53 protein-coding genes, 9 tRNA genes and 1 pseudogene (1 of these 63 running past the window's edge) are annotated in these 57671 nt (G+C 41.6%); 39 read left to right on the top strand and 24 right to left on the bottom strand.

Annotated features, from left to right (window positions below; all coding sequences use genetic code 11):
- Positions 1–491, bottom strand: partial view of a M4 family metallopeptidase gene (locus AAC855_RS01435; protein WP_340607865.1) — the 5' portion only. The gene continues 592 nt to the left of window position 1, outside the view; the window shows 491 of its 1083 coding nt (coding positions 1–491); the start codon lies at positions 489–491; its stop codon lies off the left edge, out of view.
- A gap of 315 nt (positions 492–806) precedes the next feature.
- Entirely contained in the window at positions 807–1715 is a 909-nt protein-coding gene (gene hemF / locus AAC855_RS01430) for an oxygen-dependent coproporphyrinogen oxidase (protein ID WP_340607864.1), read from the bottom strand.
- A 140-nt stretch (positions 1716–1855) separates the two neighbouring features.
- Between hemF and AAC855_RS01425 the strand changes: the two genes are divergently transcribed.
- On the top strand, positions 1856–2278 hold the full coding sequence (locus AAC855_RS01425; protein ID WP_099110548.1) for a GNAT family acetyltransferase: 423 nt from the start codon (positions 1856–1858) through the stop codon (positions 2276–2278).
- A 27-nt stretch (positions 2279–2305) separates the two neighbouring features.
- On the opposite strand, the gene AAC855_RS01420 is transcribed toward AAC855_RS01425, so the two are convergent.
- The gene (locus AAC855_RS01420) at positions 2306–2758 is read right to left on the bottom strand and encodes a hypothetical protein (protein ID WP_340607863.1); all 453 of its coding nucleotides are present in this window, start codon (positions 2756–2758) and stop codon (positions 2306–2308) included.
- 211 nt (positions 2759–2969) lie between these two features.
- Between AAC855_RS01420 and AAC855_RS01415 the strand changes: the two genes are divergently transcribed.
- The 6 genes from AAC855_RS01415 (at position 2970) to AAC855_RS01390 (ending at position 8609) form a co-directional block, all read left to right on the top strand.
- Positions 2970–3584: an RpoE-regulated lipoprotein gene (locus tag AAC855_RS01415; protein WP_340607862.1), complete on the top strand. Its 615-nt coding sequence runs from the start codon at positions 2970–2972 to the stop codon at positions 3582–3584.
- Positions 3585–4028: 444 nt separating this feature from the next.
- Positions 4029–4862, top strand: a complete 834-nt coding sequence (gene cysT / locus AAC855_RS01410; RefSeq protein ID WP_340607861.1) for a sulfate/thiosulfate ABC transporter permease CysT — start codon at positions 4029–4031, stop codon at positions 4860–4862.
- Positions 4862–5710, top strand: coding sequence for a sulfate/thiosulfate ABC transporter permease CysW (gene cysW / locus AAC855_RS01405; protein WP_340607860.1), 849 nt, complete (start codon positions 4862–4864; stop codon positions 5708–5710). Before cysT ends, cysW begins: the two co-directional genes overlap by 1 nt.
- 20 nt (positions 5711–5730) lie before the next feature.
- A complete protein-coding gene (gene cysA, locus AAC855_RS01400) occupies positions 5731–6819 on the top strand; it encodes a sulfate/thiosulfate ABC transporter ATP-binding protein CysA (protein ID WP_340607859.1) in 1089 nt (362 codons plus the stop codon).
- Between the two features lie 135 nt (positions 6820–6954).
- Entirely contained in the window at positions 6955–7836 is an 882-nt protein-coding gene (gene cysM / locus AAC855_RS01395) for a cysteine synthase CysM (RefSeq protein WP_340607858.1), read from the top strand.
- Between the two features lie 41 nt (positions 7837–7877).
- On the top strand, positions 7878–8609 hold the full coding sequence (locus AAC855_RS01390) for a GNAT family N-acetyltransferase (protein WP_340607857.1): 732 nt from the start codon (positions 7878–7880) through the stop codon (positions 8607–8609).
- Between the two features lie 77 nt (positions 8610–8686).
- Here the strand turns inward: AAC855_RS01390 and crr are convergent, their stop codons facing one another.
- From crr to cysZ, 5 genes are all read right to left on the bottom strand, one after another.
- Positions 8687–9196 carry a PTS glucose transporter subunit IIA gene (gene crr, locus AAC855_RS01385; RefSeq protein ID WP_099110538.1) on the bottom strand — a complete coding sequence of 170 codons (510 nt, stop codon included), beginning with the start codon at positions 9194–9196 and terminating at the stop codon, positions 8687–8689.
- 65 nt (positions 9197–9261) lie between these two features.
- Complete coding sequence (gene ptsI, locus AAC855_RS01380) at positions 9262–10989, bottom strand: phosphoenolpyruvate-protein phosphotransferase PtsI (protein ID WP_340607856.1); 1728 nt, start codon at positions 10987–10989, stop codon at positions 9262–9264.
- 261 nt (positions 10990–11250) lie between these two features.
- Positions 11251–11508 carry a phosphocarrier protein Hpr gene (gene ptsH, locus AAC855_RS01375; protein ID WP_038262654.1) on the bottom strand — a complete coding sequence of 86 codons (258 nt, stop codon included), beginning with the start codon at positions 11506–11508 and terminating at the stop codon, positions 11251–11253.
- Positions 11509–11970: 462 nt separating this feature from the next.
- Positions 11971–12924, bottom strand: a complete 954-nt coding sequence (gene cysK / locus AAC855_RS01370; protein WP_340607855.1) for a cysteine synthase A — start codon at positions 12922–12924, stop codon at positions 11971–11973.
- 108 nt (positions 12925–13032) lie between these two features.
- The gene (gene cysZ / locus AAC855_RS01365; RefSeq protein ID WP_340607854.1) at positions 13033–13800 is read right to left on the bottom strand and encodes a sulfate transporter CysZ; all 768 of its coding nucleotides are present in this window, start codon (positions 13798–13800) and stop codon (positions 13033–13035) included.
- A 220-nt stretch (positions 13801–14020) separates the two neighbouring features.
- Here cysZ and zipA point away from each other — a divergent pair, with 220 nt between their 5' ends.
- A complete protein-coding gene (gene zipA / locus AAC855_RS01360) occupies positions 14021–14944 on the top strand; it encodes a cell division protein ZipA (RefSeq protein WP_340607853.1) in 924 nt (307 codons plus the stop codon).
- Positions 14945–15161: 217 nt separating this feature from the next.
- Here zipA and AAC855_RS01355 read toward each other — a convergent pair whose 3' ends face one another.
- Positions 15162–15467 carry a type II toxin-antitoxin system RelE/ParE family toxin gene (locus tag AAC855_RS01355; protein WP_340607852.1) on the bottom strand — a complete coding sequence of 102 codons (306 nt, stop codon included), beginning with the start codon at positions 15465–15467 and terminating at the stop codon, positions 15162–15164.
- A gap of 848 nt (positions 15468–16315) precedes the next feature.
- A complete protein-coding gene (locus tag AAC855_RS01350) occupies positions 16316–16477 on the bottom strand; it encodes a hypothetical protein (protein ID WP_340607851.1) in 162 nt (53 codons plus the stop codon).
- 385 nt (positions 16478–16862) lie between these two features.
- Here AAC855_RS01350 and AAC855_RS01345 point away from each other — a divergent pair.
- The 4 genes and pseudogenes from AAC855_RS01345 (at position 16863) to AAC855_RS01330 (ending at position 21624) form a co-directional block, all read left to right on the top strand.
- Positions 16863–17791: pseudogene (locus AAC855_RS01345) on the top strand (phage integrase).
- Positions 17792–17878: 87 nt separating this feature from the next.
- Entirely contained in the window at positions 17879–19912 is a 2034-nt protein-coding gene (gene ligA, locus AAC855_RS01340; protein ID WP_340607850.1) for an NAD-dependent DNA ligase LigA, read from the top strand.
- A 224-nt stretch (positions 19913–20136) separates the two neighbouring features.
- Positions 20137–21327: a NupC/NupG family nucleoside CNT transporter gene (locus AAC855_RS01335; RefSeq protein ID WP_340607849.1), complete on the top strand. Its 1191-nt coding sequence runs from the start codon at positions 20137–20139 to the stop codon at positions 21325–21327.
- 81 nt (positions 21328–21408) lie between these two features.
- The gene (locus AAC855_RS01330) at positions 21409–21624 is read left to right on the top strand and encodes a DUF3820 family protein (protein WP_099125421.1); all 216 of its coding nucleotides are present in this window, start codon (positions 21409–21411) and stop codon (positions 21622–21624) included.
- On the opposite strand, the gene AAC855_RS01325 is transcribed toward AAC855_RS01330, so the two are convergent.
- Together AAC855_RS01325 and AAC855_RS01320 are read right to left on the bottom strand one after the other, a co-directional pair.
- On the bottom strand, positions 21625–22002 hold the full coding sequence (locus tag AAC855_RS01325; protein WP_340607848.1) for a VOC family protein: 378 nt from the start codon (positions 22000–22002) through the stop codon (positions 21625–21627).
- A 78-nt stretch (positions 22003–22080) separates the two neighbouring features.
- The gene (locus AAC855_RS01320; protein WP_340607847.1) at positions 22081–23436 is read right to left on the bottom strand and encodes an MATE family efflux transporter; all 1356 of its coding nucleotides are present in this window, start codon (positions 23434–23436) and stop codon (positions 22081–22083) included.
- A gap of 520 nt (positions 23437–23956) precedes the next feature.
- On the opposite strand from AAC855_RS01320, the gene AAC855_RS01315 reads away from it, so the two are divergent.
- Positions 23957–24637, top strand: a complete 681-nt coding sequence (locus AAC855_RS01315) for a hypothetical protein (RefSeq protein ID WP_340607846.1) — start codon at positions 23957–23959, stop codon at positions 24635–24637.
- Positions 24638–24742: 105 nt separating this feature from the next.
- Here the strand turns inward: AAC855_RS01315 and AAC855_RS01310 are convergent.
- The 3 genes from AAC855_RS01310 to gltX form a co-directional block, all read right to left on the bottom strand.
- Positions 24743–24818 (bottom strand) — tRNA-Ala (locus AAC855_RS01310).
- Between the two features lie 31 nt (positions 24819–24849).
- Positions 24850–24925 (bottom strand) — tRNA-Ala (locus tag AAC855_RS01305).
- Positions 24926–25183: 258 nt separating this feature from the next.
- Positions 25184–26599: a glutamate--tRNA ligase gene (gene gltX, locus AAC855_RS01300; RefSeq protein ID WP_340607845.1), complete on the bottom strand. Its 1416-nt coding sequence runs from the start codon at positions 26597–26599 to the stop codon at positions 25184–25186.
- A gap of 281 nt (positions 26600–26880) precedes the next feature.
- Here gltX and AAC855_RS01295 point away from each other — a divergent pair.
- The 7 genes from AAC855_RS01295 (at position 26881) to AAC855_RS01265 (ending at position 27671) form a co-directional block, all read left to right on the top strand.
- A tRNA-Val gene (locus tag AAC855_RS01295) sits at positions 26881–26956 on the top strand.
- Between the two features lie 58 nt (positions 26957–27014).
- Positions 27015–27090, top strand: a tRNA-Val gene (locus AAC855_RS01290).
- 81 nt (positions 27091–27171) lie between these two features.
- Positions 27172–27247, top strand: a tRNA-Val gene (locus AAC855_RS01285).
- 42 nt (positions 27248–27289) lie between these two features.
- Positions 27290–27365, top strand: a tRNA-Lys gene (locus AAC855_RS01280).
- Positions 27366–27395: 30 nt separating this feature from the next.
- Positions 27396–27471, top strand: a tRNA-Lys gene (locus tag AAC855_RS01275).
- Between the two features lie 30 nt (positions 27472–27501).
- A tRNA-Lys gene (locus tag AAC855_RS01270) sits at positions 27502–27577 on the top strand.
- A gap of 18 nt (positions 27578–27595) precedes the next feature.
- Positions 27596–27671, top strand: a tRNA-Val gene (locus tag AAC855_RS01265).
- A gap of 162 nt (positions 27672–27833) precedes the next feature.
- On the opposite strand, the gene AAC855_RS01260 is transcribed toward AAC855_RS01265, so the two are convergent.
- From AAC855_RS01260 to AAC855_RS01230, 7 genes are all read right to left on the bottom strand, one after another.
- Positions 27834–28505 carry an L-fuculose-phosphate aldolase gene (locus AAC855_RS01260; RefSeq protein ID WP_340607844.1) on the bottom strand — a complete coding sequence of 224 codons (672 nt, stop codon included), beginning with the start codon at positions 28503–28505 and terminating at the stop codon, positions 27834–27836.
- A 12-nt stretch (positions 28506–28517) separates the two neighbouring features.
- A complete protein-coding gene (gene mtnA, locus AAC855_RS01255; RefSeq protein ID WP_340607843.1) occupies positions 28518–29621 on the bottom strand; it encodes an S-methyl-5-thioribose-1-phosphate isomerase in 1104 nt (367 codons plus the stop codon).
- Between the two features lie 15 nt (positions 29622–29636).
- On the bottom strand, positions 29637–30896 hold the full coding sequence (gene mtnK / locus AAC855_RS01250; protein ID WP_340607842.1) for an S-methyl-5-thioribose kinase: 1260 nt from the start codon (positions 30894–30896) through the stop codon (positions 29637–29639).
- Between the two features lie 213 nt (positions 30897–31109).
- Positions 31110–31475, bottom strand: a complete 366-nt coding sequence (locus AAC855_RS01245) for a YkgJ family cysteine cluster protein (protein ID WP_340607841.1) — start codon at positions 31473–31475, stop codon at positions 31110–31112.
- Positions 31476–31699: 224 nt separating this feature from the next.
- A complete protein-coding gene (locus tag AAC855_RS01240) occupies positions 31700–32737 on the bottom strand; it encodes an alpha/beta hydrolase family protein (RefSeq protein WP_340607840.1) in 1038 nt (345 codons plus the stop codon).
- 46 nt (positions 32738–32783) lie between these two features.
- Positions 32784–33605, bottom strand: coding sequence for an isocitrate lyase/PEP mutase family protein (locus AAC855_RS01235; protein WP_340607839.1), 822 nt, complete (start codon positions 33603–33605; stop codon positions 32784–32786).
- Between the two features lie 350 nt (positions 33606–33955).
- Positions 33956–34903, bottom strand: coding sequence for a glycosyltransferase family 9 protein (locus tag AAC855_RS01230; protein WP_340607838.1), 948 nt, complete (start codon positions 34901–34903; stop codon positions 33956–33958).
- Between the two features lie 189 nt (positions 34904–35092).
- Between AAC855_RS01230 and AAC855_RS01225 the strand changes: the two genes are divergently transcribed.
- Complete coding sequence (locus AAC855_RS01225) at positions 35093–35587, top strand: hypothetical protein (RefSeq protein WP_340607837.1); 495 nt, start codon at positions 35093–35095, stop codon at positions 35585–35587.
- 247 nt (positions 35588–35834) lie between these two features.
- Positions 35835–36587, top strand: a complete 753-nt coding sequence (gene mlaA, locus AAC855_RS01220) for a phospholipid-binding lipoprotein MlaA (protein ID WP_340607836.1) — start codon at positions 35835–35837, stop codon at positions 36585–36587.
- Between the two features lie 63 nt (positions 36588–36650).
- Here mlaA and fadL read toward each other — a convergent pair whose 3' ends face one another.
- Positions 36651–37949 (bottom strand): long-chain fatty acid transporter FadL, encoded by a 1299-nt coding sequence (gene fadL, locus AAC855_RS01215; RefSeq protein ID WP_340607835.1) that lies wholly within the window; start codon positions 37947–37949, stop codon positions 36651–36653.
- A gap of 352 nt (positions 37950–38301) precedes the next feature.
- Here fadL and AAC855_RS01210 point away from each other — a divergent pair, with 352 nt between their 5' ends.
- The 4 genes from AAC855_RS01210 to sixA all read left to right on the top strand — a co-directional run bounded on the left by AAC855_RS01210 (position 38302) and on the right by sixA (position 43237).
- A complete protein-coding gene (locus tag AAC855_RS01210) occupies positions 38302–38598 on the top strand; it encodes a YfcZ/YiiS family protein (protein WP_340607834.1) in 297 nt (98 codons plus the stop codon).
- A gap of 295 nt (positions 38599–38893) precedes the next feature.
- A complete protein-coding gene (gene fadI / locus AAC855_RS01205; protein ID WP_340607833.1) occupies positions 38894–40204 on the top strand; it encodes an acetyl-CoA C-acyltransferase FadI in 1311 nt (436 codons plus the stop codon).
- Entirely contained in the window at positions 40204–42366 is a 2163-nt protein-coding gene (fadJ, locus tag AAC855_RS01200) for a fatty acid oxidation complex subunit alpha FadJ (protein WP_340607832.1), read from the top strand. The genes fadI and fadJ overlap by 1 nt, the downstream gene beginning before the upstream one ends.
- A gap of 400 nt (positions 42367–42766) precedes the next feature.
- Positions 42767–43237, top strand: a complete 471-nt coding sequence (sixA, locus tag AAC855_RS01195; RefSeq protein ID WP_340607831.1) for a phosphohistidine phosphatase SixA — start codon at positions 42767–42769, stop codon at positions 43235–43237.
- 38 nt (positions 43238–43275) lie between these two features.
- On the opposite strand, the gene smrB is transcribed toward sixA, so the two are convergent.
- Positions 43276–43818: an endonuclease SmrB gene (smrB, locus tag AAC855_RS01190; protein WP_340607830.1), complete on the bottom strand. Its 543-nt coding sequence runs from the start codon at positions 43816–43818 to the stop codon at positions 43276–43278.
- 184 nt (positions 43819–44002) lie between these two features.
- Between smrB and hutI the strand changes: the two genes are divergently transcribed.
- The 13 genes from hutI to AAC855_RS01125 all read left to right on the top strand — a co-directional run bounded on the left by hutI (position 44003) and on the right by AAC855_RS01125 (position 57663).
- Entirely contained in the window at positions 44003–45256 is a 1254-nt protein-coding gene (hutI, locus tag AAC855_RS01185; protein WP_340607829.1) for an imidazolonepropionase, read from the top strand.
- A 27-nt stretch (positions 45257–45283) separates the two neighbouring features.
- Positions 45284–46243: a formimidoylglutamase gene (gene hutG, locus AAC855_RS01180; protein ID WP_340607828.1), complete on the top strand. Its 960-nt coding sequence runs from the start codon at positions 45284–45286 to the stop codon at positions 46241–46243.
- 32 nt (positions 46244–46275) lie between these two features.
- Positions 46276–47010: a histidine utilization repressor gene (gene hutC / locus AAC855_RS01175; RefSeq protein WP_340607914.1), complete on the top strand. Its 735-nt coding sequence runs from the start codon at positions 46276–46278 to the stop codon at positions 47008–47010.
- Between the two features lie 290 nt (positions 47011–47300).
- Positions 47301–49010, top strand: a complete 1710-nt coding sequence (gene hutU / locus AAC855_RS01170; RefSeq protein ID WP_340607827.1) for a urocanate hydratase — start codon at positions 47301–47303, stop codon at positions 49008–49010.
- A gap of 14 nt (positions 49011–49024) precedes the next feature.
- Positions 49025–50584 carry a histidine ammonia-lyase gene (gene hutH, locus AAC855_RS01165; protein ID WP_340607826.1) on the top strand — a complete coding sequence of 520 codons (1560 nt, stop codon included), beginning with the start codon at positions 49025–49027 and terminating at the stop codon, positions 50582–50584.
- A gap of 80 nt (positions 50585–50664) precedes the next feature.
- Positions 50665–52035: an amino acid permease gene (locus AAC855_RS01160; RefSeq protein ID WP_340607825.1), complete on the top strand. Its 1371-nt coding sequence runs from the start codon at positions 50665–50667 to the stop codon at positions 52033–52035.
- Between the two features lie 176 nt (positions 52036–52211).
- On the top strand, positions 52212–53144 hold the full coding sequence (gene prmB / locus AAC855_RS01155; RefSeq protein WP_340607824.1) for a 50S ribosomal protein L3 N(5)-glutamine methyltransferase: 933 nt from the start codon (positions 52212–52214) through the stop codon (positions 53142–53144).
- Between the two features lie 157 nt (positions 53145–53301).
- Positions 53302–54387 carry a chorismate synthase gene (aroC, locus tag AAC855_RS01150; RefSeq protein WP_340607823.1) on the top strand — a complete coding sequence of 362 codons (1086 nt, stop codon included), beginning with the start codon at positions 53302–53304 and terminating at the stop codon, positions 54385–54387.
- Positions 54388–54464: 77 nt separating this feature from the next.
- Positions 54465–55265, top strand: a complete 801-nt coding sequence (locus tag AAC855_RS01145; protein ID WP_340607822.1) for a sulfite exporter TauE/SafE family protein — start codon at positions 54465–54467, stop codon at positions 55263–55265.
- A 21-nt stretch (positions 55266–55286) separates the two neighbouring features.
- Entirely contained in the window at positions 55287–55838 is a 552-nt protein-coding gene (locus tag AAC855_RS01140; protein ID WP_340607821.1) for an elongation factor P hydroxylase, read from the top strand.
- A 21-nt stretch (positions 55839–55859) separates the two neighbouring features.
- Positions 55860–56135 (top strand): YfcL family protein, encoded by a 276-nt coding sequence (locus AAC855_RS01135; protein ID WP_340607820.1) that lies wholly within the window; start codon positions 55860–55862, stop codon positions 56133–56135.
- A gap of 525 nt (positions 56136–56660) precedes the next feature.
- Positions 56661–57125 (top strand): hypothetical protein, encoded by a 465-nt coding sequence (locus AAC855_RS01130; protein ID WP_340607819.1) that lies wholly within the window; start codon positions 56661–56663, stop codon positions 57123–57125.
- Between the two features lie 19 nt (positions 57126–57144).
- Complete coding sequence (locus AAC855_RS01125; RefSeq protein WP_340607818.1) at positions 57145–57663, top strand: GNAT family N-acetyltransferase; 519 nt, start codon at positions 57145–57147, stop codon at positions 57661–57663.
- The last annotated feature ends 8 nt before the right edge of the window (positions 57664–57671 follow it).

Raw genomic sequence — 57671 nt, 5'->3', positions numbered from 1 at the left:
GCAGAGGTAAAACGATTGAAGAACTGACCATCACCATCACCAAAAACCATTTGCTTTCTTGACCAAAAGGCATTTAAGTAGTTTTTGCCATAATGAACAGTCGCAACTAATTTCAACCCCTTATTATCAAGTGAATTGCGATCAAAAACTTTACTATAAAACTCATGTGTTTTTCCAAGATACTCATAGGCTTCATTGACGGCAATATCATCGCTGTCAGGCATATCTTCACTCCGGGTCAATTTCTTTCCGGGAAACTCTTCTTTTTGTTCCGCATCATAGATAGTTCTGTGTGGTTTTATTTTTTTATCATATTTTATTTCATATTCCGGCTGTGGAACACCTTCTAATACCGTAATATTCATTAAGCTGTAAATATGATCTAATGTTTTTAATACATATTGGTTAGTACATTCATCGCAGTGGTGTGATATTTGTTCTAAGACAAATGGAGGAATTAAACTGCATCTATTAATTGATTGTTTATTCATAATAATCCCCTGTTTTGTCAATGTTATGTTTATTGTTTTGAGCGCTCATTTGCATACTATCGATAATTGAAGTGATAGTCATTAGGGTAAATATTGACTTTTTATAACAGAATATTGCTAATGAAATATGGACAATAAATTTATTAATCTATTGATATAAAAGCAGAGTGGTAATATATGCAATTAATCTAAAGATACGTAGCCAGAAAAGAGATAATTTGAAAGACGAAGTGTATATTCAATTTTAAATTTAGATTAGAACAGTGATAAATAGCCCAATGCCTATTTATGCTAATGGGCTACTTCCGAATTTATTTATATCCAGTCTTTTTTTATCAGAAATGATGTATAGAGTTCTTCTTCTGGAGAATTTGGCTCAGGGGAATAATTATACTCCCAGCGAACTAAAGGAGGCATAGACATCAGTATAGATTCTGTTCGACCGCCACTTTGCAGTCCGAACAATGTTCCTCTATCCCAGACTAAATTAAATTCGACATAGCGGCCACGGCGATATAATTGGAATTGCCTTTCCCGCTCTCCCCAGCTGATATTTTTTCTTCTTTCAACAATAGGCAGGTAAGCTGACAGGAAACCATTACCCACAGCTTGGGTAAAGTTGAAGCAAGTATCAAAATCGGGGCTATTTAAATCATCATAAAACAATCCGCCAATACCGCGAGGCTCATTACGATGCTTAATAAAGAAATAATCATCACACCATTTTTTATATGTGGAATAAATATCCTCTCCAAATGGCTGGCATAGTGTACTGGCAACGGTATGCCAGTGAACGGCGTCCTCTTCAAAACCATAATATGGGGTGAGATCAAACCCGCCACCAAACCACCAGATGGGGGACTCACCTTCTTTTTCTGCAATGAAAAAACGCACATTAGCGTGACTAGTCGGAACATAAGGATTTTGGGGATGAATAACAAGAGAAACGCCCATTGCCTGATAGCTGCGACCCGCCAGTTCAGGACGGTGAGCTGTTGCTGACGAAGGCAGTGAATCTCCGGTTACATGGGAAAAGTTCACACCTGCCTGCTCAAAAACCTTACCCGACTTTAAGACACGGCTGCGTCCGCCACCTCCTTCCTCCCGTTGCCAGCACTCTTCGATGAAATGGGAATGATCATCCAGACGTTCAAGTTGTTTACAGATTTCGTCCTGTAATGAGAGGAAAAAAGTCTTAACTTGAGATATATTAGCTATATTCATTTCTGCTTTCATTCTGGTTAGTTTATGGCTATAGGCAGTATACCTGTTAGTATCAATGAACGCATTTTCATATTGATTCCGAAATGAAAGTAGTGATTATTGACATTAAACTGATTGCTTATTAAACAGGCTGGCTAACTATGGAAATTAGGGTATTTCGGCAAGAAGATTTTGAAGCCGCTATCACACTTTGGGAGCGTTGTGATTTGATTAATCCCGGTGATGATCCGGAACTCGATATTGAGCGTAAATTAACTCATGATGCTGATTTATTTCTGGTTGCCGAGGTGGCGGGGGAAGTTGTTGGAACAGTAATGGGGGGATATGATGGGCATCGTGGTCATGCTTATTATTTAGGTGTTCATCCCGAATTCAGAGGAAGAGGCATTGCTAATGCATTGGTTTCCCGCCTTGAGAAGAAATTATTGGCGAGAGGTTGCCCTAGTATTCTAATTATGGTTCCAGAAGAGAATGATGCCACAATTTGTATGTGTGAAAAAATGGAATATGATTATTGGGGGCAGGAACATACTGTATTTAATAAGCGTCTGATTATTGACTAAGTATTGAAGGTAAGTGGCTGAGAAATATTATGTTGTTCGGCCATTAACCGTATCTTTATACAAAAATTTTAATAATTTCCTCGCTGTTTTTTTTATCATATGATGGAATTTGAATTGATGTTTATTTTCTGTAATAAGATTTTCTGATATTAAATGATTTTTACTTTCAATTTCAGGTTTAATCACGATTTGGATTTTTCCATTTTTATCTTTGAAAAAATAATAATGATATTTAATTGGTAATTCAGGCTTATTGATTAAAATCCGCCAGTTGATTAAAGGAAGATTGCAGACTTTATTATCCTTTTTGTTTTTGAATGTCTTTTCATTCCCCTGAATGATAATATTTTTTTTTATATCACTTTTCAGATGTAGTGTTTGAGGAATTGCAGTTTTTGTCATATCCCTTGTTGTTACAAAACTGTTTGTTACAGTAGGGATATCTAGAAAATCAATAAATATTGGGGTCATTTCTATCATCACGCACTTCCGCCATCGGTTTATATTTATTCCATCTTCCGATATCATATACATCCTTTTTTAAATAATTGCACAATGGAATTATAAAACTGTATTTTTATCTGTTTTTTCTACATCCCGCTGTATTAAAGGGATGTATTTATCCTTAACTTGCTGTTTTTGAATGATCTTAATAATAAGATGTTAGAATGGACAAAGGTAATAAGTTGTAATGAAAAGAGATTTTATATCTAGCCTGCTATTTAAAAAAAGAATTATGGCGTTCAGTGGTCTGATAGGAAGTTCATTGTTATTAACTGCTTGTGCAGGTTCATGGTCTTCCCTGTCTCCTTTAAATTGGTTTAGTCGTACTCTGGAGGTATCTGAGCAGGGAGTAGGGGAAGTCAATCAACAAACAGACATGAATTTATCTGCTATCCAACAGGGGCTGGATAACCGGTATCGCTTACGCAGTGGTATGGAAATTAAAAATGGAAAATTTTTTAACGTAATACAGGGAATGGAAGGAAATCAGGTCAGCATTGAATTATCGGGTCTGAATAATGGAAAGGTGGATCATATTATCATTCTGGATGAAAGGGTGAAAACCACGTGGGGAACAAAAATAGGTACATCTTTCTCTACGCTGTATGACAAAGCTTATGGTGCCTGCCAGCGTTCCGACAGTTTACTCACTATGCAGCAGGAGATTGTCTGTATTGCCCCCCAAAGTCAAAATATCAATTATATATTTACAGGAACATGGGATGGGTCGGAAGAATTACTGCCCCCTGATGATGTGCTGAAAACATGGAAAATTTCCCGCATTATCTGGAAAGCCAAATAAAAAAATATACCTAATGAATTTCAAGTTATTGTGGCGGCAAGGGAGAGCTGCCAACAAAGAGGCCATTTGAAAGATAAAGATGATAAGGAAGTATTTTAATCAAGATAATATCCCCATTCCAGTCGACAAAATCAGCTTCAGTACGTCAGGTGTTAATTTCCGCTACCCTCAATAACCCTATATTTTTTATAGCTTATCTCGTTTCATCATTTCTCATAAAAATTCGGTATATAAAACAGAGGGTAGTTAACTATCCTGTTATAAATATTCTGGATACAGTATGAATAACTTATTGTTAAAAATCGTGGTTAAAAAATTCTTGCTGAATAGCTTGATGGGTAAGGTTTGAATGAAGGTTGTGGCTGAGTTACTGGATAATTCTGATAAAAATTCACTTCAACACTATCAATGTGTGGGAGCAACTTTGATAAGTGGGTACCAATAATGTTTGTTGCATCCAGTAAACGAGTATTACCCGGATTTGGGCTGAGTCTGGGTTGTAGCTTGCTTTATACTTGCCTGATCCTGCTATTACCACTCAGCGCGTTAGTCATACAGCTTTCCAGCATGACATGGGAACAATATTGGCAGGTAATTGCAAATCCACAGGTTGTTGCGGCTTATCAGGTGACTTTATTAGCGGCTGCTGTCGCCAGCTTATTCAATATGGTTTTTGGAATGCTAATGGCGTGGATACTTACCCGCTACCGCTTTCCGGGGCACAACCTGCTTGATGGATTGATGGATTTACCCTTTGCATTGCCAACAGCCGTCGCTGGGCTAACTCTGGCAACGCTGTTTTCTGCAACCGGGTGGTATGGTTCTTGGCTTGCTCATTTTGATATTAAAGTCGCAAATACTTGGCTAGGGATTGCGGTTGCGATGGCATTTACCAGTCTGCCTTTTGTTGTTCGTACCGTTCAACCGATACTCGAAGAATTAGGGCCTGAATATGAAGAAGCTGCTCAGACATTAGGGGCGAATCGCTGGCAGACTTTTCGGCGGGTTATTCTGCAAGAAGTCTCTCCTGCGCTGATGGCTGGTACAGTGCTCTCCTTCACTCGCAGTCTGGGAGAATTCGGGGCAGTTATTTTTATTGCGGGCAATATTGCGTGGCAAACCGAAGTGGCTTCCCTGATGATTTTTGTCCGGTTGCAAGAATTTGATTATCCCGCTGCCAGCGCAATTGCTTCAGTTATTCTTGCGGTATCACTGGTATTGCTGTTTAGCGTTAACTTATTACAAAGTCGCTTTGGTAAGCGGATTGGGGGACTTTAGTGGTTGATTTTTCTGAATACACGCAGATGATGCGCCCCTCAATGAACTGGGGGAAATGGTTCTTGATTGGAGCGGGAATGGTTATTTCCATTCTGTTTCTGGTTATTCCGATAGCGTGGATTTTTCTGACTGCTTTTTCACAGGGAATCGATATTTTCACCCAGAATCTTGTTGACCCCGATATGCTCCATGCTATTTGGCTGACTGTGTTGATTGCGCTTATTACAGTGCCTATTAATCTGGTTTTTGGCGTAGTGACTGCATGGTTGGTAACCCGCTTCCAATTTCCCGGCAGACAATTGTTGCTGACATTAATTGATATTCCATTCGCAGTTTCACCGGTTGTGGCCGGGTTGCTTTATCTACTGTTTTACGGTGCTAACGGTTGGATGGGGGAATGGTTGGGAGACTATGACATCCAGTTAATGTTTTCATGGCCGGGTATGGTTCTGGTCACTGTATTTGTGACATGTCCATTCGTTATCCGTGAATTGGTGCCGGTAATGCTGAGTCAGGGCAATCAGGAAGATGAAGCGGCAATATTATTAGGTGCTTCTGGCTGGCAAATGTTCTGGCGTGTGACATTGCCGAATATTCGTTGGGCATTGCTGTATGGCATTGTTTTAACTAATGCCCGGGCAATTGGTGAATTTGGTGCGGTATCTGTGGTATCCGGCGCAATCAGAGGGGAGACATACACCTTACCTTTGCAGGTTGAACTGCTTTATCAGGATTACAACACTGTTGGCGCATTTGTGGCGGCGGCTTTATTGGCAGTTATGGCGATGATTACCCTGATTGTCAAAAGTGCTTTGCAGTGGCGTCTGAGTCATTTGAGTCGCCAGTAAACGAAGGTCGGGAGCAGGATATGAGTATTGAAATCAGCAAAATCAGTAAATCTTTTGGTCGTGTTCAAATACTGAATGATATATCACTGAATATTGAATCTGGTGAAATGGTTGCTTTGCTTGGTCCATCCGGCTCCGGCAAGACGACTTTACTGAGGATTATTGCCGGACTTGAACAGCAGAGTGCGGGGCGACTTAAATTTCACGGTAAGGATGTCAGTCAGGTACATGCAAAAGATCGGCAGGTTGGTTTTGTTTTTCAGCATTATGCTCTGTTTCGTCATATGAGCGTGTTTGATAACGTTGCTTTTGGTTTAACTGTACTTCCACGACGCCAGCGACCTAAGCGAGAGGCACTGCGGCGTAAGGTAATGTCGTTGCTTGATATGGTGCAGTTATCCCACCTTGCAGATCGCTATCCGTCACAGCTTTCTGGTGGTCAGAAACAGCGAGTGGCATTGGCAAGGGCGCTCGCTGTTGAGCCTCAGATTCTCTTACTGGATGAGCCATTTGGTGCTCTGGATGCACAGGTTCGGATGGAATTACGCCGTTGGCTACGCCAGCTTCATGAAGAATTGCAATTTACTAGTGTCTTTGTCACTCATGATCAGGAAGAGGCAATGGAAGTTGCTGATCGGATTGTAGTGATGAATCAAGGTGCTATCGAGCAGGTTGGTACGCCACAGCAGGTATGGAAAGAGCCGGAAAGCCGTTTTGTGATGGAATTTATGGGCGAAGTAAATCAATTACATGGTGAGATAAAAGGCGCTCAGTTGTGGGTTGGCGGAAAAATTTTTCCATTGGAGGTAGCACCATTACATCAGGGAAATGTTGATGTGTTCCTGCGCCCGTGGGAGATGAACCTCAGTACACAACAAACATCATCCTGCCCTTTGCCTGTTAAAGTGACGGAAATCAATCCACGAGGGCATTTTTCACTGTTGTCTGTCCAGCCTGTTGGTTGGGGGGATGAGAGTTTATCGGTTATCTGGCAGGATAGCACATCAATGCCAGTTCGGGGCAGCCAGTATTTTATGGGAGGCAAAGGTGCCCGCCTGTATGAAGGTAATTCACCATTAAAAGTATTAAAATTTGCTGAATCTGCTTAATTTTTCATTATTCTCATCACTTTGGGTTTCCCCTGTTTTTTTGTAGAAAACAGGGGTTTTTTATTTAGAGCTTGCGACAGTTTTCTGAATCCGATTATTCTGTTGGCTATTCTCATATGTGATTCGGGTAATGCAGTGGCAAGCTTAGAAAATTTTATCGGTAATACTCCGTTGGTGAAATTACAACGAGTTACTGAAAGTATTGATGCAGAAATTTGGGTGAAACTTGAGGGCAATAATCCGGCTGGTTCTGTAAAAGACAGAGCCGCTCTCTCAATGATCCAACAAGCCGAACTACGGGGAGAAATTTCACCCGGGGATGTCCTGATTGAAGCCACGAGTGGTAATACGGGTATTGCATTGGCGATGATTGCAGCAGTAAAAGGTTACCGGCTTAAGCTACTGATGCCTGAAAATATGAGCCTTGAGCGTCAGGCTTCAATGCGGGCTTATGGTGCTGAATTAATTTTAGTCAGTAAAGAGTTAGGAATGGAAGGTGCCAGAGATTTAGCACAGCAAATGGAGCTGAATGGTGAAGGAAAGGTGCTTGATCAATTTAATAATACAGATAATTCTCTGGCACATTTCAAGACAACTGGGCCGGAAATTTGGCAGCAAACGCAGGGACGTATTACCCATTTTGTCTCCAGTATGGGCACAACCGGCACTATTACCGGAGTGAGCCGCTACCTGAAATTTCAGTCAGATAATATACAAACTATAGGATTACAGCCGGCACAAAACAGCCATATTCCCGGTATTCGGCGCTGGTCGCCAGCATATATGCCCGGAATTTACCAGAAAGATTTGGTGGATCAAATACTGGATATTACTCAGAGTGAGGCCGAAGCGATGATGCGGTCGCTGGCACAGAAAGAGGGGATCTTCTGTGGAGTTAGCTCAGGTGGAGCCGTTTCCGGAGCATTACGTATCGCGGCTGAAAATCCGCGAGCTGTTATTGTGGTGATTATTTGTGACCGGGGTGATAGATATTTATCTACAGGTGTTTTTAATTAACTTTTCTTATTTACTGAACCTAAATTAGTGAGTTAAAGGTTATGGCCTTATTTTCAAAAACGATCACCGACTATTGGCAGTCTTCATTATTAAATGGAGAAATTATTTATAGTGATGATGTTCTTACAGTCGCTATTCATGCAAATTTGTCAGAGGAGGCTCGTGTAATGGTGCTGGAAACTACTGATGGGCAAATTATATCAGTGATGACTCCGGCACTGGCTGAAAAAGCAGGGCTTTATCATCAGGACGAAATGTCTGAATCGATTTTTCGCCAGAAATTACATGAAGCCGCTATTACTCTCCATGGTGCAGATTATATTTTTTATTTTTCAGAAGAAGAAAAGAAAAAATTATTACAGGAAGATATTGATAGCATGTTACGTCAGCTAATGCAAAAAGAAGATAAAGAGGTTTTCTCTGCATTTCAGTCTGCTGCTTCTGAGGAGGATTTAGATAGTGCTTATGTTGAGCTGGAGCATTGGGCTGTGTTCGGTTTTTTTGAACAAGAAGGTCTGATTTGTGCTGCGAGTATGTACCCGTGGAATGATGCGCTTATTGCTGATATGGGGGTTCTGACTTTAGAACCTTTCAGAGGAAAGGGGCATGCCAGACAAGTTGTACGTGCAATCAGTAAACATGCTTATGCTCAGGGATATGAGCCTCAATACCGATGCCAAATTGATAATTTTGCGTCTTCGGCATTGGCAAAGTCTGTAGGGTTGACGTTGTTTGGCAAATGGGAAATGATTTCCCCTGATTCAATTCACTGATAAAAAATCGCTCTGTTTTATCATTTAACCCGATAAAACAGAGGCGACCCACAACAGATTATCAGTGATGTATTCAGCTACTTCTTAATTCGCATGATAACAGATTCACCAACGACCACTGATCCACTGACTTTAGATAATTCTTTGATTTCGTCCATGTTAGAGATAACAACAGGAGTTAAGGTTGACTTAGCTCTTTCTTCCAGAAACGCTAAATCAAACTCTAAAACCAAATCACCTTTCTGTACCCGTTGGCCCTCTTCGGCAATCCGTTTAAAGCCTTCACCTTTCAGTTCAACGGTATCAATACCGAAATGAACGAAAAGCTCTATCCCGTTATCAGATTCGATGGAAAAAGCGTGATTAGTTTCGAAGATTTTACCAATGGTGCCATCAACAGGGGAGACAATTTTATTACCTGTAGGCTTGATAGCGATACCATCACCTACAATTTTTTCCGCAAAAACAACATCCGGAACATCTTCGATATTAACTATCTCACCTGATAATGGGGCGATAATTTCAATACTGCCGCTGTTCTTTTTGTCATCTGAAACTAATGATTTCAGTTTATCAAGCAGACCCATAAATCTTCTCCTAATTGTTTTAATGGGACCGTGTACCGGCTAAGGCGCTGTCTTGGTCAATTAACTTAGCAGAGTGTTTTTTCTCTGATAAAAGTATCAACCAATTCCATCAACTCCTGTGCAGTTGGCTGAGTTAAAGCTTGTTCTGCTAGTGCTTTTGCATCACCGTAATTCGCATTACGAATGATTTTCTTGATGCCTGGAATGGATATTGCACTCATACTGAATTCATCCAATCCCATGCCAAGAAGCAATAGTGTAGCACGTTCATCTCCAGCCAGCTCACCGCACATGCCCGTCCATTTACCCTCTGCGTGTGAGGCGTCAATCACCTGTTTGATCAGGTTCAACACTGCTGGCGACATTGGATTATAGAGATGAGAAATCAGCTCATTACCACGGTCTACCGCAAGAGTATACTGAGTTAGATCGTTTGTCCCAATACTAAAAAAGTCAACTTCTTTTGCAAGATGTTTAGCAATGGTTGCAGCAGCAGGCGTTTCTACCATGATACCGACTTCAATCGATTCATCGAACGCCTTATTTTCATTACGTAGCTGATCCTTAAGCATCAACAGTTCTGTTTTCAGTTCCCGAATTTCTTCAACAGAAATAATCATTGGGAACATGACGCGAAGTTTGCCAAATGCAGAAGCTCGCAGAATAGCACGTAACTGAGCATGTAATATTTCTTTGCGATCCAGACAAATGCGGATTGCTCGCCAGCCAAGGAATGGGTTTTCTTCTTTGGGCAGGTTCATGTAAGGCAGTTCTTTATCACCACCGATATCCATAGTGCGGATAATTACGGCCTGATTACCAACAGATTCGGCAACAGCTTTATAGGCCTCAAACTGTTCTTCCTCAGTCGGCAGAGAATCGCGATCCATAAACAGAAACTCAGTACGGTACAAGCCGACGCCTTCTGCTCCATTGCGTTCTGCGCCTGCAATATCACGGACTGTACCGATATTGGCACAGACTTCTACCTGATGACCATCCAGCGTAATGGCTGGCAGATCTTTCAGTTTCGCTAATTCGGTTTTTTCTGACAGATATTCGTTTTTGATTTTTTTGAGTTGTTCAATTTCAGTGTCAGATGGGTCTATATAGATATGGTTATTAACAGCATCCAGAATAAGGTAGCTGCCATTTTTAATCTGAGTTGTTGCGTTGGTTGTCCCGACAATCGCAGGCAGTTCCAGAGAACGCGCCATAATTGAAGTGTGAGATGTCCGGCCACCTAAATCTGTAATGAACCCCAGAACTTTATCCAGATTGAGCTGCGCGGTTTCTGAAGGTGTCAGGTCATTTGCAACCAGAATAACTTCTTCAGCAATGGAGCCTAAGTCAATAATTGGCATACCCAGAATATTTTTCAGCAGCCGTTTACCAATATCACGAACATCCGCTGCCCGCTCTTTTAAATATTCATCATCCAGCTCTTCCAGTGCTTTGGCCTGATCTTCAATCACAGAGTGAACGGCGGCATCTGCTGTAGCCAGATTTTTCTTTATCAGCGTAATAATTTCCTGTTCCAGTTCCTCATCTTCCAGCAACATGATGTGGCCTTCGAAGATCTCAGCTTTTTCTGTACCCAGATTTTTTTCGGCTGTATTTTTGATGACTTCTAACTGGGCTGAGGCTTTATCCCGGCCTTGTTTAAAGCGGGAAATCTCTTGCTCGACCTGTTCAGGAGTGATTTTTTTATGATTGATAATGATGGGGTCTTCTTTCAGCAATAATGCCTTACCGAAAGCAATACCTGGTGATACTAAGATGCCTGAAATCATACTATATGACCTTAACTGCGGGTGATTATATTTCATTGCGCCTTCAGAGGCAGGCTCTAAATATCCCCAGATCTTGTATTCCGGGGATGGTACTGGATGAAATAGACTGGCCTTATATACTCGTTGTTTTTCAAATTGGCTATTTTTTGGCTTCGCTAACTATAGTTCCCGTTTTTATAAGAATACGGTGCTTTATACTCTAAAGGTTAACTTCCTTGCCATGGCGATGCCGCTTGAAATTCATTGAGTATGAGTGGGTGATTATTCCAATTCACCCATCAGTTTCACTAAATGTTCAACAGCTTGTTGTTCATCTTCACCTTCAGCAGAGATGGTAACAACAGTTCCTTGAGTCAGCCCCAGCGTTTGCAATTTAAACAGACTTTTCGCACTAGCTGATTTACCGCCGGAAGTCAGAGTAATATCGGAAGAAAAACCCTTCGCTTCTTTGACAAACTGTGCAGCAGGACGAGTGTGAAGGCCATTTGGTGCAGTAATAGTAACTTCTTGCTGGAACATAGTATTTCCTCAATAACTTAAATTTTTGTTGGTAAGCCAAGAGAACACTAAAACGAGTTTAGTTGGATTAATCCTGACTTGTACAACCGTTAAATTAATAATGATATATGCCTTTAATCTTTCAGGTCGTTTTTTAGCGGCTTTATGCATTTGCAGCCTTAATACAGCACGAAATTCATAGGTATAAAATGCACTAAATCATTATCAAAAAATTAACATATTTGATGCCACTCCATTGTTGACTGGATGTTAATACACACTAACCCAATATGAGTTGAACCAAACAAGATTCTTTATGGTGGTTTTGCGATTAATTTCGTGCATCAAAATAATTACTGGTTAAATACTAAAGCTGTCTGAATAAATCATCTAGGAAAGTTTTAAACTTTGATCTGATGCACAAAAAAGCACCCTTGAGATGCTTTTTTGTCAATAAAGTTGAAAAAGGAATGAGGTGAAGATCTAATCGCTAGCTAAATCGGCAAACAGTGCGGTGCTCAGGTAACGTTCAGCAGAAGAAGGCAGAATAACAACAATATTCTTATCTTTGTACTCGTCTTCCTGTGAAAGTTTAATCGCTGCCGCAACCGCGGCGCCTGAAGAAATGCCGGAAAGAATACCTTCTTTTTCAGTCACTTCTCGAGCTGTTTTAATGGCTTCTTCGTTACTGATTTTAAATACACGGTCAACTAATGTTAAATCCAGGTTATCAGGGATAAAACCTGCCCCAATTCCCTGAATTTTGTGTGGGCCGGGTTTCAGTTCCTCGCCTGCCAGTTTTTGGCTGATTACCGGGGAATCTTCAGGCTCGACAGCAATAATTTTTACTTGCTTACCTTGTGTATTCTTCAGATAGCGAGCAACACCGGTAATCGTGCCTCCGGTCCCTACGCCAGCAACAAAAACATCAACATTCCCATCGGTATCTTCCCAAATTTCCGGCCCTGTCGTTTTTTCGTGAATTTCAGGGTTTGCCGGGTTACTGAATTGCTGTAGCAGAACATAGCGTTCAGGAGCACTGTCACGGATTTCATTCGCTTTATCAATAGCACCTTTCATGCCCTTAGCGCCTTCGGTCAGCACTAATTTTGCTCCCAACGCTTTTAGCAGCTTACGGCGTTCTAAGCTCATGGTTTCCGGCATTGTTAGTGTCAATTTATAGCCACGGGCCGCAGCGACATAAGCAAGAGCAATTCCCGTATTACCACTGGTCGGCTCGATAAGCTCTTTATCCTTTGTCAAAATGCCTCGTTTTTCTGCATCCCAAATCATGTTGGCACCGATACGGCATTTCACACTGAAACTCGGATTACGGGACTCTATTTTAGCCAGAATGCGACCATTTCCGAAATTTTTCAGGCGTACCAGTGGAGTGTGACCGATGGTCAACGAATTATCTTCATAAATTTTGCTCATTGTCCGATTGCCCTTAAGATGCTCATGAGTTGTGATTAATTAACCATACGCGAACAGCTTATGAATGGAAATAAAGTTTCAGTCTATTCTTATTATATAAAAGAATATTTAACGATTTCTGATAGCATGCTGAGCACGGTAACGATCAACCCACATAGCTGTAGCGCCACAAACGGCAACAGGCATAATGAACAAATTGATTACTGGGATCATCGTTAATATACTCACTGCTGCTCCAAATTGCAGGTTGTCAATTTTGTCCTGTCGCAGGGTATTACGCATACCTATAAAACTGACCTTGTGGTTATCAAAAGGGTAATCGCAATATTGGATAGCCAGCATCCAGGCACTGAAAATAAACCAGAGAACGGGGGCTACAGTCTGGCCGACACCCGGAATAAAATACAATAATAATAGAGCGATAGCGCGAGGAAGATAGTAGAAGATTTTGACTATCTCACGTTTCAGAACACGGGGAACATCTTTCAGTAAATCAAAAATACTTGTATCGGGTGCCGGAATACCCGTTAATTGCGCTTCCAGTTTCTCTGCTAATAATCCGTTAAAGGGTGATGCAATAAAATTTGCCAGCGTGCTGAAAAAATAAGTAAAAATAAGCAAAACAGAAATAACAGCCAGTGGCCATATTAAATAGCTGAGCCATTGCATCCAGTCGGGTACTTTATCTAGCGCCCACTGTATCCAACCATCCATTTTCTGATATAGCCACCAGAAAGCACTACCAATCAATAAGATATTAGCCAGTAAAGGCAATAAAACGAATCTTTTGATGCCCGGGCGGGTTACCAGATGCCAACCTTGTACAATATAATGAAATCCGCTTAGCTGTTTTGGCAATTTTGTCGAATTCGTCATATTTTCTTATTCTCTCCTGAGTGATTGAGACGGTATGATATAGGCTCGATTTTCCACTGACCAGTGGTTTAATGTGTAAAAAACACTCGAAAAAACAGGGGATATCTCTCTTTATGATAAGAAAAGTAAGCAGAGGCTTGCACTTGTGCTATTTGGCAAATACTCTTATCTAAAGAATATTCAGCCGTGGTGGCAATTAATTTAAACAACAGAGATAGCAATGATGCAGGATTTGCGTCTGATATTAATCGTTGTTGGTGCGATAGCCATAATAGCTTTGCTATTACATGGGTTGTGGACCAGCCGTAAAGAGCGTTCGTCACTCTTTCGTGATCGCCCAGTGAAACGTCGTAAGCAGGAGCGTGAGAAAGAGTCAGAGGATAATGATGGCGATGAGCTGTTTAATAATTCGTCAAATTCACCTGTTCATAAATCAGCGAAACTTCGCCGTGAACAGCGTGAAGAGCCGGTTATTGAGCGTAATGCACCTGATTTGTCAGAAGTAACATCGGATAATGGAATTGATCCTTTACTCTCAAAACAACAACCTGAAGCAGCAATGGCAAAAGAAAAAGCCATTGATGAAAGCCAGAAAGAATCGCAGCTTGGCCTGTTTGAATCTGCTGAGCAAAATAGTGCGGAAGGTATGGAAACGGAGGCTGTCAGCGAGCAGTCTGAATTGGAAAATGCCGCAAAAGCTGAAGCTGAAGCTGAACAGGCTAAAAAAGAGACTGTATTGGTACTGCATGTAGCAGCCCATCATGGTCAGGAGCTGAATGGCGAAGTATTGCTTCAGAGCATTTTACAGTCCGGTTTCCGTTTTGGGGATATGAATATTTTCCACCGCCACCTTAACCCATCGGGTAGTGGTGCAGTACTGTTCAGTCTGGCTAATATGGTTAAGCCGGGGTCATTTGATCCAGAACATATGACTGATTTCAGCACTCCGGGGATCTCCATGTTTATGCTCGTTCCTTCATATGGTGATTCTAATCAGAATTTTAAACTGATGTTGCAGGCAGCACAGCGTATTGCTTCTGATGTAGGAGGAGTGGTGTTAGATGCGGAGCGTAAGATATTAACACCGCAAATGATTGAGAATTATAAGGCACGTATTCGCAATACACTCAGTGCTCAGGAATAAATTTTCTTTTTAGTATTAAGCCCCCGCTCAGTCGGGGGTTTTTAATGATGTAATGCTTTGATTATAAATGGATTTTATAATGAGGTATCCACATTTCATCCACTTTATGACTGAAATCTTTAGCAAAAACCCTTCGTACTTTGAGGGGCTTCATATAATTCACGTCACGTTTCCTTTTTGACTTTCTCAATCACAGATGAAATGCCACGCGCTTTCCTCAGAAAGGCCCGGCTATTCTTCTGGCGGTATGCAATATTCTGAGAACCTTTATCGTTTCCCTATCCTCATCGTAACGGTAGAGCATAATGAAGGGAAAATGTGGGATAACGAGTTTTCTATAACGTTCATCCGGATTGTTACGCGCCTTTATGCTTGCATATGGGGTCACTTTCAGAAGCTCAGCCATTTCCACGAACTTTGCGTCAACCTCATCAGCCAATAACAGCCAAGCTTGCTCAAAGAAGTAGAGATAAATTTGCTCTCGGTTAGTTTGTGCGCTTTCTTCCCATAAAATACTGATCACCTTATCCCCTGCTCAGCTTAGTACGCAGTAGAGCCATCCGGCGCTGGCTTTCAGCCTCATCAATAAAATGAGCCGAGCCGTTTTCACATTGGTCAATCGCTTTTTCAATTTCCGCCTCTAACCAGTGAGCATGGGTATTTTTTTGATATTCACGTTCTTCATTTGCAGTTTGCTATCTTTTGAAAGCCATAGAGTATATGCCAATCTAACTATTGGAGTCATGACCTGAGATCGTTTGAAGCGCGCCAGCGCTGGTGCTTTACGGGATATGAAATCTTAATTTGATCTTGTGTATTTTGGCTGGGAATGGCAGATTTTATGCAAGAGAATATCACTGGGTTTTTATCCGAAAACGGAAACGACTTAGCGGATATGTCATGATAATTTGCAGGAGGTTTTATGGTTCAATTACCTACATCCAATGAATATGTTACTGATTTTATTGCATCTGAAAGTAGACATTTCGCAGTGTGGTACAGAAGCAGGACTCCCAATATGAACGCTATATCTCTCGAAGATACGTTACAACAAAACGACGCTTATTTATTATTAACTTATGATAATAATTGTCATTTAACAACACTCACTTATCATTTCACTGAGTATCATGCACCCCCTACCCCCCCTGTAAACAGAGTTTTACTCTTATTTCAAAACAACTTATGGCACGATCTTGCGTTCAATCAGATACAATCTAGAGATATAACAGATGCTGTCAGACGCATTAAGCAGTATTGGACGCCCAGTCATTGGCGAGGGTTTTAATTTATTACTCCGATCCTTCCCATCAATGCAGGATAGAGGTAACAGTGTCGTGACATGTCACATCCTCACAATTTGACTTCATGTTAGCCCAGCGTAGCCCAACAGGCTGAATCACCAGACAGGCAGCATTTTGTCACCGGAAGTGCATCACCACATTTTGGACATTGCTGTGCTGCCAGTGTTTCTATTGCCTGACGTAATTCCATATCGTCTTTACGAATAAGCAGCGTGAGGTATTCAACCACGTCATAGGGATCACGTCCCGACCGGTCATGACTCCAATAGTTAGATTGACATATGCTCTATGGCTTTCAAAAGATAACAAACTCAAATGAATTAGTGAATTACGAACTCATGTTCCTCTTCAAAAAATACGTATCTAACTATTGGCAGCACGACCGGTTTTCTCTTAGCTCAATACTTAACCAGAAGAAAGTAGAAAAATATACAACATGATTTGTCACCGGAAAGATTGCCCCTGAAGCTGGTCAGATTCCGCCGGCTATCGCACACAGTGGGCATGCGAAAATAATATTGTCGTTTTAAGAGACAAAGATTGGCTAACTATTTATCAAGACTATGTTTTTTGTACAGATAGAGAAATACCTCGCCTAACTGGAGGGCGCAATCATGGCAATTAAAGCACTTGAAGGTGGACGTTATAAAGTGGATGTTAAGACCGCAGGGCAGATCGGGAAGACGAGTCCAGCGCATATTTAACAAAAAGGCGGATGCAGTTGCATTCGAACGAAACATCTTAGCTAATGCTGATAATCAAGACTGGATACCAATAGAAAAGGATTACAGAAAGTTATCTGAGCTTTTTGATATTTGGTGGAAATATGAGGGGCGTAACTTAATCTGGGGTATAAAAAGGCATAAAAGCATCAACAGTCAATAGAGATATGACAATGCTTGGCGGTATTTTTACTATTCTGATTGAGATAAAGGAATATAAAGGAACTCATCCAATCAAGGGCATGAAACCGCTCAAGGAAAAAACGCCGGAGATGTCTTACCTTACTGAATCAGAGATTGCTGCATTATTGAATTCTATTACTGATGATGCTTGGCGTTTAACGATTCTATGTTTGAACACTGGCGCAAGATGGGGAGAGGTTACTAAGCTAAAGGCGGAAAACATGTTGCATAATCGTGTTACATTTACTGAAACAAAAAATGGAAAACACAGAACCCTCCCTATTTCTGATGAGGTAATGGAGGCCGTTAAGACTAAACAGTCAGGTCTCTTATTTGATGTTAATTATCAATCTTACAGAAAGATGCTGAAAGAGATAAAACCAGACCTACCTGTTGGTCAGGCAGTGCATGTTTTGCGGCACACTTTTGCTGCTCATTTTATGATGAATGGAGGAAATATATTAATATTACAGAAGATAATGGGGCATGCCAGCATTCAGCAAACTATGACCTATGCGCATTTTGCTCCGGATTATCTATTGGATGCTATTAAGTTTAATCCACTAAGGGATGTATATACATTCCATCCACATTATCGGGGAAACATGGGCATCAATAGCACCCCGATAGATTCATAATCTATTGAAACATAAGATCAGCCCTTGTATAAAGGACTGCTTTATCCCCGTTCAGTCACGGGGGCTTTTCATCTCTGGTGAGAATTCATGAAAAATATTATTCAAAAAATCAACGAACTAAGAACAACATTGCGTCATCATGAGTATTTATACCATGTTATGGATGCACCAGAGATCCCGGATGCGGAATATGATCGCTTAATGCGGGAACTAAAATCACTGGAAGAACAGCACCCGGAACTCATTACCGCGGATTCACCTACCCAACGGGTCGGAGCAGCGCCACTAACTGCATTTGAGCAGGTACGTCATGAAATCCCGATGCTATCTTTGGATAACGTATTTGATCAAGAAAGCTATCTAGCGTTTGATAAACGTGTTCGTGACCGCCTGAAAGACAGTCGTGAACTGGTATTTTGCTGTGAACTCAAACTTGATGGTCTGGCGGTTAGCTTGTTGTATGAAAACGGCGAGTTAGTGCAGGCAGCTACCCGTGGCGATGGTACTACGGGAGAAAATATAACTGCTAATGTTCGTACGATCCGGGCAATTCCTCTACGTTTGAAAGGAGACAATATTCCAGCCCGTGTTGAGATCCGCGGTGAAGTCTTTATGAAGCAGGCTGGTTTTGAAAAACTCAACGAAGAAGCCCGTCGGACAGGTAATAAAGTATTTGCCAATCCCCGTAATGCCGCTGCCGGATCATTGCGCCAACTTGATCCTCGGATTACAGCTAAACGTCCACTGACTTTTTATTGTTATGGTGTTGGCGTTATTGAAGGCGGAGATTCTGAAAACGGAAATCTGCCAGCAAGCCATTACGGTCGTCTGATGCAATTCAGGCAGTGGGGGCTTCCGGTCAGTGACAAAGTGAAATTATGTCAGGGAACCCAGCAGGTATTGGATTTTTATCGTGAGATAGAACAACAGCGCCCTGAGTTGGGTTTTGATATTGATGGCGTTGTTATCAAAGTTGACTCCCTTGAATTGCAGGAAGTATTAGGATTTGTAGCCAGAGCACCTCGCTGGGCGACGGCATTTAAGTTTCCGGCACAAGAACAAATAACCATCGTACGGGATGTTGAATTTCAGGTAGGGCGTACAGGCGCTATTACGCCGGTTGCACGTCTGGAGCCGGTACAGGTTGCAGGTGTCATCGTCAGTAATGCCACTTTGCATAATGCAGATGAAATTGAGCGTCTGGGACTACGTATAGGCGATACAGTAGTTATCCGCCGTGCAGGTGACGTTATTCCGCAGGTTGTCGGCGTCATTCAGGAAAAAAGACCCACAGAGAGTCAGGAAGTTGTTTTCCCGAAACATTGCCCTGTTTGTGGTTCTGATATTGAACGTGTTGAAGGAGAAGCGGTAGCACGTTGTACCGGTGGATTATTCTGTGGCGCACAGCGTAAAGAAGCATTAAGGCATTTTGTTTCCCGCCGTGCAATGGATGTGGATGGAATGGGAGAGAAAATTATTGAGCAGTTGGTTGATAAGGAATATGTCAAAACTCCGGCTGATCTTTTCCGTCTTACCGCAGGGAAATTAACGGGTCTTGAGCGTATGGGGCCGAAATCCGCTCAGAACGTAGTGAATGCGCTGGAGAAATCTAAGAAAACAACCTTTGCCCGTTTCATTTATTCACTGGGAATTCGTGAAGTTGGAGAAGCGACAGCTGCTAACTTAGTTGCCCACTTCGGTACACTGGAAAAATTGCGCGTAGCAGATACGCAAACTCTGATTGCTGTTCAGGATGTGGGAGAAGTTGTTGCCAGTCATGTGGTTAACTTCTTTAATGAACCACATAATCAGGCCGTTATTGATGATCTGGTCAATAATATTGGTATCCATTGGGAATCATTAGAAGTACCGCAATCCGCAGATATTGATAGCCCATTTGCGGGTAAAACCGTGGTGTTAACCGGATCACTAAGCCGCTTATCCCGGGATGAGGCTAAAGATAAATTGGCTGCTTTGGGAGCTAAAGTTACAGGCAGTGTTTCCAAAAAAACCGATCTGGTGATTGCGGGTGAAGCGGCGGGTTCCAAATTAGCGAAAGCCACAGAGTTGGGGATAGCTGTAATTGATGAAGACGAAATGCTTCGTCTTTTAGGTGAGTAAAGTAGGGACGTAATCTTTAGAAAGGCGCTATTTGAGATTTCGGTAGCGCCTATACTTTGCATACATGATAGCCATATTCTGGCTAAAAGTGTGATCCGGTTTGCTAAATTTAGGTTTTGTTGCCTCTCACATAATAAATTGGTGTGATAATTATCACAATTTATTATCGCGTATGACGAAATACGGTTATAAATTTGCACCTCGTCAGATTTGGAGTTCTTTTTATGTCTCATATTTTTCATTTTGTCCTCGCTTTATTGGTCATTGGTGGCCTGGCGATTTTGGCGAGTAATAACCGGAAGGATATAAGGGTCCGGTATATTATTCAGTTACTTGTTATTGAACTTGTTCTGGCGTGGTTTTTCCTGAATTCGAATGCCGGATTAGGGATCGTCAAAGGGTTTGATAACCTGTTTGTTCACTTGCTGTCTTATGCCGCAGAAGGTACTAACTTTATTTTCGGTGGCATGATTGACGCAAAACTGGCGTTTTTCTTCCTGAACGTGCTTTGTCCTATCATCTTTATTTCCGCCCTGATTGGTATCCTGCAACACGTTAAAATTCTGCCGATTGTGATCCGTGTTATTGGTACAGTGCTCTCCAAAGTGAATGGTATGGGGAAACTGGAATCTTTCAATGCAGTCAGTTCATTGATTCTGGGCCAGTCAGAGAATTTCATCGCTTATAAAGATGTATTGGACAAAATGTCTGAACGCCGGATGTACACCATGGCTGCAACCGCAATGTCTACAGTATCCATGTCCATCGTGGGTGCCTATATGACGATGTTGGATGCAAAATATGTGGTTGCAGCTCTGATACTTAATATGTTCAGCACCTTTATCGTTCTGTCCCTCATCAACCCTTACTCTGTTAAAAGTGAAGGGGATATTCATATGAGCAACCTGCATGAAGGGCAAAGCTTCTTTGAAATGCTCGGTGAATATATTCTGGCGGGTTTCAAAGTCGCATTGATCGTATCGGCCATGTTGATTGGCTTTATTGCTCTGATTGCGGCTATCAACGCTGTCTTTGACATGATATTTGGGATTACCTTTCAGGAATGCCTGGGCTATGTTTTCTATCCGTTTGCCTGGATCATTGGTATTCCTAGTGATGAAGCACTGAAAGTAGGCAGCATCATGGCGACTAAGCTGGTTTCTAATGAATTTGTTGCTATGCAGGGTTTACAGGAAATTGTCGGGCAATTGAGTGAGCGTTCAAAAGGAATTTTGTCGGTATTTTTGGTTTCTTTTGCTAACTTCTCCTCTATCGGAATTGTTGCCGGAGCTATCAAGGGATTGAATGAAAAACAGGGAAATACTGTTGCACGTTTTGGTCTGAAACTGTTGTTTGGTTCAACATTGGTGAGTTTCCTGTCCGCAGCCATCACCGGACTGGTAATGAGTTTTTAAATTCACAGTGACTTGTGTTTCAGAATGAAAATGGCATCTTACCGATGCCATTTTTTTTACATAAAGAAAAAGGCTTAAAGAATGAATAAAGAAAACCTATTGGAAATCGCTAATACGGTAATGCCATTTGGAAAATATAAAGGAAGAATGTTAATTGACCTTCCTGAAGAATATTTGCTTTGGTTTTCCCGTAAGGGAGAATTTCCACAAGGCAAACTGGGGGCACTAATGGAAATGACCCTTGCAATTAAGATTGAAGGGCTGGATTCATTGGTAAAGCCACTGAAGAAATCTTAGTTAACCGTAAGTTGGATCAAGTGGCGCTATCGGTGATGAAATATCGATTAATGCACCACTTTTATCCTTGATTAACATGCGCCGTTGCCCATAAGGTAAGTCACGCGGTGGTTCTATAATATCCAGCTTAAGTGTTTTGGCTGTTTCAAAATAAGCGTCAATATTTTTTACAACAAAAGTGATAATTACGCCTTGGCAAGCTTGTTGATATGCTTCCGGAATAAAGTCACTTGTTTTTAAAAATGCAGAAACTTGCTCATTTGATTCAGAAGACATGGAGATGAACCAGCAGGATTCATATTCAACACTAAATTTCAATAAGTTAACAAATAAATCCCTCGTGCTTATCAAGTCATCACTGAGAATATTAACTAACATATTGATTTACCTTTAAAGGTTAGTGAGATGATACTTAACGTTAAACTTTTTTACATGGTCATAAATTTATACGAAAATTTATGATGCATGTTTAAGTATTCTCTTAAATTTGAGAGCTAATACGATTGATAGAGTGATACAGTTTGTTAATAAGCCAAAAACAAGCCCATACCAAAAGCCAATCAAGCCCATTTTCTCTGTTATCAAGTCTGTTAACCCTAATGTAAAAGCCAAAGGGACGCCAATAAACCAATAACCGAAGAGAGGAACATAGAAAACTATTTTTGTCTCATGAAACCCACGTAAAATGCCTGATAATATGGAGTGTATAGAGTCAAATAATTGGAGGAAGAATAAAAATACGATTACTTCGAGAGCTATCTTTATTACAAGAATATCTTTTGTATATAAACTGATAATATGTTCAGCATAAAGAAAAAACATAATTCCTAGTATAAGGGTAATCAATGTAGTAGATATTAAAGAGAGTAAACTAAATCTTAGTGTTGATGAATAATCTTTCTTAGCACTCAAGTAACTTATTTTTACTGTTGTGACAGCAGACAATCCACCGCCAATAGCTAGTATCATGGATGATATGATAATCATAATATTATTGGCTGCAATATATACGGTACCTAAGGTTGCAATGCCAAGTGAAATGGCATCAATAAATATCACTTCAACAAAGAGTGCTAATCCACTTGGGATACCGATCAAAAACAATCTTTTTAATCCTGAGTTGAGTTTTAGAGATAATCTAAATCTGTATTTTTCATATTCTTTTTTTCGCAAAAAATAGATAATCAGTAAAATAGCACTGAGAGTGTTGATAATCGCAGTTGTGATCCCGGCTCCTACTCCCCCCATTTCTGGTACGCCAAATTTACCAAAAACGAAAATATAGTTTAAAGGTATATTGACTATGAGAGCAAAAATAGAGATATACATCGCAACTTTGGTGTTTTCAAGTGCTTGTAACAAAGAGCGAAATACATTGAATATCATCACTCCTGGTACACCAAATGCCATAGCTATAATATAACCTTTTGTGATGTGTACAACATCTTCATCAATCCCAATAAGCGATAAAAGCTGAACCGCTAATAACAAGAAGACAATGATAGGGAGCGATAAAATCAATGCAGCAGATATGTAATTATTAACACACTCTTTAATTCCTTCGATATCATTATTTGCCCGAAGTTTTGCAACATCAGCAGATAGCATCAGAATAACGCCAAAGCCCAATACAAAAATGGGGAACCAAATACTACTTCCCAGCGATACGGCAGCAAGCGCATTTGTTGAATAGTGGCCTGATACGATAACATCCACGGCGCTCATTGCTATTCTGGTAAGCTGCGTTACTATGATCGGTGTTGATAGTAAAAAAAGATACTTGATATCGTTCAATAAGGCCGTTTTTTGCATGATAGTCCCTGTAAAAATATTATTTTTTCAATTACCCTGTATTAATTTCAACATAGCAGAATGATTATAGAAGTAGCTACAGTATTTTATTTTTTAAGCAGCTTATTACTGAGTAGCATAGATGAAGAGTAGAATGTGTTATTAGGACTGAAATTTTTTAGTTTAATTAGAACTAAAACTAATTATAATCATCAAATAAAAATTAATGCAACATATTGCTAACACTTTATTCGTAAAATGTCACTTTCATTAGGTTTTGAGAGTACGGCTACTTTAGGTATTCTATTAACCATTTGATATGTAGGGGGTTAATTATTTTATTCTATGTTAATGACAGACAGGTTTTTGTTGTAAGGGTAGTATTTTAACTTTTGTGATTGTATTTTCAGGTGATAACTATTTTTCATTATCAAAATAATTTATGTTTTTTTAATATGTTTTATGATTTTTCTTTACATTGAAGATGATATGGAATTTTTTATTTTATTGGGTTTATACTAAATAATTTTAAAGTGGTAATATGAATATTGATAATAATATGGTTTTACCTGAGAAAAAAGAAGAATCACCATCTATTACTGTATCTATACCTGATGGTACTGATGTTATTGTGGAGCAACATATATATCTAGTCGTAACAGTGAAATCACCACAGGTTAAGTCTATTAAAAGTATCACAATAGATGTTACAAATAAGAATATAGTTGTAAAAAAGAAGAGGACTGGAAACTTATCGATGATAATTAATCTTATTAACTTAGCTGGAAGGATTCTTAAAAAAGAAAAAGAAGATAAAAAGTTTAGAGTATATATTCCTAACTATCTAAATTCTCGTCCAAACAATGTTATTATATTTTTAATTAAAGATGAAAATAATAATAGTATTACACTGGAATCAACAATTATAGGGGAAGTTAACTCTGCTGGTTATAATTTTCAGTTATCATATGAAAAAATACCATTTAATAAAAAGCTTGGGCTCTATTATATAGCTTTGGACATAGCTGCAAATTATGCGTATTCTAAGAGTCTAAATGTTATCTTTGAAGATGATTCTGCATCTGGAACTGATCCCAATAATGGCGGCAACACAGGGAATGGAAATCACTGTGATAATGGTCTCTATAACAAAGTGGATGTCGATTCAAACTATGAAGACGGGAAATTCAGCTTAAAAATAAAAAGCATTACACTGATTTGATGCTTTTAAATTACCTGAGCATAAAAAGAAAAGCAGGGCGATTTAGTTATACATGATAATAAGAAAAAATCCCTGAAGACTTGCGCCTTCAGGGATTCAGAATTTTGGTGGAGCTAAGCGGGATCGAACCGCTGACCTCTTGCATGCCATGCAAGCGCTCTCCCAGCTGAGCTATAGCCCCACAAATGTGGCGTTCCGAATCAAGATATTTTTGGTGGAGCTAAGCGGGATCGAACCGCTGACCTCTTGCATGCCATGCAAGCGCTCTCCCAGCTGAGCTATAGCCCCAAATCAAAATCCTGTGGAACGGAGCGCATCATATGAAACCCAGAGAATTCTGTCAACGAATTCATTAGTATTCTATGTATAAGCGCTGAAAAAGCCATCAATATACCCGCTGTATTTCAAGTTGCCCTTCGTTGGCTGCGTTCATGTACCCCAGTCACATAGTTATCTATGTGACTGGGGATGCGTTTACTTGCCGCTGTGATGTAACTCGAGATCCATTGTGTATATCAACTTGTTATAGTTAATTTAGCGTTTTGATTATTGCGCTTCACGCTGTGCAATATAAGCCAGTGCTTTATCAATACGAGCCAGTGAACGAGCCTGATTGATGGCGTGAATGGTCACATCAACACTTGGTGATTGGCCTGCACCAGTAACAGCAACGCGCAGTGGCATGCCGACTTTACCCATTCCTACTTCCAGTTCGTCAGCTGTTGCCTGAATCGCGTGATGAATATTTTCAGGTGTCCATTCGGTAATGGCTGCTAGTTTCGTGCGTACAACTTCTAATGGCTGACGGGCAACCGGACGCAGATGTTTTTTCGCAGCATCAGCATCAAATTCAGCAAACTCTTCATAGAAGTAACGACCAGCGCTGGCCATTTCTTTTAATGTTTTGCAACGCTCACCCAGCAGTTTGATCAGATCCACTAACTCTGGACCTGTGCGGGTATCAATACCTTGCTGTTCAATATGCCATGCCAAATGAACGGCAACTTCTTCTGCTGGCAGGGTATTGATGTAATGATGGTTCAGCCAAAGCAATTTTTCAGTATTGAAAGCACTGGCTGATTTACTGATAGCATCAAGGCTGAACAGCTCAGTCATTTCTTCAACTGTAAAAATTTCTTGATCACCGTGTGACCACCCCAAACGTACCAGATAGTTCAGCAATGCTTCTGGCAAGTAACCATCATCGCGATATTGCATTACGCTGACTGCACCATGGCGTTTGGACAGTTTCTTACCATCGTCACCGAGGATCATAGAAACATGCGCATATTCCGGGACTGGTGCGTTGAGCGCTTTCAGAATGTTAATCTGACGTGGTGTGTTGTTGATATGGTCTTCACCACGAATAACGTGAGTAATTTCCATATCCCAGTCATCAATAACCACACAGAAGTTATAAGTTGGTGAACCATCAGTACGGCGGATGATCAAATCGTCCAGTTCCTGATTGCTGAATTCAATCGGGCCACGGATGCTGTCATTAAAAATAACAGAACCTTCCTGTGGATTGCGGAAACGTACAACATGAGGTTCATCATGGCTATGCTGGCACTCACTATCACGGCAACGACCGTCATAACGAGGTTTTTCACCATTTGCCATCTGAGTTTCACGCAATTGCTCCAGATGTTCTTTGGAACAGTAACAACGATAAGCTGTACCATTGACCAGCATTTCATCAATAACCTGGTTGTAGCGATCAAAACGTTTAGTCTGATAATAAGGGCCTTCATCCCAATTCAGGTTTAACCAGTTCATTCCGTCCATAATCGCATCAATGGCTTCCTGAGTTGAGCGCTCCAGGTCAGTGTCTTCAATGCGCAGAACGAATTCACCTTTGTTATGGCGACTGTATAGCCAGGAATAAAGGGCGGTGCGTGCGCCACCAACGTGAAGGTAGCCAGTAGGACTTGGCGCAAAACGGGTTTTTATTTTACTCATCAGGAGTTGCCTTAATGACGTTCTACTTGTTAGAGAACGTTTTGGATGATTGAAGTAACAATTAAAATAACAATAGTGGGGTGCATTTTATCACTGGACTTCAATTCCTCAATGGCGTTGATGGTAGGTTATTGAGAAAAACCAAAATACATTGTCCAAATGATAACCTTATGTGATTATAATTGTTTCATTCTGTGTAATTTTGCGACGAACGGAAATTTTAGCAATAAAAACCGTTGACTCACCTCGAACTATCCCTATAATGCGACTCCATCACGACGGGGCGATTAGCTCAGTTGGTAGAGCATCTCCCTTACAAGGAGGGGGTCATCAGTTCGAATCTGGTATCGCCCACCACTCTCAGTGATAAACTGAAAGCGGTAAGACCGTAGTGATAAAAAATGATTTTATGATTGGGCGATTAGCTCAGTTGGTAGAGCATCTCCCTTACAAGGAGGGGGTCATCAGTTCGAATCTGGTATCGCCCACCAATCATAAATCAGTGATATATCGATGTCGTTACAGATAGTCATTCAGTAATAGTCATCATGCAGTAATAGTCAGCATGAAGTGGGCGATTAGCTCAGTTGGTAGAGCATCTCCCTTACAAGGAGGGGGTCATCAGTTCGAATCTGGTATCGCCCACCACTTCATTAGATTGTTCCGCAGTATCACACTGATATTTTAGATGGGTCGTTAGCTCAGTCGGTAGAGCAGTTGACTTTTAATCAATTGGTCGCAGGTTCGAATCCTGCACGACCCACCATCTAAATATCAAAATCAAAATTATCTAATTGGGTCGTTAGCTCAGTCGGTAGAGCAGTTGACTTTTAATCAATTGGTCGCAGGTTCGAATCCTGCACGACCCACCATTTAGATATAAAAATCAGAATTACCTAGTTGGGTCGTTAGCTCAGTCGGTAGAGCAGTTGACTTTTAATCAATTGGTCGCAGGTTCGAATCCTGCACGACCCACCATTTAGGTAGCCATGAAGTGGGCGATTAGCTCAGTTGGTAGAGCATCTCCCTTACAAGGAGGGGGTCATCAGTTCGAATCTGGTATCGCCCACCACTTCATATAAATCCCCTAATAGCCTCTCAGAAAATATCAAAGCCAGTCCGGTTTATATTCAAATTTTTTTCCAAAATTTCCTGCCTTACCAATAAATTCGTTATGCAAATAAAACAGCATATCTTTAAGTGAAATCAAAGCATGCTGTTTTTTAATCTTTTATTACGCTTTCAATCCGTAACTTTTGAACTTGATCAATACTTTTTGCATTTCTTCGGGTGAGAGTACAGGGATCCGTTCTGCAATATTTTCTACAGGGTTTCCGATCACGGGGAGTATTTTCAAATAGAGTTGTGCCAATATCTCTATTTCATTGGCCAGCCATAATGCTTTTTCCAGACTGACTTCCATCGCAATCATACCGTGATGCTGCATTAACAGTGCTTTGCTGTGCCTAATTCCTGTTTTGACGCTTTCTGCCAGTTCTTGTGTCCCGAAGGTTGAGTAGGGAATACAGGGCACATGATCCGTTCCTGTCACTGCTACCATATAATGAACAGCCGGGATGCTATGATTGAGAATTGAAACGGCAGTTGCATTGACGGCATGATTATGTACAACAGCATTTAACTCAGGACGTGCTTCATAGCAGGAAAGATGGAAGTGCCATTCGCTTGAGGGGATTTTATCGGGTTCTGCTTCTCCCGAATAATTAATGTAGACAATTTGATCCGGAGTCAATTTTTCATAGGGTACCCCACTGGGGGTAATAAGAAATCCATCCTGATAACGGGCACTAATATTACCAGATGTGCCTTGATTTAAACCCAACGCATTCATCTTAAGACAAGTGTCGATAATGGCTTGAGCAATATGTTCTCTACTTACGGTCATAAAAATTAATCATTATAAATTATATGGATATAAATCAGGAAAGAGCATGCGTAAGCCTTCTGCACTGGCATCACAAATTCCACGTTCTGTAATCAATCCGGTAATTAATTCTGCCGGGGTAACATCAAACGCATAATTCCCGCAAGCCGTTCCTTGAGGTGCAGTATTGACCCAACTGTGTTTTCCTTCAGCAGTCATTCCGTAGACATGTGACTGTTCATCGCCTGAACGTTGCTCAATGGGGATCTCTTTTACGCCATCCCAGACGGTAAAATCCAGTGTCGGTGAGGGTAACGCAACATAAAAGGGTACCTGATTTGCTTTTGCAGCCAGAGCTTTCAGATAAGTGCCAATTTTATTACACACATCACCTCTTGCAGTTGTCCGGTCTGTACCTACGATGCACAGATCCACTTTGCCATGTTGCATTAAATGTCCGCCTGCATTATCGGCAATTAAAGTATGTGGTACACCATGTGAACCTAACTCAAAAGCCGTCAATCCACCCTGATTGCGAGGGCGGGTTTCATCAACCCAGACATGAACCTTGATGCCCGCATCGTGTGCCATGTAAATAGGTGATAATGCGGTTCCCCAATCCACAGTTGCCAACCACCCAGCATTGCAGTGAGTTAATATATTCACTGTTTCACCTGCTGATTTTTGGGCTGCAATTTCTTGTATGATTTTCAAACCATTCTCACCAATCTTATGACACAGCCGGACATCTTCATCTGCAATTTCATTGGCAATACGATAAGCAGTTTCTGCACGTTGAACGGGAGGCGTGTTTTCTAATGCCTGATATGCGCGATCCAGCGCCCATTTTAAATTAATGGCAGTTGGCCGGGTTTTAACTAAAACATCATAAGCCATTTGCAGATTTTCACTGCTGTTACTTTTACGCATTGCCAGTGCCATACCATAGGCAGCAACAGCACCAATTAAAGGTGCACCTCTCACCCACATATCTTTGATAGCTGTTGCAGCATCTTGAAAGGTATTCAATCGAATAATCTTTAATTCAAAAGGCAATTTGGTCTGATCGAAAATTTCGACAGTATATCCATCATCAGCAAGCCAAACAGAGCGATAATGGGTTCCATTAATTTTCATCTCGGTTTCTTAACCTTATGTGATATAACGTTTAATCTGTAAAAAATTCTGGTAATTATGTTTGTTGACAATTAACTCACGAGCCAGTTTCAGCGCTTGTTTTTCACAATCAGCTCGTAGTGCCGGATCATCAATTTTTCTGAAATCAGCAACGCCGGCAAAGCCAATAATGCGGCGATTAATTTCAAGCCCGGCATATACCAGTGTTTCTTCGAATAAATTGGAGAAAAAATTATCCTGGGCAGCTTTAAGGAACGATGAATTGAAAATTCCCTGCTGGTAAATAGTGACAGGATAGGCTTCTCCGGTTGTTTTTTCATTCCATAATTGACGAAAACGACATTCAAATATTTCCCATGTTGTTTTAATCTGCATGAAGAGCCAAGACTGATAATCAGCACATTGCTCCTTATTTTTCCGCAGAGCAGGTTGAGCAAAATAAGCCATAAACAGATTGCCGATATAATTACCTATATCGAATGCCATTGGGCCCATAAAGCTAAATTCTGGATCAATCACTTTTGTGGAATCAGGTGTGACCATAATGGAGCCTGAGTGGAGATCACCATGCAAAAGTGCCTGCGTTTCAGTCATGAATTTGTATTTATACTGCATTGCAGTTTGGATCATGACCTGATCCTGCCAAATGGCATGAATATCATGATTAAGTTGAGGAGAAGTCCAGTCGTTTCTTTCGGCATTAAAATATGGTTCTGTAAAGATTAGATCTTCAGTGATTTTACAAAGCTCATGGTTATTGGCAAAACGACTTACCAGTTCTTTTTTCTCTTTGCTATCCATCCCTATATCTGAGGTATGGAATAGTGTATCAGCAAGAAAAATTCCAATATCTTTAGCTAGATGAGAAAATTTTTCACCAGAAATCAGTTTATTGCGTAAGATAATGTGTTTATCTAAATACTCCATCGCAAACAAAGACATTTCTTCATCATAGAAATAGACATTGGGTACATATTGATTAGCAAACTTCTTTTCTTCTAATAGGGCATGGTATTCGAAGTAGGTTCGGACAAGGGAAAGTTGCCATGATTCACCAGCAGCCCGAACGTAAGGTAAGGATTGTTTGACCACAATAGTTTTTTCTGTTCCGGCAACAATAAAAACTAAATTCAGGTTTCCATCACCTATTTCCTGTACTTGCCAGGTTTCAGGCAATCCTCCGAGTGAGATAGTGGCGGGTAAATTTTTCGCAAGATAATGTGGTAAAGATTCACAGGTCTGGGGGATATACTCAGTAGGAACATAAACAGACATTATTTTTCATCCTGATAATATCATGAAAGAAAGTTCATAAAATGAACAGGGATAGCACATTCTGCGGCAATGGATTTTTACAGTTGTTAACTATAAGTATACAAAAGTAAAGTGTCTGTGATGAAAATAACGAATATGGTCAGATAACAATAAGATATACCCAGTAGATTTCAAATTGCATCATAATGATAAAAATACAATGAATGTGCTGGCTCAGGTTTGTGGTTTGGGTAGTGGAGGAAGGCCATAAGCGGCTCTGGCACGATCACAGGCTTCATTGTAATTGTCGGTTTCCCATGCTTGCGAAAATTCCCGGCAAGGGGACGGGCGTTTGTTATAAATAGTACAGGAAACGGAGTGACCCACTTCCCCCTGCAAGTGTATACAACGAGGATGGGGTTCATTCGTACCTTTCATGCAGCACATAAAATCGTTGAGTTTCTCAGTGGCAGCAACCGGGACTTTACCTCCTCCATCCTCAGCTTCCGCCCAATAAAATGAAACTCGGAAAAATGCACAGCAGGCACCACAGCTGATGCAGAAATTATTCTGTGATTGGGTATTTAATATTTGATTCATACCAGATGTCTCTATCTGATGTTTAAGAGCCGCAGTTTGACGAAATTATCAACTATAAGAAATCATCTTTTTTGTAAAAGATAACTATTTGAGGATAGGTTATTTCTGTAGAAAATGATGAAATTCAAAAGAAATTTATTTTGGATTGAAAAAAGAAAAACTGCCTCTTTGAAAGACAGTTTTTTATTTAATTACAGATTGTTACTCTGAAATAGGTGACTTTTTTATTTAGGGAATACTTGTTGGAAAAAGATAAGAATGTGGTTCAGGATCTCATTGTGAATTTCTTCCCGGCTTCTATCTCCACCATCTTTACAGATAATTCCGCCTTTTGGGTTATTTTCTTCAATAAGAGCGATTGCATTGGGTTTACAATTCGGCCTAAAGCTAAAATGCATTGCATCGTCAATAACGATGTATTTTGACTTTTCTTTTGGAAGGTTTTTGGCCAGATATTCAGACTCTAACTCAGCCGGCATATCCCCGATATTAATACCAGCGGCAATCACGAGTGTTGGTATATTCACCATGCTTAAACTTTGAGGTGAAAAGCCTCTGGCTAACGCTAGATCAAGGGAAATAACAGCTTTAACTCTCTGGTCACCTAAATCACCATCTAATTTTGCTTTGGTGGTTGCATTCTTACCTATTCCTAATTCAGGTAATATGTTACAAGAAGCAAGAATTTGATTGGTTTTGCAGTCAGTCACTAATAAATCTGAGTTGAATCTAGCGCCTGTCAGTTCAACAACAGACCAGCCACCTAATGAGTGACCAATTGCTGCTATGCGCTCTTTATCAACTAGCTCGGCAAAATCAGATTGTTCCAGAATAAAGTCAATAACCCGGCTTAGATCCCGTGGTCTTTCCCATAATTGTGCGGCAGATAGGGAGCTTCTATCTTCTGTTGTTGTGCCTGGATGATCTGGGGCAGCCACGATAAAGCCCTTTTTGACCAATTCCCCTGCCAGCCAGTTAAGATTTCGCCAATTTCCCCCATATCCGTGTGATAGAACGACAAGAGGATGTTTTTCTATATCAGGAATAGCATCTTTTATTACTGAAATACCATAATAAGTGAGGTGTTCACCAACAATTACAGTAGGCCCAATATCATTGGAAGGGTACCACACAACAAAATGTAATGGTCGTTCACTGTTCTTATCTAAAAATATTTCCCGAAAACCTATATTTTCTGATGCGTAAGTTTTCACAGAAAAACAGAGAAACAGGAAAGTAGTAGTCACTATACGTTTAAGCATTACATCCTCAGTAGAAAATTCCTTTTAGTTAATTATATGATTTCTATTATCTAGAATTAAGTAACGCATTTAACGCGGCATAGCCTAATTTTGATTGCTCATTATTCTGTAACAAACCATCCCGCAAAAAATGTTCCATACCTGACAATGTAGCTCCATAGGCTTGTTCGGCAAAGAAAGATCCACCAGAAACCCTTCTTGCGCCAGCAGCAAAAAATTCTTTTACACTCGGTCCTCCGGCTTGAGCCATGATATTTAATGGGCCATTGATGCGGGAGCTGATAGCCCGACATACTGATAGATCGGTTAATCCGGGGATAAAAATACCATCGGCACCGGCAGCAAGATAAGTATTAGCACGGGAAATTAAATGTTCGGGATTAGTATCTTCCCCACGGATCCATGAGTCTATACGTGCATTGATGAATAAACTGTAATGTATTTTATTTGCTGCGGTACGTACAGAAGCAATACGTTCAGCACCATCATTTATAGACCTTGATTTGCCATTGCAGGAATCTTCAATATTAATTCCAACACATCCGACAAAATATAAATCTTCTACAAGATCATCCATACTTTCATCAGGTGCTAATAAACCATCTTCAACATCTGCTGTTACAGGTAGATTGGTACTGGATGTAATTAAACCAAGTGCCTTCATTACGATTTTTCGGTCTGCCAGTTGATTATCTGGATAGCCTAAACTCCAGGATATTCCGGCACTGGTTGTTGCAATGGCTTTGGCTCCGGAGTGTTCTGCTAAACGGGTACTCATAACGTCCCATGAATTGGCTAATATGAGTTTTCCTTCTTCATGTAATTGGCTAAAAATTTGAATTTTTTCATCCAGGCTTATTCTTGTCATGTTGGTTTCTCAATATTTTCTTATAAATATATTCCATGATTGTAAATATCATGGATATGTGGTTTTAGGATGTTGCTAAATAATTACACTGTATATTTATATAGTCAATGTTTTGATCGATAAAAAACACTCAAAATTAAAGTTGTAATATCATTATTGCTGTTATTATTATTTCAAGTGAAAATATATCTATGTGACTGAATTTTATTTCAGGTTGTTTATCTATTCTTCGATGGTATTTAGAATTGATATAATCGCTATTCGTCATTTTTTAATCTTTGAGAATAGAGAGAAAGCCCCGTTATTTATAACGGGGCTATTAATTGATGGTAGTAACTTATTAAATGATTTTAATTATCAATAAGATGAAAGATGGCATTAGTAACTTGAACTAAAGGGATATTGTTAACATTTTTGGGGTCATATAAAGTAATACATATATCTTCTGATGCCAGTGGCAACCAATTTTCAGGTTTTGTAACACCATAAAGAGCGACAAGTTTTTTCTTCAGTGCGGCTGCTAAGTGGCAAATGCCACCATCACCAACGACGATTAAAGTCATTTCATTTAATAATGATAAGAAAGAATGTAATGAATTGCATATGACGATTTGGCTATTCCCATTTATACGGGAAACTAGATCTTCAGCTAAATTTATATCATTTGGTAAAGCAGAAATGATAAAATTTGCAGTAGGGTATTTTTTTGAAATTTTATCTGCGATTAGTGCAAGATTTTCATTATTAATTAAACTATTTTCTCTATTATTAGAAACAGAAAATAAAATCGATGGATTTCCTGAATAAACAGGTTTTGATTGATTAATGAGTTTTATTTCAGGAAATAAATCTGGTGTTAAAGATTGTTCATTTGGTGAAATAGTGCGTAAAACTTTTAGTGCCTGATGATAACCTTTTACTGACTTTGTATTAGTCTGGCAGTTAATTAATTTGGAATCCCATTTTTTATCTGCAACAACCGCATAACGCTTTTTAGCTCCAAGCAACCATAGGAATAAGTTATTTAGCTTCATTGGGCTGGGTTTGGCTGAAATGGCAATGTCAAAGTGCTTTTTGCGGAATTTGAGGGCAGTTTTGGCGATAGAAAGATATTTATTTCCTTGTGGAAGGATATTGATGTCTACATCAGAGCATACATACTTGGCGAGTTCATGATTACCTTGTTCTATGAACAGGCTAATCTCTGCATTTGGGTATTTTTTCTGTAAAAATTTTATTAATGGCTGGGTACAGATAAGATCGCCAAGTCCATTTCTGCGTAATATAGCTATTTTCATGTTGAATAATAAAAGAAAACTCTTTCTTCTTAATGATAGATATTGGATGTAAAGTAAACTATTTATCTCATATATTCAATGTATTATGTTTTAAATTCCATATTCCTGTTTTTTATAACGACAATATAGTGTACTTACGGTAATTGGCTATAATCTAATCTATCTGATGCTCACCGAAGGAAAAATGCAATGACTATGTTGAAAGAGAGACAGCATATGATTGTTCGGGCGATGAATGATAAAAATCATGTGATGAAACCTATCAGTAAGGAAAAGCTTCAATTCTTGGGGGACGCATTTGGATGGGATCAGTTGGCTGATGATATAAATTATTTAGTAAAAGTGGGTCTAGTTAATCATTTCGCCATCCATTTTGATGATAATGGGGGTTATGGTTTTAATCCTGATTCAATGGCGCTTACTGCTGCTGGTGTTGATTACGCCAATATGGACACAATGGATGATGAGATGAAGTCATTCAGGATAAAGATTCATAAAAACACACTTGAACAGGTTGAAACAACCATTAAAACAGCAAATATTCCAGATAATGAAAAGAAAGCAATCTTAGAGTTTATTAAAGAACAAGGTGTTGAAACCGTGCTTGGTAAGTGTATTGATACTCTGCTGACGAAGGCAGATCTTACTACAACCTTGTTTTCTGAAGTTGCCAAAATGAGGTGAGATTGGTAGGAAGGATTATCCCTTTCCTGAAATTTTTCACTTTTTAAATAGTGGCGCTGGGTAAATTGTAAGATGTATCCCGAAAGTGAGGAGAAAGTGTAACTCACTGTTAGTCTATATAATCACCACTCATTTTGATTACCATTAAAGAAAAATTGGCAGTATATTTAGCGGGTGGAGCCCATTAATTGGCATACATTAACGAGCGGAAGTAGGCAATGGCAAAAGTGATTATGTGGAGAACAGTATGAAGTATCGCCTGAGCGGGGTTGCTCTTACAGCAGTGTTACTGGCGGGATGCGCAAATTCATCAAATAATTATGAACAAGGGCGCTCTGATCCGCTGGAAGGGTTTAACCGGACTATGTTCAACTTTAACTATAATGTTCTCGATCCTTATATCTTACGGCCTGCTGCTGTTGTCTGGCATGATTATGTACCGATGCCGGCGAGAAATGGTATTGGCAATTTCATGAGTAATCTGGAAGAACCCGCCAGCATGGTGAATAGTTTTTTGCGCGGAGATATAAAGGAAGGCGCAAAGCATTTTAACCGATTCTTCTTAAATACCATTCTGGGTATGGGGGGGCTTATTGATGTTGCTTCAATGGCAAACCCCAAACTGGCAAAACAGGAGCCAATGCGTTTTGGTAGCACCCTTGGGTACTATAATGTTGGTTATGGCCCTTATGTTGTTTTACCGGGATATGGCAGCTTTACTGCGCGTGATGAAGGTGGGGATATGGCAGATATGACTTATCCTGTATTGAGTTATCTTACCCCTTGGATGGCTGTCGGAAAGTGGGTATTTCAGGGGCTCGAAACTCGCGCACGTTTGCTGGATTCAGATGGCCTGATAAAAAATTCTTCAGATCCGTATTTGATGATGCGTGAAGCCTACTTCCAGCGTCATGATTTTCTGGCTAACGGCGGCAAGCTTCTGCCGGAAGAAAATCCAAATGCTGCTGTTATTGAGGATGAATTGGATTCTATCGATTAATTTATTGATAGAATTAACAAAAAAGGATAGCTGAAGCTATCCTTTTTAGATCATCGAAGATGATTAGAATGTGTAGTTAAGGCCAACACCTGCTAACCATGCAGTTCCTTTAGAATCGAACTCATATGGTGCGCCATATCCTAATTTATGGAACTCTTCTGGCAATTTTTCACTCACATGAACTTTTTTACCACGCATATAAGAAACACCCACATCTACGGAAGTATCTTTATTAAATGCGTAAGTTGTCCCCACACTTAACCAGAAACGATTTTGGTCTGGAATGGATATAGAGCGATTTTGGGCTGGTACAGGGCTTTCATCGAAAGCGACACCTGTACGGAATGTCCAGTTGTCATCATGGTAGTACGTGGTTCCCAGTGAGATACGGTAAGCATTACGAAAGTTTTCATGTTTCTCAAATGCGACTTTACCATTATCGTTGCGGGTGGCTTTTAATTCTTTGAAGGTATCCCAGCCTGTATATAGGAAGCTGTAGTGAATTGCCCATTGTGGTGCTACGCGGTTATAACCGGAAATTTCCCACATATCAGGCAGATTCAGATCCAACCGTCCCTGAACTGTCTTGCCGTTTAATCCGCCCAATATTTCTGGCAGCTCATTACTGTAATCACCTTTTTTGAACTTAATTTTAACTTTTGAACGGTAAGTTAAGCTGTAACGATTATTTTCATCGAACTGATACAGAAGGCCTGCATTCCAGCCGTAACCCCAATCCTTACCTTCTAAACGGGCTATTTCTGTGGTTGCCGGGATATTTTTTCCAGTAAATTTGGCAATGGCGGAATTTACTTCACCCAGATGACGTACAATTTCGGCATCTGCATAAATAGTATTAAATCCCAAGCCAAAACTAAACTGCTCATTGAGTTTATACGCACCGCTCAGGTTAAGGTTTCCGGTTACGAGTGAAGTCTTCCCGCCAATGGAGCCGGCAGCATAGTTATTACTGAAATTTGTGGCTAAACCAAAGTTGCTTGTGAGTGATGCTCCAACGAAAAATTCATCGGTGATTGGAGTAATGAAATGCAGATTTGGTACCGGCGCATTTGGTGCGATATTTTTTGCGTCAGTATTTTTGTGCGCGCCAGTGATATCAACTTTTGGTTTAACATAAATCAGACCGCCAGAAAAGGATGGGCGATCAAATAGGGTCATGGCTGCAGGGTTGCGGCTACCTTCAGAGGCGTCTTCTGCAACAACACCTGCCCCAGAAAATGCACGACCTAGTCCTGATGATGAATATTCATTCAATTGAAAACCTGCAGCATTAGCGTTAGATGAAATAATCGCAACCGCCACTGCTAATGCTGAACGTGAAAATAGGTTTTTCTGGTTCATAACCAAAACCTCATTGTTTAATTATTATTTAACATGCTACTCAAGTAGCTGAGAGCGCGGAATTGTAGAGTCGGTTCATCACAATGACAAATCAGACCAGTGTGAGAAGTATAGGCCTGACATCGCAATGTGTTGCAAGAATGTTTTTAAAATATGACGAAAATGATTACTAAAATGGGACTTGCTTAACAAAAAATAGACACTTGGTGTTAACGGGATGTAAACGCGATTTAATTAACGTGCTGAGATCAATAAAGAGTGAAATAAATGGTATTACACAGTGCAAATAGTGGTTATTAAAGGAAAGTACAACGTAAAATCAGATTTGGATTTTTATTGTCGGAGAAATAAGATGACAGATGTACTTAAGCGTCATGGGGCTAACGAAACAGCTGCTTGCTGTTGTGTTGATGTTGGTACAGTCATTGATAATGAAGAGTGCACGGCTTCTTATCAACAGATTTTTGCCAGTAGTCAGGAAGCAGATGCAATGCTTAATATATTGACAGAAAAAGCAAAAAAGGTGGAATCTGATCCTTGCATCATCAGCCATAAAATAGAAGAAATGCATGATGGTGTTCAACTGATCATAGATTTTACATTTAGTTGTCAGGCAGAGGCTATGATATTTCAGCTGGGATTGCGTTAACTACTTTTAGCGTTACTGTTTTCCCATTGTGGTCAAAAATAGTCATAGCAATGGGAAAACTGATGATTATCTGTCGTAATCAATAAGTGTTTCTTCATCTTTTTTTCGCATGCTATCTGTTCAGATCGTATAAATTATAAATCTATTAAAGTTGCGCTTGCTCGCATTTTTAGTTTATTCCTGTTTGCTATTTCCCAACATTACGTTAACAATGCTTCATCAGGTCTGACCTCTTATGAGGTGAGTAAATAATTTTAATCAATTGATTTAGTTAATGATTATTGCAGGAGTTGCTATGAGTCGTTCTTCAACAAAAGTGGCACAACAAAAGGAACGAGTGGCCATTGTCAGTGGATTGCGCCTTCCTTTTGCTAAACAGGCAACGAACTATCACGGTATTCCGGCTGTTGATTTGGGGAAAGCTGTTGTCAGTGAGTTGGTCATCAGAAGTGGGCTGCCACCAGAGAAGATCGACCAATTGGTTTTTGGTCAGGTTGTTCAAATGCCTGAAGCCCCGAATATCGCAAGGGAAATCGTGTTGGGGGCGGGTTTAAGTGTCGGTACAGATGCCTATAGTGTTTCCCGGGCCTGCGCAACCAGTTTTCAGGCAATAGCTAATGTAGCAGAAAGTATTATGGCAGGAACCGTGAATGTGGGAATTGCCGGTGGGGCCGATTCTTCATCTGTTCTGCCAATTGGGGTGACTAAATCACTGGCTCGTACTTTGGTTGATATGAATAAAGCCAAAAGCCTTTCACAACGGCTCAAATTGCTGAGCAAATTGAAATTAAAAGATTTGCTGCCCGTATCCCCCGCTGTTGCTGAATATTCCACCGGGTTAAGAATGGGCGATACTGCTGAACAAATGGCGAAAACCTACCATATCAGTCGTGAAGCTCAGGATGAGTTGGCGCACCGTTCTCATTTGATGGCAGCTAAGGCCTGGGAGAAGGGACTATTACGTGATGAAGTGATATCCGCTCATTTCCCGCCATATCGCGAATCTTTGCAGGAAGATAATAATATTCGCAAAAACTCAGAACTGACATCTTATGCGAAATTACGTCCGGCTTTTGATCGCAAGTATGGCACAGTCACAGCGGCCAATAGTACCCCGCTAACTGATGGTGCAGCGGCAGTGATTTTGATGAGTGAATCTGCTGCTAAGGAACTTGGCATGGTGCCATTAGGCTATTTGCGCAGTTATGCATTTTCTGCCATTGATGTCTGGCAGGATATGTTGCTGGGGCCATCATATGCAACGCCACTGGCGCTGGACAGAGCGGGTATTACGTTGAACGAACTTTCCCTTATCGATATGCATGAAGCATTTGCAGCTCAGACTCTGACAAACCTGAAAATGTTTGCCAGTGATAAGTTTGCCCGCGAGAAATTAGGGCGTTCTCAGGCGATTGGTGAGGTTGATATGGATAAATTCAACGTACTCGGTGGTTCAATTGCTTACGGGCATCCATTTGCTGCCACCGGTGCCAGAATGGTGACACAGACTCTGAATGAGCTACGTCGCCGTGGAGGCGGCCTCGGGCTGACAACAGCCTGTGCAGCTGGTGGCTTGGGTGCGGCGATGGTATTGGAGGTGGAATAATGGCTCTGGATGAAACAATCATGTCAGCAGAACAATCGGTATTCAGTTTTTCTGTCAGAGATGACAGAGTCGGCGTTATTACTATTGATGTGCCGGGTGAGAAAGTTAATACACTGAAAGCAGAATTTGTAGAGCAGTTTTTGGCGGTTTTCGAGCAAGCACAACAGGTTTCCGCTTTAAAGGGGTTGGTAATTATATCCGGTAAGCCCGATACCTTTATTGCCGGCGCAGATATCACGATGATCGCGGGTTGCCAGACTCAACAGGAAGCCACGGCTCTGGCTGAAAAAGGGCAGGAATTATTTGATAAAATTGCTAACTATTCTTTACCTATTGTTGCGGCTATTCATGGTGCATGTTTAGGTGGTGGGTTGGAGTTTGCTTTAGCCTGCCACGCACGTATTTGTTCTCTGGATGATAAAACCCGTCTTGGTTTACCCGAAGTACAGCTCGGGTTACTGCCGGGTTCGGGCGGGACTCAACGATTACCTCGTTTGATCGGTGTCAGCTCGGCATTAGATATGATCCTGACAGGCCGGCAGCTTAAAGCAAAACAGGCAAAACGACTGGGTGTTGTTGATGATGCTGTTCCTTTGGATATTTTGCTGGATGTAGCCGTTCAATATGTTAAGAAAGGGGTAGCTAAACGCAAACCTCTGGCATGGTCACAACGCCTGTTAGCGAGCGCTCTTGGGAGGCCATTATTATTCCGTTTGGTTCAGCAAAAAACGCGGGCTAAAACTCATGGTCATTATCCCGCACCGGAACGGATCATTGATGTGATCCGCCTTGGTCTGGATAAAGGGCAAAAAGCCGGTTTTCAGGCGGAGGCCAAAGCATTTGGTGAGCTGGCTATGTCGTCCGAATCATCAGCACTGCGTAGTCTGTTTTTTGCGACCACCTCATTAAAAAATGAAACAGGGTCTTCGGAATTGCCTGCTCAAATCAGGCATGTGGGGATTTTAGGTGGAGGCTTGATGGGGGGCGGAATTGCCAGTGTAACCGCAACTCGTGGTCATTTACCGGCGCGTATCAAAGATATTAATGAGAAAGGCATCAATCAGGCGCTGAAATATACATGGGATATGCTTTCCAAGCGCGTCAGTCAACGGCGTCTGACCCCATCAGAGCGTTCTCGCCAAATGTCTCTGCTTTCAGGTACGACAGATTACAGTGGTTTTAAACAGGCTGATATTGTGGTTGAAGCCGTATTTGAAGACTTAGTACTGAAACGTAAGATGGTCGCAGAAGTTGAAGCGAATACAAAGGCGGAGACTATTTTTGCGTCTAACACGTCTTCATTGCCGATTCACCAGATTGCGGAAATTGCTAAACGACCGGAGCAGGTTATTGGCCTTCATTACTTCAGCCCTGTAGATAAGATGCCATTAGTGGAAGTCATTCCACATGCAGGAACAAGTGAAAAAACAATAGCGACAGCAGTCGCACTGGCGAAAAAACAGGGTAAAACAGCCATTGTTGTGGGAGATAAAGCCGGTTTTTATGTTAACCGGATTTTATCTCCTTATATTAATGAAGCGGGCTACTGTTTGGTGGAAGGTGAGCCTATCGAACATATCGATAAAGCGCTGGTTGATTTTGGTTTCCCGATTGGGCCAATCAATTTGCTGGATGAAGTCGGTATTGATGTCGGAACCAAAATTATTCCTGTGCTGGTGGATCAATTAGGGGAGCGGTTTATACCGCCGGCAATTTTGGATGCTGTGCTGAATGACGATCGTAAAGGTAAGAAAAACGGACGTGGTTTTTATTCCTATGCAACTAAAAAGAGTAAGTTCCGGCCATTCAGGAAAAACAGCAAAGAAGCTGATCCTTCCATTTATTCCCTGTTGAAAGTTCAGCCTGTGGCAAAAATGTCACGCCCAGACATTGCTCAACGTTGTCTGATGTTGATGCTAAATGAAGCGGTACGTTGTCTGGATGAAGGCATTATCCGCAGTCCTCGTGATGGTGATATAGGTGCCGTATTTGGTATAGGGTTCCCGCCATTCCTGGGTGGGCCATTCCGTTATATGGATCAGCTGGGTAGCCGTCATATTGTAGAGACTTTGCAACGTCTGGCGCAGCAGTACGGAGACAGGTTTGTACCTTGTGAACGTTTGGTTCAGATGGCTGAACAGGATAAGCGATTCTACGAATAACGCATATATGCTTCTTCTGGTATCGTTTTGAAAAATAAGTGATACCGGCCCTTTTAACTTAAAGGGCCGGTTTTATCTGTAATTGCTAAACAATATATTGTTTATAAGTTTTTTATTGTTAAGTTATCAGGTTAATATAATAGCCAAACAATACATATATCACCCATTATTAGTAATTTTATTTCGCCGTATTTTGCGGCAGAATATCCTCCAATTTTCAGTGAAGCCTTTTATCAAAGGTTCACAGTTTACTCGCCATAATATTATTTTGCTTTCGTGATAAATTACCTGAAAACGGGTGACTTCAATTCAGCTAATTGCCTGAAAATTTCAGGGTTATTTTTAGTAGAATGAAAGTAAATATTAGAATTAGTTCTGAAATTTAACTCAACGGTGAATTATGTTCGTGTTTATTATGCGTCACGGTGATGCTGCTTTTAATTCAATCAGCGATGCAACGCGGGAGTTAACGCCGCGGGGCTGTCAGGAATCGCAGAAAATGGCGCTTTGGCTTGGACAAAAGAAGCCTGAGATTGATTGTGTACTGGTCAGTCCTTATATCCGGGCAGGGCAGACTCTGCAAGTGGTGCGTGAGAATATGGCATTGCCTGATAGTGAGGAAATGTTAGAAGAGCTAACCCCGACGGGTGATGCTGAACTGGTGGCAAGTTACTTGCAGGTTTTGGAAGAGCAAGGGAAAAAAGCCGTTTTGGTCGTGTCTCACTTACCATTAGTTGGCTATCTAGTGTCCGAGCTTTGTCCTGCGCAAGTTCCTCCGATGTTTTCTACATCCAGTATTGCCTGTGTGGAACTGGATAAGCAAACACAGAAAGGCCGCCTGCTATGGCAAACCTCCCCGGCACAATTGTGAAAAGCCCAGACCAGCCCACAGGTTAAAACGTGTTTTGGCTAACGCTGTATAAACTCATCCTGTTCAACCAAAATGAGTAATGCAGCGTTTCCCCCCCATTCTTTCGGTGCCTGATGAAAAGCAATAATATCGGGGTGTTGGGCGAGCCATAGTGGTGTTTGTTGCTTGAGGATATGCTTACCGTGGCCATGCATAACACAGGCACAATAGACATTTTCTCGGCGGCAGGCTGCAATTAACGCCCCAATTTCCTGTTTAGCCTGTAACTGTGTTAATCCGTGTAAATCCAGAAAAAGCTCAGGGGGATAATCACCGCGCCTCAGCTTTTTCAGTTCATAATGATTAGCTCCTTCTCGTACATAGCGAGTTGGGCCTTCCATGTCTAAATTAGGTTGAAACTCATCAGAAAAATAGTAACTGGCATCGACCTGTTCTTGCATCAGGCGCTCAGGTGCCACTTGACTGATTTTTTTTCTTTTGGGGGCGTGTAAGACTTTATCCTGAGAAATCCGACGGGTTCCCACTACTGACGTTCTAAATAGACTGATGTCTTCTTCATTTAATGGTTTTTTCTTCTTCATTACATGCTAATTCATTAACAACTTTCGGTGATTGTACCCGATTTATTCTGATTTTGCTCAGGCGCTATTATTTTTGGGTACATGCTGTTCATAAAATTATTTGACAATTGAGTCTGGTTATAAAATAAATGTATATACAACATAACCACTGTCAGTAACAACAAAAAATAACAGGACGAAAATAATGTCGATTGAACTGAAAGATACCGACATTATCTGGCGTAATGCCAGACTTGCCACAATGAACCCTACAATCAGTAACATGGATGGCAAGCACAATTACGGTATTCTGGAACACTATGATTTGATCATACGGGATGAAAAAATTCTGGCAGTTCTGCCAACGGAGAGTGTGCCAGCTAACCGTTGCAAAGTGATTAATGCAGAACAGCGATTAATTACTCCCGGCCTGATTGATTGTCATACTCATCTGGTTTTTGGGGGTAATCGGGCATCAGAATGGGAACAGCGTCTGAATGGTATTTCTTATGCAGAAATCAGTGCTAAAGGTGGTGGTATTAATGCCACAGTCAATGCCACCCGGCAAAGTTCAGCCCAACAACTGGAAATCGCGGCTCAAAAGCGGCTGAGTGCGTTGATAGCTGAAGGAGTCACAACCATTGAAATGAAATCAGGCTATGGGCTGGATTTGGAGAATGAAGAGAAGCAACTGAAAGTTATTCGGATATTAGGGCAGAAAAATCCGGTTGAAATCAGCCCGACTCTGCTTTCTGCCCATGCTGTTCCTCCCGAATACAAACATAACCCTGATGCTTATATTGACTTAGTTTGTAGCACTATTCTGCCCAATCTTTGGCAAAAGCAGTTATTTGAATCTGTGGATGTGTTTTGCGAAAGTGTTGGATTTAATCTTGAACAGACTAAACGTGTCTTTGATGCAGCCAGAAAATTAAATATTCCCGTCAAAGGCCATGTTGAGCAGCTTTCTAATCTGGGTGGCACTGAGTTGGTTGCTGATTATCAGGGCTTATCTGTTGATCACATTGAATATCTGGATGAAAAAGGTGTTCAGGCAATTAGCCGCAGTGGAACGGTTGCTGTTTTATTGCCGGGTGCATTTTATTTTCTGAAAGAGACACAATGTCCTCCGATTGCTTTATTGCGTCAGTATCGCGTGCCGATGGCGATTTCTACGGATTTTAATCCGGGAACCAGCCCGTTCACATCACTACGCATGATGATGAATATGGCTTGTGTCCAGTTCGGTCTGACACCGGAAGAAGTATGGCAGGGTGTGACTATTCATGCGGCTCGCGCATTGGGCAGATCCGAAAGTCATGGTCAGATAGCAGCAGGTTATATGGCTGATTTTATTGTTTGGGATGCAAAAGAACCCGTAGATATATTATACGAATTAGGGCGTAACCCCTTGGTTTACCGTGTCTATCGCGGCGTAATTACGCATAATTTTTTGTGAACAATAAATATTAATGAGGGAAATAGCATGAAATTATGGCATCCGACATCAGAAAACATTTGGCAGGGGCGTAATGATCTTGCCGAAGCCAATAACGCTTTACGCATGTTCCAGACGATAAAACAACCTGCTGGTTTTTCTCCTGAACAATACCCGAATCATATTGCATTGTTGGGCTTTGAGTGTGATGAAGGCGTGAAACTCAATCAGGGGCGGCCGGGAGCAAAATCAGGGCCTGAATATTTGCGTCAGGCGCTGGCAAATATGGCAAGCCATGATGGGCATGAATCGCTGGTGGATTTGGGAAATATCCGGGCGGATAGCGGTCAGTTAAGTGAGGCCCAAAGTGCGCTGAGTGATGCTGTCTATGCTTGTCAGAGCCAGAAAATGCGTACTCTCATTTTTGGTGGCGGTCATGAAACTGCATTTGCTCATGGTATGGGCATTTATCGTGCGTTCCCAACGCAGCGGGTAGGAATTATTAACTTTGATGCGCATCTGGATCTACGGAATGCGCCACAGGCAACTTCAGGCACACCATTTCGTCAGCTTGCTGATTATTGTCACCAGCAACAGCGCCCGTTTAATTACAGCTGTGTGGGCGCCAGTCTGGCCTCAAATACGCAAGCTTTATTGGATGAAGCTAATCACCTTGATGTCACTATTATTTGGGACACTCAATGTATTGATTCTATGTTGGATAAAGTTCAACAACAGATACAGGATATGCTGAATCAGGCTGAAATTATCTACATGACGATTGATTTGGACGTATTACCGATTTGGCAAATGCCGTCAGTTTCAGCTCCGGCTGCGCTCGGTGTTCCGTTGGAGCGTTTATTATCACTGATCCAGCCGATTTGCCAGAGTAAAAAATTACAGGCTGTTGATCTCGTTGAGCTTAATCCATTGTACGATATTCAGGGGATGGGCGGTAAAGCCGCCGCTCGCCTTGCATGGCAAATCGTGCATTGGTGGAATAGATAATTGGCAATACGCTCGGGAGTAGAAAGGAATTTATTGTGACTATTGATTTATCAGACAAAATAACGAAACCCGTACCTCTGTATGCGAAAGTCAAACAATCCATTATTGAGAAAATTCATACTGGGGAGTGGCAACCCCATGACAGAGTGCCTTCAGAATCTGAGTTAGTAAAACAATTTAATTGTAGTCGCATGACAGCAAACAGGGCATTACGAGAACTGACGGCAGAAGGGCTTTTATTCCGTTTACAGGGAGTTGGCTCATTTGTGTCAGAGCCGAAAGGGCAGTCCGCCCTGTTTGAAATTCACAGTATTGCTGATGAGATTGCGGCACGTACCCATCGCCATAACTGCAAGGTATTAAAGCTGGCGGAAGTCACTGCGAATATGACGCAGGCTAAAGAGCTGGGAATAAAAACCGGTACAGCGGTTTATCACTCAATTATCCTCCATTATGAAAATGATGTGCCCGTACAAATTGAGGATCGTTATGTTAATGCGTTAGCGGCACCGGAATATCTTCAACAGGATTTCCATCAACAGATTGCCCATGATTACTTATCGATGGTGGCCCCGCTTACGGAGGGGGAACATATTGTAGAAGCTGTTGCCGGTGATGCCCGCTCCTGTCGTTTACTGCAAATAGAGGAAAATTCTCCCTGTTTGTTAATCAGCCGTCGAACTTGGTCGGAAGAACATATAGTTTCCAGTGCCAGATTATTATTTCCCGGTCATCGTTATAAGTTGAAAGGGCATTTTAGCTCGTGAATTGATGTTTATGGTTGGTTTTCTCGGTACTCAAAAATCTCCTCTTTGCATTATGCATGAGAGGAGAAGGTAACAAAAATGTAAAGCATATGTGATATAAAACACAAAACCAGCAAAAATTACCTTCTGATATTTTGCGGGTAAATTATAACCATCCTATTGATCTTCAATAAAAAAGAAAAATAACAAAATTATTGACTTTATCTTCGTCACATTTTTGCCTATTGAATATACATGTATATACAACTATACAGTTAATAAATTTTCATAAATATGAAAAAGGAAAAACTGTGACAACGCAAAATAATAAATTCAGTAATACGGTTATCCGTGCTCCCAGAGGAACAACACTCACAGCAAAAAGCTGGCTGACAGAAGCCCCGCTTCGCATGCTTATGAACAATCTTGATCCTGACGTTGCAGAAAATCCCCATGAGCTGGTGGTTTATGGTGGCATTGGTCGCGCAGCCAGAAATTGGGAATGTTATGAAAAGATTGTTGAGACTCTGAAAAACCTTGAGAGCGACGAGACATTACTGGTTCAGTCAGGCAAGCCCGTCGGCGTTTTCAAAACCCATGAAAATGCTCCTCGTGTATTGATTGCCAACTCAAATCTGGTGCCTCACTGGGCAACATGGGAACACTTTAATGAACTGGATGCCAAGGGATTAGCGATGTACGGCCAGATGACGGCCGGTAGCTGGATATATATCGGCAGTCAGGGAATTGTGCAGGGGACGTATGAAACATTTGTTGAAGCCGGGCGCCAGCACTATAACGGCGATCTAACAGGCCGCTGGGTTCTGACAGCCGGATTAGGTGGTATGGGAGGGGCACAGCCTCTGGCCGCCACACTGGCAGGTGCTTCATCACTGAATATTGAATGTCAGCAAAGTCGGATTGATTTTCGTTTACGTACTCAGTACGTGGATGAGCAGGCCACAGATCTGGATGATGCGCTGGCACGTATTGAGCGTTATACCCGCGAAGGTAAAGCCGTATCGATAGCATTGTGTGGTAACGCAGCGGAAATTTTACCAGAACTGGTTCGCCGCGGTGTTCGCCCTGATATGGTGACGGATCAAACCAGTGCTCACGATCCATTACACGGTTATTTACCGGTAGGGTGGACATGGGAAGAATATTGTCGTCGTGCTGAAACTGAGCCGGAACACGTTGTTCAGGCAGCAAAAGCATCAATGGCTCGGCATGTAGCAGCGATGCTGGATTTCCAGAAACAGGGTATTCCTACTTTTGATTACGGCAATAATATCAGGCAGATGGCTAAGGAAATGGGTGTTGAAAATGCCTTTGATTTCCCGGGTTTTGTTCCTGCTTATATCCGCCCGCTTTTCTGTCGCGGAATAGGGCCTTTCCGTTGGGCGGCACTTTCTGGTGATCCTCAAGATATTTATAAAACAGACGCCAAAGTAAAAGAACTATTGCCGGATGACAGCCATCTGCATCGCTGGCTTGATATGGCACGGGAACGCATCAGCTTTCAAGGCTTGCCAGCACGTATTTGTTGGGTAGGGTTGGGCGATCGCGCCAAATTGGGTTTGGCTTTCAATGAAATGGTGCGTAATGGCGAACTTTCCGCGCCAATCGTGATCGGGCGTGACCATCTGGATTCAGGCTCAGTAGCAAGCCCTAACCGTGAAACCGAATCAATGAAAGATGGCTCTGACGCAGTATCTGACTGGCCATTGCTGAATGCTCTGTTAAATACAGCCAGTGGAGCAACATGGGTATCGCTGCATCATGGCGGCGGCGTTGGTATGGGGTTCTCCCAGCACTCTGGCATGGTCATTGTCTGTGATGGTTCAGATGAAGCGGCGGGGCGCATTGCCCGGGTGCTCCATAATGATCCGGCGACAGGCGTTATGCGCCATGCAGACGCAGGTTATGAACTGGCAATTCAATGCGCAGAAGAACAAGGGCTGAATTTACCTATGCTCAATACCCGAAAAGAAGACACTCAAGCGGCAGAAATAAAATAAGGAGCGTTACTAATATGAAATCTATCACTATTCATCCGGGAAAAATGACGCTTGAAGAGTTACGCCACATCTATCAGCATCCGGTACAAATAACGTTAGATGAGCAATGCGTTCCGGCGATAGAGAGCAGTGTTGAATGTGTTAACCGCATCATCAACGAAAACAGAACTGCTTACGGAATTAACACGGGTTTTGGGCTATTGGCGAATACCCGAATTGCAGAACAGGATTTAGAAGAACTGCAACGTTCGATTGTTATGTCACATGCGGCCGGTGTCGGTGAACCGCTGCCGGATGAAATTGTTCGTTTGATGGTCGTATTAAAAATTAACAGCTTAGCCCGTGGTTACTCAGGTATTCGTCTGGAAGTAATTCAAGCGTTGATAGCATTGGTGAATGCCGAAGTTTACCCTTGTATTCCGGCTAAAGGGTCGGTTGGGGCTTCTGGTGATTTGGCTCCGCTGGCACATATGAGTCTGTTATTGCTGGGTGAGGGCAAAGCCCGTTATCGCGGTGAATGGTTGCCGGCAAAAGAAGCTCTGGCAAAAGCAGGTCTTCAGCCATTTAAGCTGGTGGCAAAAGAGGGGCTGGCATTACTGAACGGTACTCAGACTTCAACAGCATTTGCCCTGAAAGGCTTGTTTGCAGCGGAAGAATTACTGGCATCAGCCGTTGTTTGTGGTGCTCTATCAGTTGAGGCGGCTCTGGGTTCCCGTAAGCCATTTGATGCACGTATTCATGAAGTCCGCGGGCAGCAGGGGCAAATTGATGTTGCCGCTTTATACCGCTTTGTACTGGAAGAGAAAAGCGATATCTCTGACTCCCACGAGAACTGCCCGAAAGTTCAGGACCCTTATTCACTGCGTTGCCAGCCACAGGTTATGGGCGCTTGTCTGACCCAAATTCGTCATGCTGCTGATGTCATTATGGTTGAGGCTAATGCGGTTTCTGATAATCCACTGGTTTTCACTGAGCAGGACGAAGTGATTTCTGGCGGGAATTTCCATGCTGAACCTGTCGCAATGGCATCGGATAATCTGGCTCTTGCGCTGGCGGAGATTGGTGCACTGGCAGAACGAAGAATAGCTTTGCTGATGGATAGTAATATGTCTCAGTTACCTCCGTTTCTGGTCAAAAACAGCGGGGTGAATTCTGGTTTTATGATTGCTCAGGTAACCGCTGCTGCACTGGCAAGTGAAAATAAAGCGCTAGCACATCCTTCCAGTGTTGACAGCCTGCCGACTTCAGCGAATCAGGAAGATCATGTTTCTATGGCACCGGCAGCAGGTCGTCGCTTGTGGGAAATGGCGGATAACGTCAGGGGTATTCTGGCAATTGAATGGCTGACGGCATGTCAGGGGGTCGATTTCCGTGAAGGATTAAAGAGTAGTCCGACGCTAGAAAAAGCCCGTCATATTCTGCGTAATAAAGTGAAGTATTACGATAAAGATCGTTTTTTCTCACCAGACATTGAAGCCGCTATTCAGTTATTGGCAGAACAGCAACTTTCTGCATTATTGCCAGCAGATAAAATCCTGCCAATTGGTAATATCCTGAAAAACCACATAAACTAAATCGTCAGAAGGCCGGTTTTCCCGGCCTTATCGTTGTATTTATCTTTCACATCTAATAATAAAAGAAATAGGGATAAATCATGCAAAACACCTCACAACTCAAGCGTGGGCTAAGTGTTCGTCATATTCGGTTTATGGCACTGGGGTCGGCAATTGGTACCGGGCTTTTTTATGGTTCTGCGGGAGCTATTCAGGCCGCAGGGCCGGCGGTATTGCTGGCCTATCTTATCGGAGGAGCCGCTGTTTTTATGGTTATGCGGGCATTGGGGGAAATGGCGGTTCATAATCCTGTGCCCGGTTCATTCTCTCATTATGCCAGCCATTATCTGGGGCCGCTGGCGGGTTTTCTGACCGGATGGACTTATGTTTTTGAAATGCTGGTGGTTTGTCTGGCGGATGTCACTGCATTTGGCCTCTATATGAAATTCTGGTTTCCCCATGTTGATCAATGGATTTGGGTTCTTGGTATCGTCTTGTTTATTGGGGCGATAAATCTGTGTAACGTTAAAGTTTTTGGTGAGATGGAATTCTGGCTTTCCATCATAAAAGTGGTTGCTATCATTGCCATGATTGTCGGTGGCTTTGCAATCATGATGTTTGGATTTAATCAGGGAACTGACCATGCAACTGGTTTATCAAATCTGTGGGAACATGGTGGCTTTATGCCGAATGGTGTTGCCGGGATCATTGCTTCATTTACCGTTGTGATGTTTGCATTCGGTGGTATTGAAGTTATTGGTATTACCGCCAGTGAAGCGAAAAATCCGACATATTCTATCCCAAGAGCCATCAATGCCGTCCCGGTGCGTATTCTGCTGTTTTATGTTCTGACCTTGTTTGTTCTGATGTGTATTTATCCGTGGGATCAGGTTGGTCAGAACGGTAGTCCGTTTGTGCAAATTTTCTCCAGCCTGCAATTCAACTATGCTGCCCATATTCTGAATCTTGTCGTTATTACAGCGGCAATTTCAGCTATCAACAGTGATATTTTTGGTGCCGGACGGATGATGTATGGCATGGCGCAGAAAAAACAGGCTCCTGCTGCGTTCAACAAACTGACAAAACACGGTGTACCATGGGTTACGGTACTGACAATGTCAGTAATTTTGCTGGTCGGTGTCTGGTTGAATTATATATTACCGGAAGAAATCTTTTTGATTATCGCTTCCATTGCAACCTTTGCCACAGTATGGGTATGGCTGATGATCCTGCTATCACAATATAACATGCGCCGTAGAATGCCTGCGGAAGAAGCTGATCAGCTGAAATTCCCTGTTCCTTTCTGGCCGGTAGCGCCAATGCTGGCAATTGCATTTATGGCGTTCATCATTGTGGTGCTGGGTTATTTCCCTCATACACGTGTGGCGTTATATGTAGGCATTGGTTGGGTTGCCTTACTGACTGTCAGTTATTTCCTGTGGGTAAAAAAATCGGGTGATAAAACAGCCTGATTAATAAAAAGATAATACGAATGAAAGCCATCTTGCCAGAGCAGGATGGCTTTTATGTATTTGTCGAACTCACATATGATTTTCACCTGAAATAATTCACATGCGCAGATAGCTGATTTGTGGCGGGGATCGTGGCAAACTAGCAGACTTAATATTCTTGAGGTTTAGAGGTGCTTGTGGATAAGATTTTTGTAGATGAAGCCGTCGCGGAGCTGCATACCATTCAGGATATGCTGCGCTGGGCAACCAGCCGTTTCAGTGCAGCCGGCATCTATTATGGTCATGGGACAGATAACCCATGGGATGAGGCTTTGCAATTGGTTCTTCCAACATTGCACCTGCCTATCGATGTACCAGAAAACATGATGGCATCCCGCCTGACAACAACAGAGCGCCAACGTATTGCTGAATGTGTTCAGCGCCGCATCAACGAGCGTATTCCGATCGCATACCTGACTAACCGTGCATGGTTCTGTGGGCATGAGTTTTATGTCGATGATCGGGTTCTGGTGCCGCGTTCACCTATTGGTGAGTTGATTAACAACCAATTTGCCGGGTTACTCCCACAGGAGCCAGCAACCATTCTTGATCTGTGTACCGGAAGCGGTTGTATTGCGATTGCGTGTGCTCATGCTTTCCCTGAAGCTGAAGTTGATGCTGTTGATATTTCTGCTGATGCGCTAGCTGTGACAGAACAGAATATTGAAAACCATGCTCTGTTACATCGCGTTATACCTATCCGTTCTGATATGTTCCGCGATATGCCTCCGATGAAATACGATCTTATCGTGACGAATCCACCTTATGTGGATGAAGAAGATATGAGTGATTTGCCGGATGAATTTCATCGTGAACCGGAATTGGGTCTGGCTGCGGGTGTGGATGGGCTGGATCTGGTTCGTCGTATTCTTGCGACCGCCCCGGATTTCCTGACAGAAGAGGGCGTGCTGATATGTGAAGTCGGCAATAGCATGGTTCACCTGATTGGGCAGTACCCTGACGTACCATTCACATGGCTGGAATTTGAACATGGTGGCGGTGGTGTTTTTATGCTGACCCGTAGCCAGTTAGTCGAATATCACGAACATTTTCACCTGTTCAAAGATTAAAGTTCGTTACACACAATATTAAGCACAATGGTTAAGGCGTTCTTTATCACATTTTAGTTAAATAAAACGAGTGAAATAAATTATGCTTTAACCATTTGTTAGTTTATTGTTATTTAACATCTAATCTTAATACATAAGAAATAATGGCAGGATAGGTATGGCAGGAAACAGTATTGGACAGTTTTTCCGTGTTACCACATTTGGTGAATCTCACGGTCTTGCATTAGGTGGAATTGTTGATGGTGTTCCACCTGGTATTGTTATTTCGGAAGCGGATTTGCAAATTGATCTGGACAGGCGTCGTCCCGGAACTTCCCGCTATACCACTCAGCGCCGTGAACCTGATGAGGTTCGTATACTTTCCGGTGTTTTTGAGGGCGTGACGACCGGAACCAGTATTGGTTTATTAATTGAAAACACCGATCAACGCTCGCAAGATTACAGTGCGATCAAAGATGTTTTCCGTCCCGGTCATGCCGATTATACCTATGAACAAAAGTATGGATTGCGCGATTATCGCGGAGGTGGCCGTTCATCTGCCCGTGAAACTGCAATACGTGTTGCTGCGGGAGCGATTGCCAAAAAATATTTATTCGAAAAACAGGGTATTCGTATCCGTGCCTGCCTGACTCAGATGGGAGATATTCACTGCGAAATGAAAGACTGGGATCTGGTTGAGCAGAACCCGTTTTTCTGTCCTGATGAAAGTAAATTAACTCAGCTTGATGAATTATTACGTGCCCTGAAGAAAGAAGGGGATTCCATTGGCGCCAGAGTGACTGTCGTGGCTGAAAATGTTCCGGCTGGGTTAGGAGAACCGGTTTTTGACCGTCTGGATGCTGATATTGCTCATGCCCTAATGAGCATTAATGCTGTGAAAGGCGTAGAAATTGGTGATGGTTTTGGCGTAGTTGGCCTGCGTGGCAGCGAAAACAGGGATGAAATCACCTCGCAAGGCTTTACCAGTAACCATGCGGGCGGCATTCTGGGTGGGATCAGTAGCAGTCAGCCTATTGTTGCCCATATTGCGCTGAAACCGACATCCAGCATTATGGTTTCAGGTAAAACAATCAATCGGCAGGGTGAAGAAGTGGATATGGTTACACGGGGTCGGCATGATCCTTGTGTTGGTATCCGGGCAGTGCCTATTGCAGAGGCGATGATGGCGATAGTCCTGATGGATCATTTGTTGCGCCAGCGAGCCCAATGTGCAGATGTGTCACCTTCGCTTCCGCGCTGGTGAACCCGAGCTCAACAAATATGAACAGGTGCCGAAAGACACCGTGATAACGGATAAGCAATTTTCGGGTGAAATTCATCATGGAATGGTCATTATTGGGTCCGGAAGTTTATGGTTTTCTTTTTTTAGTTGCTCTGGTTGCTGGTTTTATCGATTCAATTGCAGGTGGTGGCGGGCTGTTAACGATCCCTGCTTTATTATCTACAGGTATTACGCCGGTTCAGGCACTGGCAACAGGGAAACTTCAGGCTGTAGGGAGTTCTCTCTCTGCCAGCCTGTATTTTATCCGCCGGAGGATCGTAAGCTTACGTTCTCAACGATTTGCTATCACGATGACGGTTCTGGGTGGCATGTCAGGCGCATTACTGGTTCAGTTTGTATCACCGGATTTACTGCGCTATGCCCTACCGGTTCTGGTTATGATTATCGGACTTTACTTCCTGTTGGTACCCAATATAGGCGCAGAAGATCGACCAAGCCGTTTAGGGCCGATTGCATTTGGTTGCCTTGCCGGAGGAGGAATTGGGTTTTACGATGGTGTATTCGGGCCGGGAACCGGCTCTTTTCTGGCCCTTTCTTACGTTATGCTCTGTGGTTACAATTTGGCGAAGGCAACCGCACATGCAAAAGTGCTGAATTGCGCAGCTAATCTCGGTGCATTGGTTTTCTTTATTCTTGGCGGGCAGGTTTTATGGCTGCTGGGTTTTGTTATGCTGGCCGGTCAGATGATAGGAGCCCGCTTAGGGGCTGGTCTGGTATTAAGCAGAGGGCAGAAATTGATTCGTCCGATGCTGGTAACCATCTCTTTTTTAATGAGCATCAAATTGCTCCATGAACAGCATGGTGAGACCATCCGCTCCTGGCTGGCATTTTATTTTTAATTTTTAGGATTGTATTAATAAATGGCTGAACATCATTATCAGCAACTAATTGATATTTTTGATAATTGCTTTAGCGATGACTATAACACCCGTTTGATCAAAGGTGATGATGAGCCAATTTATCTCCCCGCAGATGATAAAGAAGTTTATAACCGGGTCGTATTTGCTCACGGCTTTTATGCCAGCGGATTACATGAAATTTCTCATTGGTGCATTGCAGGTACAGAGCGTCGTAAATTGGTTGATTTTGGTTATTGGTATTGCCCCGATGGCCGCGATGCTCAGACACAGTCTGAATTCGAAAAAGTTGAAATTAAACCTCAGGCTTTAGAGTGGTTATTCTGCATGGCTGCTGGTTTTCCGTTCAACATCAGTTGCGATAATCTGGACGGTGATTTTGAACCGGATCGTTTTGCTTTTCAGCGGAAAGTTCATGCTCAGGTCATGGCATACCTTGAAAATGGAATCCCCCTACGCGCAGCGCGCTTTATTCGTGCCCTGCAATCGTTTTACAATACCCCTCCACTAAAGGCAGAACATTTTCCTGACCCGGAAAATCCTTTTGCTAACTGATTTGATTTTTGAGGAAAAACAATGCTCGCAGAGTTTGAAACACGCATTCTGGCACAGATAGATGACATGGTTGAATATGCCAGTGATGACGAATTATTTGCTGGTGGATACCTCCGCGGGCATCTGACGTTGGCCGTTGCTGAACTGGAGCAGGAAGGGGCTAATACTATTGAACAGCTTCATCAGCGTGTAGAGGAAAGCGTTCATAAAGCGATTAAGGCTGGCGAATTGACACCACCGGATCAGGTTTTGATTTTATCGACCTGGAAAAAGCTACTGGATAGTGCGAGAGCATAATTTTTTGACGCTATTTTGAGGGTTGTTTTACAACCCTCTCTTACATGGAAATGCGTAGCAGTTCGCAATTAATGATAAATAAAAGATAATCGTAAATATTGAATGTTCTTTTATGAATAAAATAAAGTAAAATCATTGTCTGGTAATATTTGATTTTTTATATATTAAAGTTACATGCCAGCGTAATTCAATGATCTTCTTGTATACGCTCGATAAACGTCAAGTTGCAATGGGTAATATGAGGCGAATTCTTATATCTCACCGCGATGCGGGGAGGTATAACACGCATCTTGAAATTGAATTTGTATATAATCTTTTAATTTTTATTTTGTTATTAGTGGAACAACTGATGATTTGAAAAATGAATGGTGATAGAGTCTATAGCATTATGAAAAAATAATATATTTTAAATTTATTGCTAATATATAAATTAAAAGTGAAATCATTAATTGGTTATTTAAAAACGATGGATATAAATTCTCTGTAACAACACAGAATAGAAAAAGGACATTTCGGAGGTGGTATATGAGAATTGAGAACAAGGCTGTTCAAAAGGGGTATGAGCATGACAATGAGCAATATAAAAAGTATTTTTTACCTGAATCGATAAATTTTAGTACTTCCAACCTGACAGGGAGAAAGGAAATGAATGTAATGTTAGAAAAAAGATTTGAAAATATGGAGGTAGATGTTTCTCAATTAAAAACAGACGTAACACAATTAAAGTCAGATGTAACACAGTTAAAATCAGATGTAACGGAACTAAAAATAGATGTAGGCATTATAAAAAACACCCATGCAACTAAGGCTGATATTGAATCGGTAAAGGTACTTATTTATACTGAGATTGCATCTGTAAAGAAAGAAATGGCATCTATTCATAAGACGCTATTAGAGAAAATAGCATCTCAGACAAAATGGATGGTAACAATGATGTTTGGTTTTTCTGGTATTATTATCGCGGCAATGAAATTGATGCTTCCATCCTGAATAATTACAAGGTGGTATAATGTTCACTATTCGTTCAACACAGTTATCAGATATAAATCAGTTAGCTATAATTGAGCATTCCGCTGCGCAATTATTTCGAACTATACCTGAACTAGCTTGGATTTCTGATGGTCATGTACATACTGAACAACAACATTTGGGCTATATTGTGCAACACAATAGCTGGGTTGCAATAAATAATAAGGGAACTCCTATAGGTTTTATTCTGGTGAAACCTCTGGATGACGGATTGCATATTTTTGAACTGTCTGTGCATGGGGATTGGCAAAGAAAGGGCATAGGAAAGAAATTAATTGAAACAGTTATTCAGGTTGCTAAACAGCGTCAATTACAGTTTGTAACTTTGACAACTTTCCGTAATATCCTTTGGAATGCACCTTTTTATCAAAAACTGGGGTTTGCTATCTTGGAATCACAGGAAATGAGTAAGGGATTACAGCAAATTTTGCAAGGTGAAATTGAATATGGATTTTCGACAGAACAGCGTTGTGCCATGAAACGTCCCATAATGATATAAAAGAGTGG

The organism is Xenorhabdus bharatensis, from assembly GCF_037996705.1.
Lineage (GTDB): Bacteria > Pseudomonadota > Gammaproteobacteria > Enterobacterales > Enterobacteriaceae > Xenorhabdus > Xenorhabdus bharatensis.
The sequence above is the reverse complement of the archived record's forward strand: the minus strand, read 5'-3'. Positions and strand labels throughout refer to the sequence as shown.

What these genes read in the sequence shown, in the direction of transcription:
- AAC855_RS01330 (WP_099125421.1), top strand. Translation starts at nt 21,409, where the DNA reads ATGAATAAAGAAAACCTATTGGAAATCGCTAATACGGTAATGCCATTT.
- smrB (WP_340607830.1), bottom strand. Translation starts at nt 43,818, where the DNA reads ATGAAGAAGAAAAAACCATTAAATGAAGAAGACATCAGTCTATTTAGA.
- crr (WP_099110538.1), bottom strand. Translation starts at nt 9,196, where the DNA reads ATGGGTCTGCTTGATAAACTGAAATCATTAGTTTCAGATGACAAAAAG.
- cysZ (WP_340607854.1), bottom strand. Translation starts at nt 13,800, where the DNA reads ATGACGAATTCGACAAAATTGCCAAAACAGCTAAGCGGATTTCATTAT.
- hemF (WP_340607864.1), bottom strand. Translation starts at nt 1,715, where the DNA reads ATGAATATAGCTAATATATCTCAAGTTAAGACTTTTTTCCTCTCATTA.
- fadL (WP_340607835.1), bottom strand. Translation starts at nt 37,949, where the DNA reads ATGAACCAGAAAAACCTATTTTCACGTTCAGCATTAGCAGTGGCGGTT.
- AAC855_RS01425 (WP_099110548.1), top strand. Translation starts at nt 1,856, where the DNA reads ATGGAAATTAGGGTATTTCGGCAAGAAGATTTTGAAGCCGCTATCACA.
- AAC855_RS01125 (WP_340607818.1), top strand. Translation starts at nt 57,145, where the DNA reads ATGTTCACTATTCGTTCAACACAGTTATCAGATATAAATCAGTTAGCT.
- mtnK (WP_340607842.1), bottom strand. Translation starts at nt 30,896, where the DNA reads ATGTCTGTTTATGTTCCTACTGAGTATATCCCCCAGACCTGTGAATCT.
- mtnA (WP_340607843.1), bottom strand. Translation starts at nt 29,621, where the DNA reads ATGAAAATTAATGGAACCCATTATCGCTCTGTTTGGCTTGCTGATGAT.
- AAC855_RS01235 (WP_340607839.1), bottom strand. Translation starts at nt 33,605, where the DNA reads ATGACAAGAATAAGCCTGGATGAAAAAATTCAAATTTTTAGCCAATTA.
- AAC855_RS01245 (WP_340607841.1), bottom strand. Translation starts at nt 31,475, where the DNA reads ATGAATCAAATATTAAATACCCAATCACAGAATAATTTCTGCATCAGC.
- AAC855_RS01135 (WP_340607820.1), top strand. Translation starts at nt 55,860, where the DNA reads ATGCTCGCAGAGTTTGAAACACGCATTCTGGCACAGATAGATGACATG.
- cysK (WP_340607855.1), bottom strand. Translation starts at nt 12,924, where the DNA reads ATGAGCAAAATTTATGAAGATAATTCGTTGACCATCGGTCACACTCCA.
- hutH (WP_340607826.1), top strand. Translation starts at nt 49,025, where the DNA reads ATGAAATCTATCACTATTCATCCGGGAAAAATGACGCTTGAAGAGTTA.
- AAC855_RS01145 (WP_340607822.1), top strand. Translation starts at nt 54,465, where the DNA reads ATGGAATGGTCATTATTGGGTCCGGAAGTTTATGGTTTTCTTTTTTTA.
- fadI (WP_340607833.1), top strand. Translation starts at nt 38,894, where the DNA reads ATGAGTCGTTCTTCAACAAAAGTGGCACAACAAAAGGAACGAGTGGCC.
- AAC855_RS01210 (WP_340607834.1), top strand. Translation starts at nt 38,302, where the DNA reads ATGACAGATGTACTTAAGCGTCATGGGGCTAACGAAACAGCTGCTTGC.
- AAC855_RS01260 (WP_340607844.1), bottom strand. Translation starts at nt 28,505, where the DNA reads ATGACCGTAAGTAGAGAACATATTGCTCAAGCCATTATCGACACTTGT.
- hutG (WP_340607828.1), top strand. Translation starts at nt 45,284, where the DNA reads ATGAAATTATGGCATCCGACATCAGAAAACATTTGGCAGGGGCGTAAT.
- AAC855_RS01160 (WP_340607825.1), top strand. Translation starts at nt 50,665, where the DNA reads ATGCAAAACACCTCACAACTCAAGCGTGGGCTAAGTGTTCGTCATATT.
- gltX (WP_340607845.1), bottom strand. Translation starts at nt 26,599, where the DNA reads ATGAGTAAAATAAAAACCCGTTTTGCGCCAAGTCCTACTGGCTACCTT.
- AAC855_RS01325 (WP_340607848.1), bottom strand. Translation starts at nt 22,002, where the DNA reads ATGTTAGTTAATATTCTCAGTGATGACTTGATAAGCACGAGGGATTTA.
- mlaA (WP_340607836.1), top strand. Translation starts at nt 35,835, where the DNA reads ATGAAGTATCGCCTGAGCGGGGTTGCTCTTACAGCAGTGTTACTGGCG.
- AAC855_RS01315 (WP_340607846.1), top strand. Translation starts at nt 23,957, where the DNA reads ATGAATATTGATAATAATATGGTTTTACCTGAGAAAAAAGAAGAATCA.
- hutI (WP_340607829.1), top strand. Translation starts at nt 44,003, where the DNA reads ATGTCGATTGAACTGAAAGATACCGACATTATCTGGCGTAATGCCAGA.
- AAC855_RS01240 (WP_340607840.1), bottom strand. Translation starts at nt 32,737, where the DNA reads ATGCTTAAACGTATAGTGACTACTACTTTCCTGTTTCTCTGTTTTTCT.
- AAC855_RS01320 (WP_340607847.1), bottom strand. Translation starts at nt 23,436, where the DNA reads ATGCAAAAAACGGCCTTATTGAACGATATCAAGTATCTTTTTTTACTA.
- AAC855_RS01420 (WP_340607863.1), bottom strand. Translation starts at nt 2,758, where the DNA reads ATGATAGAAATGACCCCAATATTTATTGATTTTCTAGATATCCCTACT.
- AAC855_RS01225 (WP_340607837.1), top strand. Translation starts at nt 35,093, where the DNA reads ATGACTATGTTGAAAGAGAGACAGCATATGATTGTTCGGGCGATGAAT.
- ligA (WP_340607850.1), top strand. Translation starts at nt 17,879, where the DNA reads ATGAAAAATATTATTCAAAAAATCAACGAACTAAGAACAACATTGCGT.
- ptsH (WP_038262654.1), bottom strand. Translation starts at nt 11,508, where the DNA reads ATGTTCCAGCAAGAAGTTACTATTACTGCACCAAATGGCCTTCACACT.
- fadJ (WP_340607832.1), top strand. Translation starts at nt 40,204, where the DNA reads ATGGCTCTGGATGAAACAATCATGTCAGCAGAACAATCGGTATTCAGT.
- aroC (WP_340607823.1), top strand. Translation starts at nt 53,302, where the DNA reads ATGGCAGGAAACAGTATTGGACAGTTTTTCCGTGTTACCACATTTGGT.
- AAC855_RS01140 (WP_340607821.1), top strand. Translation starts at nt 55,287, where the DNA reads ATGGCTGAACATCATTATCAGCAACTAATTGATATTTTTGATAATTGC.
- AAC855_RS01390 (WP_340607857.1), top strand. Translation starts at nt 7,878, where the DNA reads ATGGCCTTATTTTCAAAAACGATCACCGACTATTGGCAGTCTTCATTA.
- cysA (WP_340607859.1), top strand. Translation starts at nt 5,731, where the DNA reads ATGAGTATTGAAATCAGCAAAATCAGTAAATCTTTTGGTCGTGTTCAA.
- AAC855_RS01130 (WP_340607819.1), top strand. Translation starts at nt 56,661, where the DNA reads ATGAGAATTGAGAACAAGGCTGTTCAAAAGGGGTATGAGCATGACAAT.
- AAC855_RS01335 (WP_340607849.1), top strand. Translation starts at nt 20,137, where the DNA reads ATGTCTCATATTTTTCATTTTGTCCTCGCTTTATTGGTCATTGGTGGC.
- AAC855_RS01230 (WP_340607838.1), bottom strand. Translation starts at nt 34,903, where the DNA reads ATGAAAATAGCTATATTACGCAGAAATGGACTTGGCGATCTTATCTGT.
- sixA (WP_340607831.1), top strand. Translation starts at nt 42,767, where the DNA reads ATGTTCGTGTTTATTATGCGTCACGGTGATGCTGCTTTTAATTCAATC.
- zipA (WP_340607853.1), top strand. Translation starts at nt 14,021, where the DNA reads ATGATGCAGGATTTGCGTCTGATATTAATCGTTGTTGGTGCGATAGCC.
- AAC855_RS01415 (WP_340607862.1), top strand. Translation starts at nt 2,970, where the DNA reads ATGAAAAGAGATTTTATATCTAGCCTGCTATTTAAAAAAAGAATTATG.
- cysT (WP_340607861.1), top strand. Translation starts at nt 4,029, where the DNA reads ATGTTTGTTGCATCCAGTAAACGAGTATTACCCGGATTTGGGCTGAGT.
- ptsI (WP_340607856.1), bottom strand. Translation starts at nt 10,989, where the DNA reads ATGATTTCAGGCATCTTAGTATCACCAGGTATTGCTTTCGGTAAGGCA.